Source organism: Oscillibacter sp. 1-3 (assembly GCF_000403435.2).
In the GTDB taxonomy this organism is placed as follows: domain Bacteria; phylum Bacillota; class Clostridia; order Oscillospirales; family Oscillospiraceae; genus Oscillibacter.
Map to the genome: position 1 here is coordinate 457,255 of NZ_KE159710.1, position 53,942 is coordinate 511,196.

Below are 53,942 nucleotides of genomic sequence, written 5' to 3' on the forward strand. Positions count from 1 at the left end.
TGCAAAGTATTTAATTCGGCCATCACGCATCATTTTATAAACCTTTGCTTTATCTTTCGTTTCTCCGTTATAAACGCCGATAGAGTGTCCCCCGTATGTATTTACAAGTTTCATACACGGAATATCTGTGTCGCTGTCTCCAATGTAGACCATGTTGCGGAATGGAACACGAACATCCTCTGGAGAAAACGATTCATTTACCGCTGAATCGTTGATGCCTAAAACGCCTTTTTCGATTCGGAATAGGAACTGTGTTTTATTGGTGAAGTTCACCACCTGTGCCGGCCATATTGCAACACCATTTTCGTCATAGTAAAATGAGCTGGCATAAATCTGCTCAAATGCGCCTGCCTGAGCAACAGCGGTTCCCTCAATCATCTCTTTCAGCCCGGAAGAAATGATATAGTGTTCCACAATAACGTCCCTCTTTTTGCCATACGCCCGAATCCGTTCAAACCACTCTTCCACACCAGGAAAGAGTTGAACCTTTGCACCGTATTCTGTAAGCTGCTGTTTTGTAAAAAGAACCTTGCCAGCCGATTTTTCCTTCATCATATACATATAAGCGAGATTTTGATCCATTGCGTTACTTGTTGCCAGTCCATTAGAGGCCGTCCAAAAATCTGCGACATCATACCCGACAGATTGAATGAAACCTTGGGCCTGCATATCATCAGGAGACAGGGTCTTATCAAAATCATAGCATATTGCAACTACAGGTTGACCTTCCTTGTACTTTTTCTGGAATTCTTCGTGTACCATACTCTCATCTCCTTTACTGAAAATGTTCTTTCATCGAAGGAATGAATTTTAATGGTTTTCAAATGCTCAAATTTTGCAGTCTACAAACGCACTAATTTTCTAAAAGGTAATCATCTATCTCCCAAAAGCTTGATTAAAGATGTTTAGCAGAACTGCAACATTTGCCGAACCAACAAGTTCCTCTGCTAACTTTTGTTGCTGATGTACAGGTAGCTTACGAACAGAAGTCATAGCCTGTATAACCTCTTGCTTCGCTTTATCATAGTCGTTTGTCGGTTCTACTCCAACTGTCACCCGATAACTATCCATATCTATAACACCTCCATCACAATCACCACTATATCCAATGTCTGTTTGCAACTTTTTTAGTTTTCCAGTTTATTATACTATAAGTATATCATAATAGCATGCTCAAATCAATGTAAAAAGGGCTTTTTCGTTACACCTACTCGATTTTTGAAATTGATTTTTCAGGCTATAAGGGGCCCAATCAATACTGATGCCATTTTTATGTATCTCTACTATCACTTGGACACGTCATACGGTTTCTCACTTCCTGTTCACTAGGTGTTGCTTCCGTACTGTATAAGGGTTTGGGCCTATACCAACAAGCAAAACGGAAGCAGCACTCACAGAGGCATAAAAGATGTAGCGATGTATTTTTATCAGGCTACCCGAAAAGTCTGCACCAAGACGCCGGAACAGCGGGACAGAAAATTTATGGGCCAGGTGTAGAAAAAGTAGCACCCAGAGGTATTGAAAACACAGGCCTTTTTCGTGGGTGTCGGAGAGCGGCAAGGTGTTTATATCTGTTTTCTCGAAAATGGGGGTAACTCTTTCTACATAGCACTCTTGTCGACACCTCGGTTAATAGTCCCAAATCAGCCCATCAGCCTATGATTTAGGGCCTATTCAGCGCCCTGTTTTCAAGGCTTCCATAGGGGCAATACAATTTTGCGCCTGTCAAAACGGGCCTCTAACGGCGTACAGATGGACGCAAAAAGCTAGGGCAGGAGGCCGACACTCCAGCACTCCTGCCCTGGCTTCTACTGAACTATAAGCTGTGCTGTCACACAAGAGGCCCTGCAGCCCTCTTGTGGCACCCGCAGAAACCGTACACCCGCTTCACGTCTGTACGGTTTCCGCGGGTCAGATAACGGCCCCGATAAGCCCTGCTACTATTTGACCTCTCTGCTTTCCGCTTCTGTTCCATTCCTTTCCGGCGGCTTTGCCGCCCATCCCCAAGGGAGGGGGTAGGGGAAAGTATAGGAAAGGAATGGGTAATTAATAAATCTTTAATTGATTTTTCTTTATTTACTTATATCTTTATTTTATTGCATCGGATTTACCTACATAGGATTTTCCGACAACGGTTTTCCCGACGTAGGTTAATTCAACGCCGGGAAAGCTGACGGCACTTGCGGCTGTTCGTAGATGGTGTACTCCGCTCCCCGCAGCCGTCCCCGGCTGTCCCGCTCTCTCGCCCGCACGATATATCCGGCCCGCTCCAGCTCGTGGACGGCCTGACGGATGGCGTTGACCTGCTCCCGGTTGATGTAGGTCAGCCCTTGCACGGTGTAGTCCCATTCTTCCAGGAGTAACAACATTTGCGACAGCAGACCCTTTTAGCTTTCAGGGACAGGGATTTGTCCCGCAGATGGTAGTTTACCATGATTGTATAATCTGTATTTTTCTCTGGATGAAACATTAAACGAATGGTCTTCCCTCTGTGGATAACTTTCAGGTCTTGGATTGGGGTGTAAATTTTTTTGAGGCCGCAATTTCTTCCTCGCTGGCCTTCTTGGGGCGTTTGCTCCGGGGCATTACTTTGCGCCATCCGAGTCGGTGCAGCACAAAATAAATCCGTCCTGTGCTGATTGGATGATCTACAGCACTTTGATATGCTTTTGCTATCTCGCTGCTCTCCACCAGCTCTCCGGCTTCAGCCCGGGCCCTGAAGGGGGCAAGAATGGTCGCTTCTTCTGCACTCATATTTCGGAGATTGCCTCAAGTCCATATTTTCGGTACTTTGTCACTAGCTGTGTCACATACGCTGCATGAAATCCTGTTGCTGCTGCTACCTCTTTCGCGTTTGCTCCTTTGGCACGCATCTCCAATGCTTTCAATTTGGCCTCGGTTCGTTTATTCTTATTTTCTTTGCGTCTTTGCTCGATTGCCTTAATTTCTTCCTCGCTATTTTATATCTGGAAGCCATTTTCATCACCCAGATTTATTTTAGCAGCTTATCTTGCCAAATTAAATGCTTTTATCAAGGAATAGTATGAGAAGTTGATCTCATCCTTTTACGTGTCGATATATGCCGCCGCTGCGTAGCCCACGTAATCCCCGTAGTGGACCACATACCAGCCCTGCCACTCGCCGTAGATGGTGACGCTGGCCCCGTTTGGCATATTTGCTACGATGTTGCCCTTGGGAGAGGGATAGCTCCGCAGATTCAGCGTGCCGTAGCTCACCCGCACAGTGCCCCCCACCGGGGTCATGGGATAGATGAAGGGCAGGCCGAAAAACCGGGTCAGGGCCCGGGCCAGCTGCTGGGCGATGTCGTCCCAGTGTCCCTCCAGCCATGTTGCGTCGGCGTAGTTGTCGTGGTAGCCGATCTCCACCAGTACCGCCGGGGCCTTTGACTGGCTCACCTCCCCCAGGGTGGTTGTCTCCCGCGTGGTGACCTTGTTGGGCAGCGGATAGATCTTCCGCAGTTCCTCGGCAATCAGCTCCGCCGCCCGCTGGCCTTTGGAGCTGCCAGGGTAATAAAAGGCGATGATGCCCCGCTCCTCGCCGTAGTGTCCCTCCGGCGCACCGTTGGAGTGCAGGGCCAGGTAGAAGTCGTAGGTCCCGGCGTTGGCCTCCCGGACGGAGGACCCGGCGGTCATATCCGGTCGGTTCCGCTTATATTGAATACCGTTGGAGAGCAGATAGGGCACAAGGGCATCCGCCAGCAGGTTCATGTTGTACTCCTCGGAGCCGCTGCCAGTGACGTATTGATTCCATTCTTGTGTACTTGGACTTAAATAAATGGTGGGCATGGTGGTCTCCTCCTTCTCACTTATTTATATGGCAATCAGCAGCGGAATGTGATATAGTGGATTGGGAACAACGCTCCCCATTTTTGACCTTAAATTCCTAATTCACAGAAGGGCTGATTGATATGAAGGCAGAGCGAACCTACCCCAGGTACACCGTTACCCCCAAAGCGGAAGCCGCCATTCTCCGGGGACACCCCTGGGTCTACGGCCAGGAGGTGCTGTCCGCGGAAGGCGAACCGGAGAACGGCGCCCTGGTGGACGTCCTCAGCAGAAAGGGGCGGTATCTGGGAACCGGCTTCCTGTCGGAGCGGTCCAAAATCCGGGTCCGCCTTCTCTCCCGCAACGCCAACGACCGCTTTGACGAGGCCTTTTGGCGGCGAAAGCTCCAATGGGCCTGGAAGTACCGCAAAACCGTGATGGAGCCCCAGGATCTGGACTGCTGCCGCATCATCTTCGGCGAGGCGGACGCCTTTCCGGGGCTGACGGTGGACAAGTTTCACGATCTCCTCTCTGTGCAGGTGCTGTCCATGGGAATGGAGCGGATCAAAGGAATGCTGCTGCCTATGCTGGCGGAAGTCCTCCGGCGGGACGGACAGACTATCCGGGGAATCTACGAGCGAAACGAAGTCTCCCTGCGGGACAAGGAGGGCCTGCCCCAGCACAAGGGCTGGTTCCCCCTCCCCGGCGAGACGCCTCCCGCCTCTCCCCTGACGGAGATTACGGAAAACGGCATCCGCTATCTGGTGGACGTGGAAAACGGGCAGAAGACCGGGTTTTTTCTGGACCAGAAGTACAATCGCCGGTGCGTGGGCCGGCTGGCGGCCGGAAAAACCGTGCTGGACTGCTTCACCCACACCGGCTCCTTTGCCCTGAACGCCGCCCTGGGCGGAGCGAAGCACGTCACTGCTGTGGACGTGTCGGAGGGAGCGGTGGAGATGGCCCGGGCCAACGCCGCCCGCAACGGCCTGGAGGGCCGGATGGATTTCCTGGCGGCGGATGTGTTCGACCTGCTGCCCCGGCTGGAGAAGGAGCCGCCCCGGTACGACTTCATCATCCTGGACCCGCCGGCCTTTACCAAGTCTCGGAAAACCGTGACCAATGCCATGGCCGGGTACAAGGAAATCAACTACCGGGCCATGCAGCTCCTGCCCCGGGGCGGCTATCTTGCAACCTGCTCCTGTTCCCACTTTGCGGAGGAGAGCCGATTTCTGGCCATGCTCCAGGACGCCGCCCATGACGCAGGTGTCCAGCTGCGGCAGATCGAGGCCCGCCAGCAAAGCTGCGACCACCCCATTCTCTGGGGGGTGAAGGAGACGAATTATTTGAAATTCTATCTGTTTCAGGTAATATAGTATGAAAGTTTAGGGCCGCCCTTTTCAAAGGGCGGTGGGGTCTGGGGCAAAGCCCCAGCGGCTTCGGCAGAGCCCACGATTTCCTTATAACGTATTAAAAACGCAAAAAAGAGCGTGTTTCCGCCGGAAACACGCTCTTTTTGTTGGTGGAAATATTATCTCCTGACCTCAATACACCGGACATAGCCGCCTTCAGTGTAGATGGTGCACTGCTCCGCATAGGCGTGAGCCTCCGCCAGGGTCACCCACATCTTCATGTCCCCGTTGTAGCAGTGGACATCGGAGGGAACCCTGTAGGTCATGCCGCCCACGGTGACCAGATTTTCGCTGGTCCAGGCGGAGTTGGGCACGTTCTTTGTCTCGTCCAGCTTCTTGAGACTGGAGAAACCGCTCGTTCCCCGCAGCGTCATGGCTACATAGTCGCCGCCGTTGATGTCATACGGTGAGGTAAAGGGGCCAACCCGCTGGCCGTTGCCGTACTCGACGCCCAGACGCTGAATCTCCTGCTCCCCAATCACTTTATTCGGATCATTCTTGTCATAGACCGGCTTTGTTGATACCTCCAGGAACACACGGCCATAGACCACCGTGCCGTTCACACCGGAATTCAGCACAATCAGATCCACCTTATTGGCGGAATTCACCCTGGCGTAGGCGATCCGGCCAGAGGGGATGATACCATCCGTGAGGTCGCTAAGGCTCACGGCCTCCACGCCGTCCACACCGTTCTGGAAGATCATCACATTATCCGCCAGCTTCCGTTGTCCCATGGTGCGCTCCGCCACGTCAAGATTGCCGCTGGCGTTGCCGCCGCTGAGACGGGAGAGGCTCAGATGTCCCCGATAGGTGGAGGAGACCCGGACCAGCTGGCCCTCCAGATCCTTTCCGTCCTCGCTTCCGCCGGTGAGGGTGATGCCGCAGAGCAGGTCCACCCGCCCGCCGGAGCGCACAATGCCGATGGCATTGCTGGTAACCACGGCGCCCTTGGCCTCCACGGCTCCGGCCACCTGATTGTCCTCCGTCAGCAGAAGTGTCAGCTGGTCGCCGGGCTTGAACTTGGAGATGCTCTCCCGAGCCGTTGTCAGCACCGGGAAGGCGTGGCCCAGCACAGTGATCTCCTCAGGGGCGTCGGGACTGGGGGAGCAGCTCTCATAGAAGCCGCTGATGCGGATGTCGCACACCCGGATGGAGTTGGTGGCGGGAGCGTAAGTGGCCACATCGTACTTCCGGATGTCCCTGGCCAGGACCTCCGCGCCGTTCTTGTACAGCTTGTAGTTGGTACTGCCGCCGGTAAGGTCGGCGAACCCGGCGGTAGAGCCGTCGTTATAGACGATGACGGCGGAGCTGGCCGCGGAGCCGCCGCCCACGAAGATGTAGTCCGCGCCGCCGGCGGAGTTGAGGTACAGCGTCACGGTGCTGCCGGCGCTGACCCAGGAGAACACCTCGCTCCAGGGCTTCTCCTCGCCGTTGTAGTAGGTCTGGGTCTTGCCAGTGACAGTATAAGCGGCGCCGCTGACATCCACAATCTGGCTGGCCTTGGCGCTGGCCACTGTAATGGTCATCTGCACGCCCATGGCGTCCGGCACAAAGGTGATGACCCTGCCGCTCCCGTTCAGCACCAGAGTGCCCCGCAGGCCGTTCAGCGCCCCGTTGGACGCCTTGCCGGAGGCCATCTGATACACCGTGTCGCCGGAAGCAAGCTTCATGGCTGTCTCCAGCCCGTCAGGGCCCGTGGCGGAGGAGGTCACCAGCACCTGGTTCTCCAAAACGGTACCCTTGAGGGAGGAGAGATAACTGCCCTTCTCCTTCATATCGGCCCGAAGCAGGTTCAAAAACAGCTGTGCCGCCTGGCCCCGGGTGAGGGTGGCGTTTCCGTTGGTACCTACGCCGTCGGTGAGGCCCACGGTGGCCCCCACTGCCATGTAGCTGGCGGGCCACACGCCGCCGATGTCCTTGTCCTCATAGCCCAGCATCCGCAGAAGGATGGTCACGGCCTGTCCCACGGTGACGGTCCGCTCCGGATGAAACCTGCCGTCGGGATAGCCCGCGATGATGCCCTTCCGGGAGGCCATGTTGATGTAGGCCGAGGCCCAGTGGGAGGGTTTGGCGTCCGGGAAGATGGTGACGGTGTTGTAGAGCCCCAGCTCCTCCTCACCGTTCATGGCGTACACCGCCATCTTGCAGAACTGGGCCCGGTTCAGCGCCGCGCCGGGGCGGAACGTGTTGTCACTGTAGCCGTCCAGCACTCCCATGAGCCGCAGGGACTCCACGGCCATGATGGTGTTCCGGTCCGTCACGTCGGAGAAGCGGACCACGTCCGCCGCCCCCGCCGGCAGAACCAGCAGGGATGACGCCATGACCGCCGCCAGCAGAAAACTCAAAAATCTCTTCATGTTCTTCCTCCTTATTCCGCCCTGAGGGCCTCCACAGGCTGGAGCTTGGCGGCCTTGGCCGCGGGATAGATGCCGAAGATCACGCCCAGGGCCACCGACAGCGAGAAGGCGCTGAGGGTGATCCAGGCCGCCGGATAAATGGTCATCTGGAACAGCAGCTTTCCCGCCAGCAGGCTGCCGCCTGTGCCCAGCAGGATGCCGATGACGCCGCCGATGCCGCAGAGCATGGCCGCCTCAATCAAAAACTGGGTGACAATGGAGCTGCGCTGGGCGCCGATGGCCCGGCGGATACCGATCTCCCTCGTCCGCTCGGTGACGGTGACCAGCATGATATTCATGATGCCGATGCCGCCCACCAGCAGACTGATGGCGGCGATGCCGCCCAGTACCAGGGAGATCATGGCCATCTGCTCATTCATGGATTGCTGCCACTGGTTGTCGGAGTCCACCCAGAATCCGCCGGTGGACTCGTCCACCAGGCCCTTCAAAAAGCCCTGGATGCGGCTGGTGGCCTCCTGCACGGACTCGCCGTCCTTGGCCTTGACGATAAAACTCTCCATGGTCTCGCCCCCCATGACCCGGCGGGCGGTGTAGGGCAGGATAATGATGTTGTCGATAAAGCTGCCCTGGGCGTCGGCCCCGGTGAGACGGGGGGCATAGACGCCCACCACGTCAAAGCTCTGGCCGTTGAGCTGGAGCTTCTTTCCCACCGGGTCGGCGGAGCCGAAGAAGGTCTCCGCCGCCTGAGAACCCATGACGCACACCTGGTTATAGCGGCTTACGTCCAGCTCGGAAATGTCCCGGCCCTTCATGACGGTCAGATTGTTGCAGATGCTGTACTGGTCGCTGCCGTAGTAGATGTCCGGCCTCCGCTGGCCGGTCTGGGTCTCCCAGTCCCACTGGAAGTTGTCAGAGTTCTTGGTGCCGTAGACCACAGTGGCGTTGCAGCCAGCCTGGGGCGTCACGCCCACTACGTACTTCGTAAGGCTCTTGCAGTAGTCGTACAGGTCCGGGAAGTAGTCCTTGCCCGCGCTAACCCAGTTGCCGTTGGCGTCCTCCACGTACATATAGCTGTAAATCTGCACATTGATCTTGTTGCTGCCCATGGCGGAGTACTGCTCCATGGTCTTGGCCGTGTAGCCGTTCATGGTGGCCACGATGGTCATGACGGCGGCGATGCCGATGATGACGCCCAGCATAGTGAGTATGGACCGGCCCTTTTTGCCCACGATGGACTTCCAGGCCATCTTGACCGCTTGGCGGATATTCACAGCCAGTCCACCTCCTGTTCCCTGTCCTCCACAATCTTGCCGTCCTGGAGCCGCACGCAGCGGCGGGCGGTGGCGGCGATGCCGTTGTCGTGGGTGATGAGGATGATGGTACTGCCCTCCTTGTTCAGCTGCTGGAGGAACTGCAGCACCTCCTGGCCCGTGCGGGAATCCAGGGCGCCGGTGGGCTCGTCGGCCATGATGATGGGGGGATGGGTGGCGATGGCCCGGGCGATGGCCACCCGCTGCTGCTGGCCGCCGGACATCTCCGTGGGCCTGTGTTTCACGCGGCCGGAGAGCCCCACCCGCTCCAGGGCCTCCATGGCCAGGTCATAGCGGTCGTCGGCGTTGATGCCCTGATAGATCAGGGGCAGCTCCACGTTCTCCAGCACCGTCAGGCTCTGGATCAGGTTGTACTGCTGGAAGATGAAGCCGATCTCCTTGTTGCGGATCAGGCTCAGCTCCTTGTCCGTCAGCTCGCGGACGTCGGTGCCCTCCAGGTAGTAGTCCCCACGGGTGGGGATGTCCAGACAGCCCAGCACGTTCATCATGGTGGATTTACCGGAGCCGGACTGGCCCACAATGGCCACGAACTCCCCCGGGTCCACCGTCAGGGACACCCCGTCCAGGGCGCGGACCTCGCTCTCCAGGCCCTCGCCGTAGATCTTGTAGACGTCCCGCAATTCTACCAAATGTGCCATGCGATCACCAGCCGTACATGGACTGCATCTGAGTAAAGACCTCAGTGCCCTCTTCCACGCCGGAGCGGATCTCCACGTTGTAGTTGTCGGAGATGCCGATCTCCACCGGCACAGCCCAGTAGCCCTCGGGAATCTGTTCGTCCACCATGACGTTCTCCACGGCATTGTCCGGCTTGCTGCCGGAGACGTAGACCACCTGCAGCGTCTCCCCCTCCTCTGTGGACACAGTGCGCACGCACTGGAGGGGCAGGATCAGGCAGTTGTCGTTCTCGCTGGCGGTGAGGCTGTAATCCAGGTAGCTGTTGACCTGGATGGTGCCCTCGCTGTTGTCGGCGGAGATGGTGACGGGGTACGTGGCCACGCCGTTGTTGACGGTGGAGGACATACTGACCGTCTCCACTATGCCCATGGCGGGGTTGCCCCACTGGTTCAGATCCACCATCATGCCGGGCTTGATGTAGCTGATGTTCCGCTCGTCCACGTTGGCGGAGACGGTGATGGTGGAGGTGTCGGAGATGGTGACGATGGTGGTGTTGGCGGCGATCTCTGCTCCGGGCTGGACGGTGAGGCCGATGACCATGCCGTCGATGGGGGCCACAGCCTTGCAGTTGGCCAGGTTCTTCTCGGCGGTCTCCAGCTCCTCCCGGGCGGTCTCCAGGTTCTGCTGAATGGTGAAGAGCTCACTCTCGCTCTCCTCGCCGTCGATGACCACCAGCACCTGTCCGGCGGAGACCTGGAGGTAGTCCACCAGACCGCTGGAGATCACAGTGCCGCTGACGGTGGAGTTGAGGTCGCCGGTGCGGTAGTACTCCAGCTTCCCCGGCTCATAGGGGTAGACGGTCTCGCCGTTCACATTGACAGTGGCGGAGGCCGCCATCTCGGCGGTGAGGGCCCCCTCGTTGTCCAGGATAATCTCCGCAGAGAAGAGCTTGGAGCCCTCCGCGGTAATGCGGCTGACCATATGTACCGCCTCGATCCGGCCGGAGATGGTGCTCATCAATGCGGGGACGGACACGTCCACTGTCTGGCCGGCGTACAGCTCCCCGGCGTAGGCGTAGCTGTAATACTGAGTCAGGCGCAGGCGGGTGTCGTCCGCCAGCACCGCCACCTTCTGTCCCTTGGTGATGGTGTCGCCGGGGTTTAACGTTACGGTCTCCAGCAGCTTTCCGGGGTAGAGCGCGGAGAGATTCAGACCCGCAATGTCCTTCTCCGCCTGATTCAGCTGCTTCTGGTAGCCCTCCAGATTGCTGCGGGCCTTCTGCACGGCGGTCTCCGCCGCCGGGCTGTCGATGGTGAAGAGGGGCGTTCCGGCAGTAACCATATCGCCCTCCGCCACCAGCACGTCCAGCACGGTGCCCGCGGTGGTGAGAGTGATGGTCTCGCTGCTCTTGGCCTTCGCCAGGCCGCTGCCGTCCACAATGGAGGTGATGGAGCCGTACTGCACCACGTCGGTGATAATCTCGCTCTCCCCCTCCTTTTTGCCGCCGAGGACCTTGTACAGGATTCCTCCGATGACGGCCAGCACCAGCAGAAGGATCACCAAACGGACAATCTTCCGCCGCTTCTTCCGGGGCATGGATTTCCACTTTTCTTTCAGCGGCACCTTGGCGGGCGCGTTCTCCGCCGCCGGAACAGCCGCCGTCTCCGTCCCCTGGGCCTGGGACAGCTCCTCGCGCTCTTTCACTTCTGCCATGTTTTTCTCCTTTTCCTTGGTCCTGTAAACTGTATTATCAATGATAGTACAGTCAGTCCCATAATGCAATAACAAAATGGTTACAAATTTATACATCTATTAAGACGCAGAATTGGCAAAAAAGTTTCCGAAAAAAGGAGAATAGGAAAAATTTTTTCAAATTTTCAAAAAAAGCGGCGCCTGCGCCTGATTCCGGTGAAAAAGCCCGGAGATCCGATGGATCTCCGGGCTCTCGCACTGCGCATATTCCCGGGCGCTCGTCACCTGCTGCGCTTCAAAAATTCGCACACCAGACGGTACACCCGCTCTGTGGAGGCCACGCCCAGCTTTTCCCGGGGGGAGTGGATCTCCCGCAGCTCCGGCCCCAGGGACACGGCGTCCAGGCCGGGGAGCTTCTCGATGAACAATCCGCACTCCAGGCCGCCATGGGTGGCCTCGATGACGGCGTCTTTGCCGGTGAGGTCCCGGTAGACCTCCATCAGCCGACGGCGCAGGGCGGAATCCCGCTGGTACTGCCAGCCGGGGTAGCTGGAGCGGACGGAGGATGTGCCTCCCCCTGCGGCTACGATGGCCCGGACCCGTTGGATCACCATCTCCTTCTGGGAGGCGATACAGGACCGGACGGAGACGGTGAAATGCAGGCCGTCCGTCTTCATCCCTATGATCCCCAGGTTCAAAGAGGTCTGCACCAGGCCGGGGAAATCCACATTCATGGCCTGAACTCCCTGTGGAAGCATCAGCAGTGTGGCGAGGATCCGCCGGGTGTCCTCCGGGGACAGCGCTCCATCCATCAGGCCGGGGATGCAGGTGAGTGTGATGCCGTCGTCCACTCCGGCGTACTCGTTTTTCAAAACGCCGTCAAACTCCCGGATGAAGGTCTCAAAGGTCTCCCTCTCCTCCGCGGGAACGGAGACGCCGGCCGTGGCATTGGGGCAGATCACGTTATCAAACTTGCCGCCCCGGATACCGGACAGCCGCAGGCCCGGCACACGCTCCATGGCGCTGTACAGCACCCGGCCCATGAGGTGGTTGGCAGAGGCCCGGCCCTTGTGAATCTCACCGCCGGAGTGTCCGCCCAACAGCCCCTCCAGAATGACGGTGTATCCGGCCTCGCCGCTCTCCCCCGCCTTCAGGGCGCCGGGAAGTACGCAGTCAATCCTTGCCCCACCGGCGCAGGAGACGGTGAAGACCCCCTCCTCCTCCGAGTCCAGGTTCAGCAGCTGGCGGCCTTTGAGGTCGGAGCAGTCCAGGGCAAACGCTCCGTCCATACCGGTCTCCTCGTCTACGGTGAACACCGCCTCCAGGGGCGGGTGGGGCATGGTCTTGTCCGCCAGAATCGCCAGGGCCATGGCCACGGCAATGCAGTTGTCCCCGCCCAGGGACGTCTCTTTCGCCCAGACATATTCCCCGTCAGTGGCAAGATCCAGGCCCTCCCGGGCCATGTCCTTGGGACAGTCCTCCGTCTTGGCGCAGACCATGTCCATATGGCCCTGGAGGATCACAGTATCCGCGTCCTCGTAGCCGGGGGTGCCGTCCTTCCATATCACCACGTTATTGAGCTCATCCTGCCGCCACTTGAGGCCCAGCTCCTTGGCAAAGCCCACGCACAGGTCGCTGATGATCTTCGTGTTGCCGCTGCCGTGGGGCACGGCGCACAGCTTTTCAAAGTACTCAAATACCGCCTTGGGTTCCAGATTGGATAAAACCGCCATAAAAATCCTCCTGAAAGACAGAGCCTGCCGAAACGGTCCGGCAGGCTCTGCAGATTTTGCCGTCTTCCAGTATCATACCACTTTTCAACGGACTTTTGCACGCTTTTCCCGGGAAATTCAGACGCCCAGGTCGCCTTCCAGGCCCATATCGTCCTCCAGGCCGAACTCGTCGCCCTCGCCGGGGAGATCCTCCTCGCCGGGCTCCTCCTCCACCATGGGAACAAACTCAGAGAACCACGCGTCCTCCGGCAGGTCCGCCAGATAGGCGGGCAGATTGATAATGATGCCGTCCACGCCGTAGGGCAGCTGGATGGAGACTTCCTTAATATAGGGCTCGTCGCCCTTGTTCTCCGTGATCTCCAAAGTCATTTTGAAGCTCTGGCCGATCCAGGTGGCCATGCCGCGCTCCCGCTTGCCCAGCTTTGCGATCTGCTCGCCCTTGACGGTGACCACCACGCGCTCAAAGGCCCTGTACTCCTGGCCCTGATAATCCTCAATGGTCTTGTTGTCAAAGTAAAGGGTATGGCCGCGGCCAATGACCATCATCGTTGCGGCCACAGCGACGCAGACAGCCAGAGCGGCAAGGCGGATCAAAAGCGTTTTTCCTCTCATGTCTGGACGCCTCCCTCCCGCTGGGCCCGCGCCAGCAGCTCGCCGCCCTGGCTCCTGGCCCTGCGCTTCTTGATCTCATACATGATGAGGGCCAGCGTGATGACGCCGTAGGAGACGAACACACGGAAATACTCTCCGATCATGGCGTCGCCGGTGATGGCGACACCTGCCCTAGGCGCCACAATGAACATGGTGTGGAACAGGATAACGCCCAAAAAGACATTTCCGATGGAGGCTTTCTCCACGCTGGCGCCGCCAACCAGCAGTGCGGCAATGCAGAACATACCGATCTGGGAGTGGGCGGTGTAGGTGGGGAAGTTGCCGATGTTCTGCAGGTAGATGATCTGGCCGAAGCCGGCAAAGACCGTGGAGATGATGATGGAGATAATCCGGGTGCGGTCCACATTGATGCCGGCGGCCTGGGCCACCTCCATGTCCTGGCCCACGGCCCGCATATCCTGGCCCAGTTTCGTCCGGCGGAACCAGATGATGAACAGGCACAGCACGGCGATGATGACAAAGTTCAAAACTGGGATCTTCACGCCCTTGTAGAGGATGGCGAACTCATTGTCCAGGCACTGGCGCATATTGGCCAGGTTCACAGTGGTGCGGATGCCATAGCCTCTGGGCAGGCGGATGGAGGCGTGCATGATGGGGATGATGGAGCCCATAAAGTAGAGCACCAGCAGCTGGTAGAGGCCCGTGACGAAGTAGTTCATCATATAGCCCAGGATCATCTCACGGCCCTTGGCCATATTCATGAGCTTGCCGCACATGAGGCCCAGAAGGGCGGACAGGGGCACAGAGAGGATCATGGCCAGCACTACGCCGGGAATGCCCCAGATCTGCCAGTCGGTGACGAAGATCAGGGCCACCTGTCCCGCCATGGCGCCCAGGGTCATGCCAAAGTTCAGGCCCATGCCCGCCATGATGGGAATCAGCAGGCTGAGGATCAGGAAGATGTTCCGGCCCATGCGGGTGACGACCTCGTTGAGCAGATAGCTGGTAGAGAAGCCGGAGAGGGGGATGCAGACAGCGCAGATGATGATGAACATCAGGGGCACCAGGTTATTCTGCAGGAAGTCGAAACCGTTAAAATTCTTTTTTATCTTCATTTCGCTCCCTCCGTCTTTCTCGTCAGGGCATAGATCACCATGCCGTTGGAGACGATGATGCGGATGACCTCGCTCACGTCCGTATGGATCAGGGCAGTGATTACAGTGGGCGTCATTGTCACAAGCCCCTGGAAGAGGAGCGTACCGATGATGACGTTGGAGATGGACGCCTTATTCACCGACGCGCCGCCGATGAGCACGGCCGCCACCGCCGGCATGGTCATATTCTGAGGGGCCGTATAGAGCTGCACAAAGCCAAAGCCCTGCTGATAGACCAGAACGCCCACAGCGCCCAGCCAGGTGGACAGGACCACCGACAGAATCCGAATCCGGTCCACATTGATGCCGGAGGCCCTGGCGAACGTGGGGTTGGAGCCCACGGCGGTCATGGCCGTGCCGGTCTTGGTGTGGAGGAAAGCCCACACGCCCAGGGCAAGCAGCGCGAAGAACAGGATGGACCCGGTGGGGATCACCAGATTGATCCCTATAGGGTTCAGGTCGATCTCCAGGAACTTGGAGAGAACGCCTGCGTAGAAGCTGTCCAGGGCGAACATATTCCTGAGGCCCACGCCGGTGTACGCCATGACGATGGAGGGGTTCTTGTAGGGGATCAGCAGCCACATGATGCACATGAAGGACACGGAGGAGAACCCCACGTAGGTGGCCACCATCATCTCGCCGCCCTTGATCCTGTTCAGCAGCGCGCCGTAGCCGCCGCCGAAGAGGATGGCGAAGGGGGTGGACACCACAATGGCCATCAGGAAGCTCATGGGCCCGGTGAAGCCCATCTCAATGGCCAGCGTACCGCCCAAAAGGCCCGCCAGGACGCCCAGGGGCACGCCGAAGTTCAGTCCGCAGCCGGAGTGGATCATGGGCACCATGGCCAGCACCAGCACGGCGTTCCAGCTGAAACGGTTGATGACGTTGGTGATCTGGGTGGACAGGTCGGACCCGGTGATGGGGGCCATGATGAACAAAAAGAGGAGGAAGCCGGCGATAATCAGCCGGGGATAGCCCATCTTTTTGAGCCAGTATTGCAATCCAATCGCAGATGCAGGTTGATGCATATCGTTCCCTCCTCCTTATATGACCTTGCTGACCATCAGCAAGCCGAATTCCTCCGAGGACGCCGCTGCGGGCAGGATGCCCGCCACCTGTCCGCCGGAGATAATGGCGATGCGGTCGCAGGTCTGCCGCAGCTCCTCCAGCTCTGAGGAGATCATGACCACGGTGACGCCGCTCTCCCGGTTGAACTGCTTCAAAGCGTCCAGCACCAGGGCCTTGGCGCCCACGTCGATGCCCCGGGTGGGCTCGGACACGAAGAGGAACTTGGGCTCCAGGGCAAAGGCCTTGGCCAGGCACACCTTCTGCTGATTGCCGCCGGAGAGCTCTCTGGCGTTCTGTTTGGAGCTGGTGCACTTGATCTGCAGCTGGTCAATGTATTTCTGCGTTACGGCGTGGATGGCCCTCTCGTCCCGCCACTTGATAGCGCCGCCAAGCAGCTTTTTCAAGAACTTGTCCTGGATCTGCATGGCGGAAAAAGCCACGTTCCACTCCAGCGTCTCGTCCAGCAGCAGTCCCACCTCCCGGCGGTCCTCCGACACGAAGGCCAGGGAGGCGTCCAAACATTTTCGGGGGCTGTTCAGGGGGATGGCCTGTCCGTCAAACTCCACGGTGCCGCCGGCCTCATAGAGGCCCATGACGCCGTTGGGAATGCCCAGCTTGCCCTGCCCGGCAAGACCCCCGATGCCCAAGATCTCGCCCTCACGCACATCCAGGGAGACATCGCGCACCGTTTCGCCGGGCATATCCACCCAGAGATGCTTGATGGACATGATAGTCCTGGCGCCTTCAGCCGCCTGATCCTTCACCTCCGCGGGGGCGGAGCCGCTCTGCACATCCCGGCCCACCATCCAGCGGGTGATGTCATCCACGCTGGTCTCACTGGTGGGCACGTCCCGGACCACATGACCGTCCCGCATGACCACCACTTTGTCGCACACCGCCAGGATCTCATGGAGGCGATGTGTGATGAAGATCACGGAGATCCCCTGGGCGGACATGCCGCGGATGGAGTCCAGCAGGGCCTCCGCCTCCTTCTCCGTCAGCACGGCGGTGGGCTCGTCCAGAATCAGCAGCTTGAGCTGGTCCTTGCTCAGCTCACGGGCGATCTCCGTGAACTGCTTGTGTCCCACCGGCATACTGCTGATGACCATCTTGGCGTCAATCTCCACGCCCATCTTCTGGATAGCCGCCGCGGACCGGCGGTCCATCTCCTTGTAGTCCAGCGTGTTGAGCCGCTCGCCGAACACCTGGGAAATCACGTTGCGCTTCTGGGGCTCCCGGTTGAGCAGGATATTCTCAGTAGCCGTGAAGCCGGGAATGAGGGAAAACTCCTGGTGGACCATGCCGATGCCCGCTTTCAGCGCGTCAAAGGGGGTGTTGAACACCACCTTTTCGCCGTTGATGAGGATGTCGCCCTCATAGCCGCCGGTCTCCCGGATCACATCCATGCCGAAGAGGATCTTCATCAGCGTGGACTTGCCCGCGCCGTTCTCGCCGCACAGGCCCAGGACCTCCCCCTCGCCCAGTGTGAAATTGATGTCGGTGAGGACCTGGTTGCCGAAGAAGTCCTTTTTGATGCTGCGCATCTCCAGCAGAGGAGCAGTTGAATTACCTATTGAAATCACACCCCTTATCTGATATAAACCCTGTATTCACAACCGCAAACGCCGTCCGGGTCTTTTTCATCGCGGTTGCAGAGAACTCTCGTCCCTTTGCCATTTCCAGTTGTAAATACAGGTTGTAAGAAACAGGGGGAGGATGAACCTCCCCCCTGTTTCCATTGTCGATTCTCTACAAAAATCCAGTGCGCAGATTACTTCACGGTGAAGTACTTCTCAGGCACCTCAACATCGGTGGCGCCCATGAACCTGCCGGGATTGCCCATGATATAGGTGTCCTGATAGATGAGGAACACGTTGTCCTCCTTAACGCCGGTGTCGGCGTTGGTGTAGCCGGAGCCGTTCCAGGCGGCCTTGGGAGAGTACTCCTGCAGGGCGGCAGCCACGTCGTCCATGTTGGTGATCTCGCTCCTGCCCTCAATGACGTTGATGGCGTGCTGGGCAAGGCCTGCGGACAGGCAGTAACCATAGGAGTAAGCCCAGGTGCCGAAGCGGCCGTCGCCGCCGGCGTCCACAACGGCCTGCTCCACCTTGGCCAGAATGGCGTCAAAGTCGCCGGCCTCGGCAGTCAGGTCCAGATCGCCCAGAGCGTTGGGATAGCCCATCAGAGGAGAGGGCAGGTCGGCCTCGATGAAGTAGCCGCCCAGCTCCAGCAGCCGCTGCAGAAGGGGAGCGGTGTGGGCGTCGTTGGTGCAGAAGTAGGCGGAATTCTGGCCGTACTTCTGAATCCACTCGGGGGCCTTCTCCAGCACATAGGCCTGGGCGCCGGTGACGCCCACGTCGGTGGTGGGATCGGGAGCGGTCTCCGGGACAAACTGCATGTCGAACTCGTTGCAGGCCTCCTGCATGACGGCCACACGGCGGCTCATGGTCTCATAGGACATGTGCCGGGGGAAGGAGATGTGGACGAAGGTGTCGCAGCCCAGCTCGTGGGCGGTGCGGATAATCAGATAGCCGCGGGAGACGAAGTCATTGTTGCACACCAGGTCGGCAGAGGCGCCCACCACGGGCAGGTCCTCATGGGCCTCGCCGGCGATGCACAGGATGTCGGGACGGCGCTCCTTGATCTGGGTGAATGCCTCGGCGGTGCCGGGGACGGACTGGTTGACGATGATGGCCTTCATCAGAGGATCGTCGGACATGTTGACGATGGTCTGGATGGTGGTCTCCAGCTCCTCGGTGAAGTTGTCGGGGTAGGTGGCGAGCTTCACCTTGTCCTCGCCGTACTTGGCCTGAATGGCCTCCGCGCCGCGCAGGTCGTCCTCGGACTGGGACACGGTGCCGGTGATGATGCCGATGTGCCAGTCCTCGGCGGGAGCGGCGTCGCCCTCATTGGGCTGGCCGGCGCTGTCCGCGTCCTGGGCAGGCGTGTTGGCGGGGGTGTCGCTGCCGCCGCATCCGGCGAGGGCAAGGACCATCACCAGCGCCAGCAGGATGCTGAGAAACTTCTTCATTACAAACCTCCAAATTTTTTTGTGATCCCGGCGTATAGACCCTGCCTCATGGTTTGTTTACAAACCATGAAAAAGGCGTACGCCTTTTGAACCTTATTTAGTTTAACAAAAATTTCATATTTGTCAACCTCATTTTCCATATTTTCCGCAAATAATCCAACAATCTCCCCTCCCGCCCCCTCAAACGGGGTGTGAGCTGGAAAATCGAAAGCCTTCTTCCTCCCCCTTTGCGTTGATGGGCTACTTTCAAGTTCAGACTTCGTCAAAATGACAAAATCCGGCGGTCACTCGACGCGGATCACTGCCAGACAAACCGGAGGCTGTCATCCTTCCAGTATCCTTCTTCCTGCAATAATTATAAGCGGTAAATACATAAAAATCAGATTGAGCTGCTGCCACAATCCCTTAATTTCAATATATTCCATCTGCTGTTTCTCCAATCTGTGATTTGCCGTTCTGGCTATATCGCCGGCGCTTAAGGACCGCTTGAAAAATGGCAAAACGCCGTCTTGCCAAGAGACGGTTATCCGCGTATAATAGAAAACGCATATCTTTTTAGGAAACGGCGGTGGTACAGAAATGTCATTGAAGGAAAAGATTACAAATATTTTGTTCGGCTCAAAACCGGAGGCGGAACCGATCGACGAGGCAGGCACGGAGCGGGAAGCCGCCGCGGCGGAAACTGCCGCGGAGCCTGCAATGGGCGGCATCATTGACCCGGCCCGTCTGGAGCTTCCCCCGGAGCATCCCCTCCTCCGCCTGTATGATCTGCGCCGAAGAAAATCCGGCTTTCTGCCGGCTCCCCGCCTCTCCCTGGACGAGGACGGCGTCCTCCCCCAGGAGATGGTCCAGCGGGAGCTGGGGCGTCTACGCTCGTCCATGACCAGCGTGTGCAGTGCGCGGCTAAAGCAGATCAAGGACAGCGAGAAGCAGAACCGGTCCGGCAAAAAGAAGCCGGAGCAGGAACAGGAGCCGGATGCTCCTCTGACCCTGGATGCGCTGCCCTATTTCTTCCTCTCTGCGGATAAGCTCTACGCCTGGGTCATCGTATTTCCCCCCGTTGGAACGGGCCAGGAACTGAACCGCGAGCTGCTTCTGCGGACCATGCTGAGCCAGGATATCTCCTACGGCGTAGACGAGCGGCTGGTAGACCGGCTTTCCCATGATGAGGAGCGGTATTTTCACCTGTTCCTCATCGCCAGGGGAAAACCCGCCTTTGACGGGGAGAACGGCAACATTGTGGACTACTTCCCCCGGGTTATTGACCGGGTGCTGGAGGTGGACGAATACGGCCAGGTAGACTATACCAATTTGAACCTGATCCGCAACGTAAAGCTGGGGCAGGAGATCTGCCGCCTGATCCAGCCCACGGAGGGCGACCCCGGGCGAACCGTGCTGGATCAGGAGATTCCCGCCAAAAGCGGCAAGTCCGTGCCGCTTCCCAAAGGACGGAACACCGAGATCAGCGAGGACGGACTCACCCTCGTCGCCTCCATGGCGGGGCACGTGGAATTCACCGGCCGCAGTTTTCAGGTCAAGCCGGTGCTGGACATTGCGGGCAATGTGGACTTCGCCACAGGCGACATCAACTTTTTAGGCGACATCAATATAGAGGGCGACGTGCTCAGCGGCTTTACCATCCGCGCCATGGGAAACATCCATGTGGGCGGCGTTGTCGAGGCTGGCAGCACAGTGGAGGCCGGCGGCGACCTCGTCGTGGTCCGCGGCATTCTGGGCGACGGAACCACGGTGGTCCGGTCGCACCGCAGCGTTTTCTCCAAGTACATCGAAAACGCCACCATCTACGCCCGTGAGAACCTGCAGACCGACTGCATCATCAACGGCAGCATCTACTGCGACGGAGAGGTCCTGGTGCGCTCCGGCCGGGGATGTATCATGGGCGGCCGGATCTGGGCGGCCAAAATGGTGAACGTCCAAACCGTGGGCTCCCAGTCAGAGGTCAGGACCTCCATCGCCCTGGGCGGACTGCCCTGCACAAACTTCGAGCGGGAGATCATCCTAAAGGAGTTGAAGGAGCTGGAGATGGAACTGGAAAAGCTGGAGTGCCAGCTGGACAGCCCCACCAAATCCAGCATCCTCGCCAAGACCCGGATGAAGCTCTCGGTGGCCGAGCTCAAGCTCAAGCAGCTGGAGGAGGATCTGGCCAATATTAAACTGACGATGAAAGAGACGGAGAGCGGACGGCTGGAATGCTCCATTGCCTACCCTGGGACGGAGATCAGCTTCGGAGACGAAGTTCTCCGCCTGCGCCAGGAGGCCCGGCAGTGTGTCGTCAAGATGGTTTGCGGCGAGATCGTGGTCATGTAGCCGAAACACCACACAGACCGGAAAAGTGGAGGCGCCATATGAACGCCTTAGTGCCGCAGAAAGACCTGACGGAGATCCTCGACCGGATCATCCGGGAGATTACTCTCCTGGCGGCGGGTGTTCGGCTTTTCCCGGACACCGCGGAGCCGGAGAGCGAGAGCTATACGGTCTATATGGTTTTAGAAAAAGGGTTTCATGCGCCCCTTTCCCTGCGTACGGAGAACCCCCTGCTTATCCGCATGGCGCAATACATGATTCAGGCGGAGGACATCACGGGACAGGACCTGGAGGAAGTGGCTAAGGAGTACATCAACGTACTGTGCGGGCATGTCGCCTCCCGGCTGTTTCAGCTGACCAAAATCCCGGCCCGGTTCAACGTTCCGGCCTTTCAATTGGAGCGCTATGCGCCGGAGGGACACCGGGACCATATTGTCCTCAATTACTCAAAAACGAGCACGCGCAGCTGATCCACCACGTTCCCCTGGAGAACACGCCGGACAGCCGCACCTAAATTGACAGAAAAAGGAAGTGCAGTTATGAAAAAGAAAGTCTTGGTAGTAGATGATTCCCGAATGATGGAGCTGCAGATCTGCAAGCTTTTGGAGGGATCTGCCTTTGAGATGGCGGCGTACTGCGAAAACGGCGAGGACGCTATCGCCCGCTATGAGGAGATTCAGCCTGACATCGTCACCATGGACATCATCATGCCCGGCATTGACGGTTTGGAGACCGCGAAGATCATCCTGGAAGAACACCCTGACGCGCGGATCGTCATAATCTCCTCCCTGGCGTATGACGACACCATCAATGAGGCCCACGACATCGGGGCCAAGACGTTTCTCTATAAACCCCTCACCAAAGAAAACCTGATCCAGGCCCTGACCGAGGCCATGGCGTAACGCGCCTTGAACGGATCTCCGCCTTCGCATCCCCGCAGCCTTCCAGCGCCTGAGGAGCGGCCGTCATGCTTTGCATGACGGCCGCTCCTCCTTTGCTGCTCAGAATCCCCTGACGGAGATCCTCTGTCAGCCCATCATCAACTCACAGGCGATCTTCAGCTCTTTGACCGTCTTCGCCGTGTAGCGCACCACATCATCACCGATCAGCTCCACGCCGGGCAGCTGCCGGGCGGAGCGCACCGCCTGATGGGTGGGCAGGCACAGATCCAGCGCCATCGTCTCCGGCACCTGGGGAACCGGCGGCGCACCGGCTGCCAGCTGTCTGGCCACCGCCTCCTCAATGGCCTTCTCCGCCGTCTTGGGGTGAATATTCCAGGTGGAATTTCCCTTACAGCGCTTCACCGCCACTGTGGTTAGGCCGGGGATCTCCTCCTCCGCCAGACGGCACATGGCCTCGTCGCCGCTGAGGAACAGGGACGGAACGCCCAGGGACGCCGCGTACAGGGAGTTCATGGTAAACTCGGAGGCCAGCTTTCCATTGATCTTCGCCCACCGGATTTGCTGATACTCGCTGGTGTGGGCCAGCGGACTGCCGTCGCTGCCTGCAGGGGCATGGTAGCCGATGTAGATCACGCCGCTGAACGTGCCGTCCAGCCCCGCCATCATGGAGCCGGGGTGGCAGGCCCAGCCCCGCATCAGCTCAGCGCCCTCGGGCAGGTCCATATGCCGGATATTGCAGGCGCCGCCGTGCCCGTCCCGGACCACCGGCAGCGCGCCCGCCGCCAGCACCGCCCGGCAGGCCGCTGCCGTCTCCCGGGTCATCTGTTCGCAGGCCGCGTCGTAGCCTGCCTGACCCGCCTCGGTCTCCGACCAGAAGGTGACGTCGGTGATCCCCTCAATGTCAACGCTGATAAAATACCGTTTTTCCATTTCAGCCTCCCGTCAGTCCTTTTCGTATTTTTCCAAAAATTCCAGCAGGCCCATATACTTGTTCCCGCGGACGCCTACAGTGGTTTTTGCATGGTAGAGGGAGCTGATAATGGCCTCCTCCACCGCCTCCACTGTGGACTCAAACACCCAGTCGATGTTCTCGTCGTAGAACATCTTCATGTCCCAGACGTTCGTGCCGCTGTAATGGGGCTGGTTGTTGGCGGTGGTGAAGGCGACGGCGATGTCGCCGCTGCCGTTGCCGCAGTAGGAGCCCACCCGCCCCAGGGCGATCGCGGCCCGCTTGGCAAGCCGCTTGAGCTGCCGCTCGTTCAGCGGCGCGTCAGTGCCGATGATGATGATGACGGAGCCGCTGTCGCGGAACTCCCGGCCGCACTCCTCGTTGCACTTCCGGGTGTCGATGTGGCGGCCGCCGATCACCAGATTCCCGGCCGCGCCGAAGTTTGTCATGACCAGGGCGCCGGTGGTATAGAGCTTTCCGTCTGCCTCCAGCTGTCTGGAGGAGGAGCCGATGCCGCCCTTCAGGCCCAGGCACACCATGCCGGTGCCGCCGCCCACGGCCCCCTCCTCGAAGTCCTCCGCCGCGCGCTCTACGGCCTGGAGCACATGCTCCTCCGTGACATGGAGGCCCCGGATGTCGTTGAGCCGCCCGTCGTTGCACTCGGTAACCAGGCAGTTTACCGTGCCGGTCTTCACGCCGATGTCCGGATTTTGGGCCAGCATATACTTCACCATGGCGGTGAGGGCAGTGCCGGTGCTGAGGGTGTTGGTCAGGATGATGGGCGATTCGATGGTGCCCAGCTCCTCGATCTGCACCAGGCCGGCGCTCTTGCCGAAGCCGTTGATGATGGCCGTACCGGCCATGACCTTCTCCTGAAAGAGGTTTCTCTCATGGGGGAGGACCGCCGTAACGCCGGTGTTGACTTCCCCGTGCTGGATGGTAACCTGTCCGACCTTCACGCCGGGCACGTCGGTAATCAGATTCCGGGGCCCGCGCTTCCACCTGGAGTGGAGCTCCAGGCTGCCCTCAGGAATTCCCATAGTCTGTCCTCCTTGTTTTTCAGCGAAATTCGTATTGGCTGGAAATACCCAGCGGCAGGATCACCGCCGGGCAGATCCGTCTGATGTGATTTAATGCCGTTCCAGATTACTGCTGCGCCTTCTCCTTTTTCATCTTCGCGTCAAAGATAAAGTAGACCACTGCGCCCAGGGCGGGAACCACCAGACCAATGATGGAGGTGACGGGGTCCTCGATGAAGGTGTTAATCATGAGGCCCGCGAACAGAACCACGCTGATGACAACCGTGACGGGATAGCCCCACGCCTTATAAGGCCGCTCCAGGTTGGGGAACTTCTTGCGGTAGATGATGACCGCAATCACAACCAGGGTGTTGAACACCATGCCGGAGAACACCACCAGGGAGGTAAGCTGGTCCAGATTCCGCAGGAGAACCAGCACGATGCAGATGACGGCCTGCCAGATCAGGGCATTGGTGGGAACCTGGTACTTTTTGGAAAGCTTCGCCTGGCTCTTGAAGAAATGCCCCTCCACGGCCATCGCGTAGTAGTAACGGGCAAAGGCGATAATCATGCCGTTGGCGGAGCCCAGCATGGCAATCAGCATGGCCGCCAGAACCAATCCGCCGCCCAGTCCGCCAAAGATGCGGTTGGCCACCTCGGTACCCAGGTACAGGTTGCCCTCGCCGATCATAGAAACAATCTCCGCATGGGGAATGACGCGGTAAATGGCGAAGTTGAACAGGACGTAGAGGAGGGTGCAGGAGCCGATGCCGATAATCAGCGCGCCAGGGAGGTTCTTGCCGGGATTCTTGATCTCCTCGGCGACCGCGTTGGCGTTGGTCCAACCCTCATAGGCCCACAGGGTGGCGACTGTCGCAAAGGCAATCATGCCGATGATGCCGCCGATGCCGCCGTCGTAGCCGGCCGGAATCAGGCTCAGATCAGGGGTCTGACGGCCCATAATCAGCGCGCCGATGACAATGATGGCAATGGGGACCAGCTTGGCCACCAGAGACACATTCTGCAAAAGCGCCCCCAGCTTGATGCCAAAGCAGTTATAGGCCGTCAAGGCGATAATCAGGACAATGGCAATAATTTTGATGGTCATCTCAGAGAACCCGAAATACCCCTGCAGCGCAGTGGGCAGGGCGATGGCCACTGCGGAGATGGAGCCCGCGCCGCTGAGCAGCCAGCTGGTAAAGCCGAACATATAGCCCACCACCGGATGATACGCCTTGTCAAGATACACCACCATGCCGCCCGCCGCCGGGTCGCAGGCCCCCAGCTCGGCAAAGCACAGACCGCCCAGGATGGACACCACGCCGCCAACGATCCAGCACAGCAGGGCCAGACCCATGCTCATGTGGGTGCGCTCCAGAACGTAGGAGCCCAGATAGAAAATACCCGAGCCCACGACGATTCCGGCAATGATGCCAATGCCGCCAAAGAGGCCCATTTCACGTTTCAGGCCAACCTGCTGTTCATTTTTCTTTTCCATAGTTTTCTCCTCTCTCAAATCTGTCTTCGGTTGGATTCCTCCTGCGGCTTTTTAATTGCAAAAAACATGCCAATTTTGCAAAGCCGTTGAAACCCTGTTTTTCTCCGTTGTTTCCCTCTAGTTGCCGTTTTATCTGGGGGTTATTCACCAAATAATCTTATTTAATCTTGTTTTTATCCTATTATTATGCTACACTGTTCAGGAACCAGCAACGCTTTTCCTATATGAGGTGAACAGACGTGAAAAATGCCATCATCCTTTATCAGAACGATGAAAACCGGGAGGTCATCGACTTTCTGAAAAAAAGTTTTGAGGAGGTCTTCGACCAGTACATCACCTTCACAAACGTCTTTCTCAACCGCCTGGAGCCCCGGGCTGTGCTGGCGGCGGATGCCTACCTGGTCTGGGAGAACGGCATCCTCCAGGAGGTCAAGGATCTTGTGGACGACTTCTCCAAGGTCATCATGGTCACCCGAAGCCCAGCCCGGGAATCCCTCAACTTGATCTCCTCCATCCCCGCGGGCACCAGCGTTCTGCTGGTGAACGACTCCTATGAGACGGCCCTGGACACCGTGTATGCCTTTTATGAAATCGGCGTCAGCCATATTAACCTGATCCCCTACGACAGCGCCCTGACCCGCACCGGCATCTACGACCAGATCACCGTGGCGGTCACCCCCTCGGAGCCCCATCTGGTGCCGCCCCACATCAAGCAGATAATCGACATCGGCTACCGCAAGGTGGGCTTTGACACCATGTTCAAGCTCATGCAGCTGCTGGACCTGGATGTGGGCATCATCAACCGGAACCTCCAGCGGCACATTTGCTCAGTGGTGGAGTCCAACGAGGGCTTTCACTCCAACTACATCTACGGCTACCTGAAATCGGAAATGCTGAGCCGGGTGGTGGACGCCAGTGAAAACGGGATGCTCCTTACAGACAGCGCCTATCAGCCTGTATACGCCAACCGGCTGGCCCTGAAGATCTTTCAGGCTGACAACAAAAACCAGATCCACATCGCCGACCACATCCCGGCGGAGACGCTGGACGCCCAGGACCACTCCGAGGAACCGGTGATGATCGGCGGCGAGACCTACGGCTACGAGAAAAATCCCATCCGCCTCATGGACGATGTGGCAGGTTACTACTTCATCCTCCAGGACTACGCCAAAGCCAGGGCCCAGAGCCGGGGCGCCCGGCAGGCGGGCTTTACGGCAAAGTACACCTTCAAGGACATCCTCTGTCAATCCCCGGAGATGTCCCAGCTCATTGACACCGCCCGGCAGATCGCCGCCGCGGACGACACCGTGATGATCTACGGCGAGAGCGGCACCGGCAAGGAGCTGCTGGCCCAGTCCATTCACAACGCCTCCCCCCGCCGCAAGGCGCCCTTCATCGCCATCAACTGCGCCGCCCTGCCAGACTCCCTGCTGGAGAGCGAGCTCTTCGGCTATGAGCCGGGCTCCTTCACCGGAGCCAGCAGCCGGGGGCGGAAGGGCCTTTTTGAGCTGTCCATGCACGGCACCGTCCTGCTGGACGAGATCGGAGAGATCTCCCCCAAATTCCAGGCCAGCTTCCTCCGGGCCCTGCAGGAGCGGCAGATCATCCGGGTAGGCGGCAAGGAGCTGATCGACATTGATGTGCGCTTTATCACCGCCACCAACCGGGACCTCCGGCAGCAGGTCCAAAACGGCGCCTTCCGCAGCGACCTGTTCTTTCGGCTCAACGTATTCCCCCTGTCCATCCCACCTCTGCGCCGCCGGAAAGCGGACATTGAGGCCCTGCTGAAAAACTTCCTCCAGGAGGACTACCGCTCCGTCACCCCGGGGGAGTTCGCCCTGCTGGACCGCTACGCCTGGCCGGGGAACGTCCGGGAGCTGGAAAACGCCTGCACCTTCTATCGCACTATGCACAAATTCCCGGACTATCTGTTCAACGACGCAAAAACCGCTCCTCCGCGAGCAGAGGACAGCCATATAGAGGTCCTGCGGCTCATTGGGGAGAACACCCGGCTCTCCCACGGCATCGGCCGGACAAACCTGATCTATCAGCTGCGAAACCGCAATCGCCACATCAGCGACCATCAGCTCCGCCTGATCCTGGAGGAGCTGCGCCAGCAGGGGCTGATTACCATACGTCCGGGCCGCTGCGGCGCCCAGATTACCGAGCGGGGCAGCACGCTTTTGCAGGGCTCATGACATGCCGCGAAATCAAGCAAAATAGGTTATTAAATAGGATAAAATAAGATTATCTGCCCGGTATCCGCCCGGAAATTCCCGGAGAATACAGGGCGGGCCGCCCTCCGCCTTTGGCACAATTCTTGCATTATTGTATTGGATAACGCAGATAACACCGCGATAACGAGACGGGAGGAAAACATATTATGTACGACCTGGTGATCCAAAATATCCGGGTGATCGACGGCTCCTCCGCCCCCTGGTTCCGGGGCTGGGTGGGCGTGAAGGACGGCGTCATCGCCGCCGTGGGGACCGGCAGGGCTCCCCGGGACGCCCGGGAGACGGTGGACGGAGAGGACCGGTATCTAACCCCCGGCTTCATCGACATCCACTCCCACAGCGACGTCAGCCTGCCGGCCTGCCCCACGGCGGAGAGCCGGATTCTCCAGGGCATCACCACGGAGATCGGCGGGGACTGCGGCATCTCTGCCGCCCCGGTGAGCCGGGACCCGGAGCGGAAAAAGCAGCTGCGGGACTATGTGGGAGACCTGGAGTACAGCTGGGAGAGCGTCGGGGATTATCTGGATCTGCTGGAAGCCAGCGGGACCAGTGCCAACTTCGGCACCGCCGTGGGCCACGGCACCATCCGCGTGGCGGCCATGGGCTTTGACGCCCGCAAAGCGGAGCCGGCGGAGATGGAGGCCATGAAGGCCATGCTCCGGCAGTCGCTAAAGGAGGGCGCCTTCTGCCTCTCCAGCGGACTGATCTACCCCCCGGGGTGCTACGCCGGCACAGACGAGCTGGTGGAACTGTGCCGGGAGCTGACGCCCTACGGCGCGTTTTACGAGACCCATATGCGGGACGAGGGCGAGAGCGTAGTGGAGGCCGTGAAGGAGGCCCTGGAAATCTGTGAGCGCTCCGGTGCGCCGCTGCAGATCGCGCACCACAAGGTCGTGCGCAAGAGCGTCTGGCAGGTCCATTGCAAAACCACCATCGCCCTGATCGACCAGGCCCGGCGCCGGGGACTGGACGTGAAGGTGGACCAGTATCCATACAGCGCCTCCGCCACCTCTCTGGACAGCAATGCCCCCCTCTGGGCCTTTGAGGGCGGCGTGGAGCGTCTGCTCTCCCGTCTCCAGGACCCGGAGACCCGGGCCCGTATCAACGCCGAGGCCAACGCCAGCCACGAAGGCCGCTGGGGGGACATCTTCATCCCCTATGTGGCCACAGAGAAAAACCGGTGGACCGTGGGCAAGTCCATCCAGGAGATCGCCGAAATCCGGGGCGTGGACCCCGCCGACGCCTGCTTTGACCTCATTGTAGAGGAGCGGTGCCGGGTGGGCGAGGTCAACTACGGGATGTGCGAGGAGGACATCGAGTACATCATGTCTCAGCCCTACACCATGATCGGCTCCGACGGCGAGGCCGCCTCCCTGGACCACAGCGGCCAGCCCCACCCCAGGTGGTACGGCACCTTCCCCCGTGTGATCGCAAAGTACTGCCGGGAGCGGAAGCTGTTCCCCCTGGAGACCGCCATTTTCAAGATGACGGGCCTGCCCGCCTGCCGCCTGGGCCTTCAAAACAGGGGCCTGATCCGGGAGGGGATGCAGGCGGATCTGGTGCTCTTCGACTTTGATGAGATCCAGGATACCCCTACCTATGAAAATCCCAAGCAGCCCTGCAGGGGCATCCGCCGCGTCTACGTCAACGGTGCGCTGACAGCCCTGGACGGTGTCCACACCGGAGCCAGAAACGGCCATATACTGAGGAAAGGAAGGAACGCATGATGAACGCCAAGGAACGCATTTTAGAGAAGATCAAAACCTTCCCCGGCCAGTCCGGCATCTACTACCAGAATCTGGAGACCGGCGAGACCTGGGGATATGGGGACAAGGACCCCTATCTTGCGGCCAGTATTGTGAAGCTGCCGCTGATGGCCGCCATCCTCCTGTGGAGATCCCGGGGAGAGACCAGCTTTGACGACAAGGTGACCATCCGGGAGGACCAGAAGATTCCCGGCTGCGGCGCGGTGCAGTTTCTCAACGGCGACGTGACGCTGACCGTAGGCGAGCTGTGCAGACTGATGATCGTCATCAGCGACAGCTGCGCCACCAACGCCCTTTTCCGCCACTATGGAGCCGCGGCCATCCGGAAGGCGTTTTTGGAGCTGGGACTTGCCGGCACCCAGTTCAACCGGGAGTACTGGGACGAGGAGCGGGAAAAGCAGGGGATCAACAACTACTTCGTGCCCGAGGAGATGGGCCGGCTGCTGCGAAGAATGTATGACCGCACCCTGGTGAACGCGGAGTCCTCGGAGTGGCTGGAGAACATTCTCCGCCAGCAGCAGATCAACCACAAGCTGGGCGGAAAGCTGCCCATGGACTTTCCCATGGCCCACAAGACCGGCGACGAGGAGGACAAGGCCCACGACGTGGGCATCGTCTTCACCAAGTCCCCCTTCATCGCCTGCTTTGCCTATGTGGGCCCCGATATGCAGGACTATGAGGATTTCATCCGCCGCGCCGCCCGGATGCTAGCGGACGAAAACGGCGGCGTGGAGATGTAGGAACCACTCCCGCGCCATCATCTTCATCCTCCGGGCGTTCCCATGAGGGGAACGCCCGGTTTTTTTGTCTTCATGCCGGCCGGCGGCATAATCCGGACGGGCCTCTCATAGGATACAGCATCACAACCGAGAGGTGGAAGACATGACAACTCAAATCCGGAACGAGGTGCTGCTGGAGGGCGTCGCCCTGGAGACGCCCTCCCTGTCCCACGAAAACCACAGCACCCGCTTTTACCGCTTTCCGCTCCAGGTGCCCCGGCTGTCCGGTCAGGTGGACGTCCTGCCCGTTCTGCTGCCGGAGCCGCAGCTGGCCCAGGTGAAAGAGGGCGCGGACATCCGCATCCAGGGACAGCTGCGCTCTTTCAACAACCGCAGCGGCGTAGGCAGCCGCCTGGTGCTGACGGTATACGCCCAGCGCCTCTCCCCCGGCCTGGATGAGCCCTGCAACCAGATCCTTCTCTCCGGAACACTGTGCAAACCGCCGGTGTTTCGCCGCACACCCTTGGGCCGCAGCATCTGCGACCTCATGCTGGCCGTCCCCCGGAAATACGGCCGGGCGGACTACCTGCCGGTAATCGCCTGGGGCCAACTGGCGGTGCGGGCCGGGCGGCTCCAGGTGGGCGACTTCCTGGCCCTGGAGGGCCGGGTTCAGAGCCGTACATACCACAAGGTCACGGACCTAGGCACCGAGGAACGGGTGGCCTACGAGGTGTCTATGATGCACCTGCTGGAGAATGCGCCGGCTGAGGAGCCGGAACTGTGAAAAAAATGGCGCCCGAGGATCTGTCTCCGGGCGCCGTCTCTCTATTTTGTGGGAAAGCCGAAGGTATTCCGCATGGCGAATAGGAACCGCAGGAAGCCCTCGGGATACGGGATGAAGCTGCCGTCCGCCGCCATAGCCTCGGCCTCCGCCTCCGTCACATAGCGGACCTCCGCCACCTCCTCCTTCTGCAATACCAGAGAGGAGAGGTTCAGGTCCTTTTGGATGATAAAAAAATCGTCAAATCCGCCGTCAAAGTTCACCGTCACCGACTGGCGCAGGTTCCCCAGGTCCAGCGGGTATCCCAGCTCCTCCAAAAACTCCCGCTCTGCCGCCTGACGGCTGGTCTCCCCGGCGTCCACGCCGCCGCCCACGGACACGTCCCACCGGCCCGGCCAAACTCTTTTCTCCTCCGTCCTGCGCTGGATCAGCAGCCGTCCCCGGCTGTCAAAGGCGCAGACATGGACCACCAGACGGTACTCCCCCGGCCCCTTGGGAGCGTGGCGTTCCGCCGTGCGGCCCAGGGGGATGCGGTTTTCATCATACAGATCTACCAGTTCCATAATACCTTCCTCTCACTGTCTGAAAGCGGTCTTGTAGTCGCCTCCGGGGCGGTAGAAGGGACAGGCGGTGCCGACCCCCTTCAAAAACCGCTCCATCTCATCCTCGTCCAGGTCCATGGTGCAGACGAAGGCCTCCAGCTCCTGGTCATAGTCATAACAGACACAGTCCTCACAGATGTTGGACATACGGCATCCCTCCTACATCAGATCATGATAGCATAAATGCCGTCCGCATCCAAGTGTTTTTTCATCACCAGCTCCTCCAGTGCCTCCCGGGCCTCCGGCGGGGCCGCCCAGCACATGCCGCACCCGGCGGTGACAGCCCGGGGCGCCGGGATCAGCCGCCCGGGAAGCCCCTCCTCCCTGCATGCCCCCTCCATGGCCATGGCCCCGGCAGTGGTGCGGAAAGTCACCACACACCGCTCCGCCCGCTCCCTCACAGCCGCGCCTCCGCCGCCAGAACGCGGACGGCCTCCGCCGCGGCATCCGTCTCCTCCGCCGTATTGGCCCAGCCCCAGGAGAAGCGGACGGCTCCCCGCTCCGCGGTCCCCAGCGCCCGGTGAAACCGGGGGGCACAGTGGGCCCCAGGACGGGTGGCAATGCCGAACCGCTCCGCCAGCTCGTCGGAGACCTCCGAGGAATCCAGGTCGCCGATATTCAGCGTGACGATGGGGGCCCGTTCTTCGGCAGAGAAATCTCCGTACACCGTCACGCCGGGGAGACCGCGGACGGTCTCGTAAAACCGCCGGGCCAGGCCGCACTCATGGAGTCGGACCGCATCCCGGCCCGCCTGTTCCAGATACTCCAGGGCGGCCCCCAGCCCGGCGATCCCGTGGCTGTTGAGGGTCCCCGCCTCCAAGCGGGTGGGCCACTCCTCCGGCTGGCTCTCCAGAAAGCTCTGGACGCCAGTGCCCCCCGTCAGGCAGGGACGGACATCCACTCCCTCCCTGACGCACAGTCCCCCGGTTCCCTGGGGGCCCAGCAGGCTCTTGTGGCCAGTGAAGCACACCACGTCGGCGCCCTGCGCCTCCATGTCAATGGGAAACGTCCCCGCCGTCTGGGAGGCGTCCAGGATGAACAGCAGCCCGTGCTCCCGAGCAAACGCCCCGATACGGTCCAGATCCGTCATGTCCCCCGTCAGGTTGGAGGCATGGGTGCAGACCACCGCCTTCGTGTTGGTTCGCAGAAGCCCCTCCAGCCTGTCGTATTCCAGGCGCCCCCGCAGATCCGCCGGCAGAAAATCCAGACCCATCCCCCGCTCCCGCAGGCGGTACAGGGGACGGAGGACGGAGTTGTGCTCCCAGTCCGTGGAGATCACGTGGTCCTCCGGCCTCAGCAGCCCGCCGATGGCGATATTCAGCGCGGCGGTGGAGTTGGGCGTAAAGGCCGTATGGTCCGCCCGGGAACAGCCGAACCACTCCGCCAGCTTCTGCCGCACGCCGAACACCATACGGGCGGCGGAGAGAGCGTCCTCATGGACGCCCCGGCCGCTGTTGCCGTAAGACTGCATAGCCGCCGTCACCGCCTCCGCCACGCCGGGGGGCTTGGGGCGGGTGGTGGCGGCGTTGTCTAAATAGATCACGGCTTAATCACCCTGGCCGCCCCCGCCAGTTTCTCTACAATGGCATACATATTGGTGGCGGAGCCCACCGCCAATCTTTCCGTCAGGCCGTAGAAGTTCAGGCAGGTGCCGCAGGTGAGGATCTCCACCCCCTGGGACTCCAAATTTTTCAGGTCCTCCAGAGACTCGGAGCCCTCCACCGTCAGCTTCGCGCCGCCGTTGTAGAAGAGCATGGTCTCCGGCAGACGGGGCAGCTGGGTGACGGCGAAGAGAAAGCCCTTCATCAGCGTCCTGCCCAAGTCCTCGCTGCCCCGGCCCATAACGTCGGTGTCCACCGCCACCAGCAGCCCCCCGCCTGCCGGGACGCAGACCAGCTCCGGCTCCTCCAGCGGGGCCTCGCCCACCGGGGCGGCCACCTCCATGGAGACCACGTATTCCCGCTCCCCCGTCTTCTCCCAGCAGGCCGTCAGGTTGTGACCCGCGGCCATCCGCGTCAGGTTCTGTACGGCAATCTCGTTGTCCACATGGACCTCCAGCGTTCCGGGCTGACGCATCTCCCTCAATGCCCTGGCGGCCTTCACCACCGGAATGGGGCACTGCTCTCCCACTGCGTTTACCACAACTGCGCGCATAACCGTCTCCTCCTCATGTTGTTTTTCGTCCATTGTACCGCGGGGAAATCAAAATTACAAGGGTTGTTTTCTCAAAAGCATCACGGGGAACAATGGGTGTCCCCTGTCGGTTAATCGATTTCCAAGGGGGATTTTGTTTTTTTACAAAAATTCTTGACAGCGATTCTTTCAGGCGGTATATTCGAATACAGAGGAATTGGGCGCTCCCGCTCTCCTGCTGCCACAGGAGCGATCCCACATCATTCAAGACCGCATTTCAAGGCTGCGGGGTTGTACCGAATATGCGACCAAATAACGGGAGGTTTATCTTATGGAGAAACATGTCAAACGAATCGGCGTTCTCACCAGCGGCGGCGACGCTCCCGGCATGAACGCGGCAGTGCGGGCCGTAGTGCGGGCCGCCACCAACCGCGGCATCGGCTGCGTGGGCATCCGCCGGGGCTGGAACGGCCTCATCAACAGCGATTTTGTGCAGATGAACGCCTCCAGCGTCAGCCACATCATTAATAAGGGCGGCACCATTCTGTACACCGCCCGGAGCCTGGAATTCATGGACGAGGCCGGCCGGGCCAAGGCCCTGGCCACCTGCCGCCTGCTGGGGCTGGACGGCATTGTGGCCATCGGCGGCGACGGCACCTTCCGGGGCGCCCTGGCCCTCTCCCGCCAGGCGGCGGATGCGGGCATGTCCCTGCGGGTGGTGGGCATTCCCGCCACCATTGACAACGACATCGGCTGCTCCCACTACACCATCGGCTTCGACACCGCCTGCAACACCGCCGTCGAGTGCGTCGACAAGCTGCGGGACACCATGCAGTCCCATGAGCGCTGCTCCGTGGTGGAGGTCATGGGCCGCCACGCCGGGTATCTGGCGCTGTATGTGGGCATCGCCGTAGGCGCCACCGCCGTGCTGATTCCCGAGCGGGAGGTGGACTTCGAGCGGGACATCGCGGAAAAGATCCGCCGGGCCCGCCTGGCGGGGACCACCCACTACATGGTGGTGGTGGCCGAGGGCGCCGGCAGCGCCATGGAGATCAGCGGCCGCATCCACCAGGAGCTGGGCATCGACCCCCGGGTGACGGTGCTGGGCCACATCCAGCGGGGCGGCTCCCCCAGCGCCCGGGACCGGGAGACCGCCAGCCGCATGGGCTATGAGGCGGTAAAGGTTCTGGCCGAGGGCGAGGGCAACCAGATCATCGGCATCCAGAACGGCTCTATCAAAGACATTGACATGGAGACAGCCCTGGCGATGACCAAAAATTTCCAGATGGATCGTTACCAGATCCTGGAGGCCCTGACCAACAGCCAGGGCGGGGATTTTTGATTTGCGCATATACAATATACTGAGCCGCCCCGGTGCGAAACGCACCGGGGCGGCCTTTATGCGTCTATGCGTTTGCGAAAACCAGCCTCTCAGTCCAGCCGGGAGGAGCGGCGGATGTTCATCCGCCGTTTCCAGTTGGAGGGCGCGAACAGCAGCAGCATGGGGAATATCTCCAGCCGCCCCACCAGCATGTCAAAGGACAGCAGCAGCTTGGACGCCGGCGAAAAGGCGGAGAAATTGCCCAGGGGGCCCACCATCTCCAGCCCCGGGCCAATGTTGTTGATGCAGGCCGTCAGAGCCGTGAAGGTGGTCACCAATCCCTTCTGCTCCAGGGACAGCAGCAAAAAAGAGGCCACGAACACCGCCATATACACCGTAAAATAGATATGCGCCCCCCGCAGCGTCCTCTCCGACACGGGCTTGCCCTCCAGCCGGGTGGTGGCCACGGCGTTGGGGTGCAGCATCCGCTTCATCTCACTGACGGACGCTTTCAGGAGAATCAGGATGCGGGAGATCTTGATGCCGCCTCCGGTGGACCCGGCGCAGGCCCCCACAAACATCAGCGTCACCAGGATGGACTTGGAGAAGGTAGGCCAGAGGTCAAAGTCCACCGTACCGTAGCCCGTGGTGGTAATGATGGAGGAGACCTGGAAAAAAGCGTGGCGCAGACTGATCCACACACTGCCGTACATATGACAGATGTCCGCCGTGATCGCCGCTACAGCGGCGGCCACCACCAGCAGATAGGTCCGCAGCTCCTCGGAGCGGAATACCTCCCGGAAACGCCGGATCAGCAGGAAGTAATAGAGATTGAAGTTCACACCGAAGAGCAGCATGAATACGCCGATCACCACGTCAAAATAGGGGCTCTGGTAGGCACCCACGCTGAGATCCCGGCAGCTGAATCCGCCGGTGCCGGCAGTGCCGAAGGCGTGGACGCAGGCGTCAAACAGCGGCATTCCCCCCGCCAGCAGGAGGAGCGTCTCCAGCGCGGTCATAGCCAGATAGATGCCGTAGAGGATCTTGGCGGTATCCCCCAGGCGGCTCACCAGCTTGCCCACCGTGGGCCCCGGCACCTCCGCCCGCATCAGGTGCATCCCGTGGCCGTCGGTCATAGGCAGCACGGCCATGACAAACACCAGCACGCCCATGCCCCCCACCCAGTGGGTAAAGCTGCGCCAGAACAGACAGCTCCGCCGCAGGGGCTCCACCGCCGTCAGGATGGTGGAGCCGGTGGTGGTAAAGCCGGATACGGTCTCAAAAAAGGCGTCGATCAAATTGGGGATGTCCCCGGAGAGTACAAAGGGCAGCGCGCCGAAGAGGGACATGAAGATCCACGCCAGGGCCACCACCGCCAGACCGTCCCGGGCGTACAGGGACATCTGCCGGGGCTTTTTGCCGCCCAGCAGGAGCCCGACCGCCGCCAGCAGCAGCATGGGGATCAAAAAAGGCAGCGGCGATTCCCGATAGATCCCCGCCGTCAGCAGAGGCAAAACCATCAGCACCGCCTCCACCAGCAGAATCCTGCCAATGACATACCCGATCATACGATAGTTCATACAGCCGCCCTCACTGGAAGATGTCCCCGATTTTTTGCAGGGAGGTCCGGGTGGTCACGACGATCACATCGTCAAAGGGGTGCAACACGTCGCCGCCGGAGGGGATGACAATCTTTCCGCTCTGCCGGACGATGCCCGCCAGCAGAATGCCGCTCTTGAGCTGCAGGTCCTTCAGCGGAATTCCCGCGAAGGGGGGATTGGGGCCCACGCCGAACTCCAGGGCCTCCACCGCCCCGTCCACCAGGCGGTGGAGGGTCTTGATGTGGTCGCCGGCGGCGCTCTGCATGGCCCGGACATACTGGACGATCAGCTCCGTGGTGACGGAGGCGGCGGAGACCACGCTGTCGATCATGTGTTCGCCGGACACCAGGTCCACCAGGGACTTGCGATTGATCTTGGCCACCACCTTGCAATTCTCCGCCTGCTTGGAGGCGCTCATGGCCATGAGGATATTGGCCTCGTCGATGCCCGTGATGGCCACAAAGGCGTCGGTCTGGTCGATGCCCTCCTCCCGCAAAAGCTCCGTGTCCGTGCCGTCGCCCACGATGACCAGGGCCTTGGGCAGCCGCTCGCCCATGCTGACGCAGCGGCTCTCACTCTGGTCGATGATCTTCACGTCCATGCCCATATCCAGCAGGTCCGAAGCCAGGTAGTAGCAGATCTTGCTGGCCCCCACGATCATCACCGTGGACGCCCGGTTCCGAAACACCCCCAGGTGCCGGAAGAACTGAGCCAGCTGGTCCGAGGAGGAGGTGAGGTAGATCTTGTCCCCGCTCTGGAGGACGAAATCGCCGGAGGGGATGATGGTCTCCCCTTTCCGGCTGACAGCACAGATCAGCACCCGGACCCGCAGGCTCTTATAGAGGTTCAGCAGCTGGACGCCGCTCAGGGCGGAGTTCTCCGGCACCCGGTACTCCACCAGCTCCAGCCGGCCCTTGGAGAAGGTCTCCACCTTCATGGCCGCCGGGAAGCGAAGCACGCGGGCGATCTCCCGGGCGGCGGCCCGCTCCGGATTGATGGACATGGAGAGCCCCAGCTCCTCCCGCATGAAGCGCAGCTGCTTCTCATACTCCGGGTTGCGGATGCGGGCGATGGTGTGGGGAACCCCCATCTTCTTGGCCACAAGGCAGGCCAGGATATTGATCTCATCGCTGGAGGTGGTGGCGATCAGCAGATCCGCCCTGTCGCCTCCCGCCTCCAGCTGCACCTCGTAGCTGGCTCCGTTGCCACAGACGCCCATGACGTCGTAAATGTTGATGACGTTCTCGATCAGCTGGGCGGCCTCGTCGATGATGGTGACCTGGTTCTCCCCGGAGAGCTGTCTTGTCAGCTCCAAACCCACCTTGCCGGCGCCCACAACAATAATCCTCATGCCGTCCTCCAAAGGCGCCGCGCCTGTCCGGCGCGGCCTGTAAAATAATCCATATCCTCAGCGGCAGATCCAAACGCCTCCGCCGCTGGAAGCTATTATAGAGCATTCCAGCGAAAAAGGGAATACTTCTGGAAAATCTTTTCTCCCGGCCCAATCCCTGTTTGAATAATGCCTAAAACAGCCCCGCAGGAATACGGATGTCCTCCCGGGGTACCTTCTCCCAGGAAAAATCCGCCAGCAGCGCCTCCGCCGTCCGGGGCTCCGCCGAGGGGTTGAACCCCGCCAGATACGCCAGCTTTCCCAGCACCTCCGCCGCCGCACGGCCCCGGAGACTGTCCAGCCCCGCGTCCGCGTCCCGCTTGCTCAGCCGCCGGCCGTCCGGGGACAGCAGCAGCGGAAAGTGGACAAAGGCCGGCGCCGGCAGGCCCAGCAGCCGGTACAGCAGCAGCTGACGTGGTGTGGAGGACAGCAGGTCCGCCCCCCGCACCACCTCCGTGACGCCCATGGCGGCGTCGTCCACCACCACCGCCAGTTGATAGGCGAACATCCCGTCGGACCGGCGCAGGAGAAAGTCCCCGCAGTCCCGGGCCAGATTCTCCCGGTACAGGCCCATATGTCCGTCGGCAAAGGCGATCTCCTCCTCCGGCGCCCGCAGCCGCAGGGCCGGGGAGCGTGATTTGGCCCGCTCCGCTGCCTCCGCCGCCGACAAACGGCGGCAGGTCCCGGCGTAGACCACCTGTCCGTCCTCCCGGTGCGGGGCACTGGCGGCGTGGAGCTCCGCCCGGGTGCAAAAACATGGGTACACCAGTCCCAAATCCGTCAGCCGCTCCAGGGCGGCCTGATACAGCGCCGTCCGCTCGCTCTGGTAATAGGGACCGTCCGATCCGCCGGCGCCGGGCCCCTCGTCCCAGTCAAGGCCCAGCCAGCGAAGGTCCTCCTCCATTCGGGCGGCATACCGCCGGGGACAGCGGGCGGTATCCAGATCCTCCACACGCAGAATCACCTTTCCGCCCCGCTGCCGGACGCTGAGCCAGGCCAGCAGGCAGCAGAGGATGTTACCCAGATGAATCCGCCCGCTGGGCGAGGGGGCGAACCGTCCCCTGGGAATGTCTCTACGCTCCATGGGCATCCGCCCTCCCTTCATTGGGGGTATTATAGCACACGCCGGCGGAATTGCAAAGACCCGCCGCCGGAATCAACCGGCGGCGGGTCTCTTCGGTTTTCACTGCATCAGCCGGTCCACGCAGGAGCGCATCTCCGCCTTGGAGGTCGCGGCGCGGGCGGCGTCAATCACGGCCTGACGCTCCGCCTCCGGCAGGGCGGCAAAGCGCTCCATGGCCTCGGGGCGCTGGGAAAAGGCCATGCTGAGGCCCTGGGGGAGTTCCTGTTGATCCATCACATTCACCTCTCCCCCAGTATGCGCCGGGACGGCGGCGGTTATTCGCTGCAGAAGTAAAGGTCCAGCAGCAGGCTCAGGTCGCTGGCAGCCAGATACGTGACGCCCTCCTCCGTGACGCAGGGGGCAAGCAGCTCCCACTCCCCGTCCTCAGCATTGGGACGCTTGGCGGCCCCGGCGCCGGGCAGAACGGAGAAAATCACCTTGTCCCCCTCCTTCACTGTGGCGCCCTGGCCGCTGACCCAGGAGACCTCATAGTTCACGGCCTCCGCCACCGCCCGAAGAGGCAGCAGGCCCGGGCCGGACAGCTTGGCGTTCACGGACAGCTTCTCACCGTTCACCGTCACCTCGCCCTTGCCGTTCAGGGTATACCAGCCCCGGTAAGCATAGGGAAACAAAAGCACTTTCTCCGCATTCCCGTCCTTGTCCTTCCAGACCAGGATCTGGGAGCCGGGAACCAGGCTGTCCACATTCACCATCTGCCTGGTCAGCCAGGGAGTGACCTGAGCGGAGACCGGAATTGTCAGAGTCTCTCCGCCGGCCACCGGCAAATTCACCTCGGTGCGTTCCGGAGCAGGGTAAATGGCAATGGTAACAGTCTGATCTGTGCCGACAATTTCATAATACTCCGGCACCTTGTAATCCGCCGGGACATTGCCCACCACGATCAAAGCGGAGGTCTGGGGCGGCAGGCTCATGGTCATGGCGTTCCCCACCCAGGCGTAGAGTGTGTCGCCGTCTTTAACCTTGGTCATATCCATGGGCAGTCCGGTGACGGCGTCCACGCAGGGCACGCCCTCCGGCAGATGGACAACGACCTCTCTGTGGAGGGCGGTTTCGTCGTCAGTCTGCAGCAGCAGGGAACCGCTCTCCAGCCGGGTGACCTTGCCCCAGACCCGGACGGGAGCGAGGCTGGCGGCCTCCGGCGCGGGGGAGATCAGCAGATCGTCCTCCGCCGCCAGGGCGGGTAGGGACAGCACCAGGGCAGCGCACAGCGCCAGGGAGAAAATTTTTACAAAACGCTTCATATGGCTCTTCCTTTCCTGTTCAGTTGTATGGTCAGACGGAGGGCAGCGCAAAAAAGTTCCCGCGAATCAAAATATTATGCGAAAATTTTTTGAGTTCACAGAGAATCCTCCATCACATCCAGCCCGCCCAGGTCCATACCCATCCGCAGGCCCAGGAGGAAGCGGCAGTCCCCGTCCACCTCCTCCTGGACAATCTGAGCTTCCAGGAGGTCCACAGTACTGAGCAACTCGGGGGTTAAGCCGGCGGGCATAGCGGAAGGCGGCATAATGTTTCTCGAACTCCCGGCACAGCGTCACCTCCGGGCGGTGGTGGATATAGTCCCGTCGCAGACAGGGTTTTGCTCGCCCTGACGGGCGGGGTGGAGTTCAGCCATGATGACAGCTGGTTCATTGCACGGCCCAGAAGAGAAAAAACGCTGAGGTGGAATTTGGCTGCAGGGGCCAAATTCGCTCAAGATACGGGGGTAGTCTGAACGGTACTTCCGTAAATTTCCAGTCTTCTGCCGAGGGCGCTTGACAGTGTACCTGGCGGGGGCGCTGTGCCGCATTTGCCATTGCTTCAAAAAATTAATCAAGCCAAAATTATACACAGATAGATTTAGATGGTCACATCAATAAATGAGGAACCAAATGGCAATACAACGAATTTGGACAGCCGCAACAAAAGAAGCAAGATTTTTTGCATAACGTGTAGCAGTACCGCACCATCTCTTGAGAAGCAGAAAAGCATTCTCAACGAGATGACAGAGTTTGTAGAGATATTCATCGTATTCTCACTGGTGTTTCCGGTTTTTTCTCGGCGGAATGACCGGAATCATTCCCACCTCGGTGGCTTTGAGGAAGGATCACGTCTATGTCATAGCCCCAGTCTGCCAAAAGATATTTCGCCCGGAAACCCTCTATCAGTTGCGCTGCAAAAGAATCGCACTGGCATACCATGCGCATCCACGGCCAAATGTATCTTGGTGTTAAGCCCCCTTTTGTGCGGTCCATCGCCTGATTGCCGTCCCGTGCGCCAGCAGCGTCCGGATGCGCTTTGACATGGCTGGCATCTACCATCAACCACTCAAAGTCTGTGTTATCCACCAGCACTTCCAGAATCCTTTCCCAAATTCCCTTATCCCGCCATCGACAAAACCGTCGGTGTACATTCTTCCAGTTTCCATAAGTTTCTGGCAAGTCCCGCTAAGGCGCTCCGGTGCGCAGAATCCAAAATACTCCGTCGATAAACTGCCGGGTGTCTCGAGCCTTCCCGCCCCGTTTCCCTTTTCGTCTATCGTGTATGGCTTGATTTTCTCCCAAGCTCTATCGCTTATACCGTGTCGCCGCTATTCCTTTCCCATTTTTCAGCCCTCCTATTTCTTTGAGGACTATTTTATCATATTTTTATTGACGACACCATCTAGCTTGAAGACACCCGCTAGTCAATTGAAATTTTTTCGGATTGGGTGAAATGTTTTGATAGTTTAGAACAATGTATATATAAAAGACAATAATAAAACGAGTAAAGAGGCGAGTCCAATGTGGTAATCAGATGCTGTACCAATAGGGAAAAAAGTAGTATAATGAGCATATGATACAGAAAAATGAAAGACCGGTATGCGAGTGATTTAAGCGACCGCCAATGGGCACTCATGGAGCCACTGTTCCCGCGAGCTGGAAACAGTAGCAAATGGGAAAAGCTTGAATTGGTGGATGCAGTGTTGTACTTTGTAGATAACGGCTGCAAGTGGCGAAATCTGTCCCACGACTGTGGCCAATTTTTATTATGCCGCAATCCGAAGCGGATTTTGGGTGAAAATCCGCTTCGGATTGCGGCACTGGTGGAACGGGTACGGACAGTCGCAGGGCGAAACGCAAGCCCCAACTACGCAATCATCGACTCGCAAAGCGTAAAAACCGCCTCACCCGCGGAAGAACGCAAAATTGATAGAGGGAAAAAACAAAAGAGCGCAAACGGCACATCGTAGTGGACACCATGGGAAATCTGCTGGCGGTGGTGGTTCATGCTGCCAATATACATGATACAAAGTCAGGGATTCTGGCAGCAAGAGATGCCTTTGAGAAATATCCATCCATTCAACGCTACTGTGCCGATGCAGGATACCGCAAAACCTTTGAGTAGGATGTTTCCCGTGAACTGGGCCTTGGTGTTGATATTTCAGTACGGATTAAGCCTGAATGAGAAATCCTGCCCAAGCGATGGATTGTTGAGCCTTCCTTGGCTTGGTTCAACAATTCCCGCCGTCTTGCCATAGGCTACGAGTTATCTGTCCGTTCTGCTCAAGCCGTTTGCCTTATTGCTGCTTTCCGCACTTTGCTTAAAAGGCTTTACCCTATTGATACAACCTCTTAATTTTCGTTTGGGCACTTTCTTCGCTCAAAAATGTCCTTCAGCGCACCCTCCCACAGGGCTTGTCCAAAGAATGGTCAGGCACCGGCTCTCAATTTTTTCTCTCAAAAACCCTCCGAATTACCCCGGCCCGCCGCCAAAAGGACAACAAAAAAGAGCCCAGAGCAATTCGCAATGAACTACTCTGGACTCTTCTTTTTTACTCAGGGCTTGCTCTCAACGCTGCTCTGAAAGGGACAAAATTGGGAGCAGAATTGGGATGGTTTTGGGTGGGGCAAGCTCAAAATTGTTCTTCTCCCTTTTATTTCGCTCTCTTTCTCCCTCTTATCTTGGCCCAGCACGCGGCTTTCAGCCGCGAGGGGCCTTCGGCGCACGACTTTCAGCCGTATAGATAAGAGAAAAATCAGAAATCACGGTTTTCAGCCATGTAAACCGGAGTGTTTTCTCCCGGCAAGTACAGCAAACAGGCCTTTGGGCGTGGCTAAAAGTCATGCGGTGAAAAAGAAGAAAAAAGACGGAAATCAGGCCGTTTCAGCGGTTACTGCGGCTTTCCCGGCCAAAAACATAAAAAGAAAAGGCCCGAAGCAACAAGTCGTTGCCTCGGACCTTTGTGGCTGGAAGCCATATGTGGCTGCACACAGCTTTCAGCTGCAAGCCATGTACGGCTGAAAGCCGTATGATGAAAGCCGCATCTGGTCATTTTATTTGGAATACATTGTCCGTTTTGCGAGGGAGGGGGACAAAGTATCACAAGGCAACATCTCATTGAGGCCTGATTTTACCATGTGAACATCTGCATTGCAAGCGATTTCCAGAGGATTTACGCTTTGTTCATAAATACAATCAAACTTGAAACGCCAGAAGCGACCATACATTGGCCGTCTCTGGCGTTTTTCATAAAGTAATATTCACTCCTATTTGTCTGCCCAAAAGGTGTCCGACTTTGCCCGGCAATCAATTACAGCATCCAGGTACACAACATTGTCAGAGACCGAAAACACTGCCTTATACCAATTCGCAAAAAACGCGCCTCTGTAAACGTCTTTAGGAAGGTTCGGGTCTTCGTATGGAGGAAATTGAAACGGATTCTCTGACAGTCGTTTTAGGACATCGGCAAATTCATCTCGGAACCGCTTTACCGCAGGAGTGCTGACCCCTGCAATAAAAGCGGTATGCTGCAATAGCATGGCATGGACGCAGTGTGCCGTAACTACCTTGTATTTAGACACCGCTCTCCGCCTCCCCAATTATCCGGTCCATGTCTTCTAAGAGCTGGCTGGCAGAAATCCCCTCGATACCCTGTTCGCGTTCCGCTTTGGCCCGCAGCAAATCCGCATAAAGAGACTGCTCAGAACTCAAAGAAAGAGAAAGGGGAACGGCCCGGTCCCGAACAATTTGCCGCAAAAACATATTGATAGCGCCGGTCATATTCATACCAAGCTGGGACAAAACCTGCTCTGCCTGCGCTTTCAGTTCAGAATCTGTGCGGATGCTCATATTGATACTGCTCATGATTATCACGCTCCTCCGAATGTATCTTATCACGAGATATGTGCAATGTCAATGCAAATACACCTCTGTCTCTTTTGGGAACGGAAGGTTCAAAAGGAGACTTCCGTCTAACTGCCGGGATATAATTTGCATATTAAAGCCTTATTAGAAGGATATTTTCTTGATATTACCCTCAAGAGCATATTGTTTTCATATTATCGGGATATTACTTGAATATTAGGCCATTCAGGATATGATTTACATATTAGCTGCATATTAAATTGATATTACGCCTATAAATTGCTTATTATTGTGATATTAACTGCATATTGGGAACCGTTCCTGTCTTTCATCAGGATAAAACAGACCTCTCTGCTGTGCCTGCAAGGGGATTGGAAAGTGCAAGGAAAAATCCACGCCCCCTGGCTCCCCCTTATAAACATCTTCCCTGCGGAACCCATAATAGAGAGGGCAGATTCAAGCTGCATATTCCGCAAGAAAAAGGTACGATTCAGCCTAAGCCAGCTATTCTTCGTACTCTGTATTCAATGTCCTCAGCATTTCCTCACTCATGGCAGTGATGACCCGGAGTTGTTTGGGAGTGGCCTTTTTCACAACGGCTTCCAGAGAATCCAGGTAATGGCTCCGCTCCTGAGACAGGGAATCGTATACCAGGGAATCAACCGTAACACTCAGCACCTCGGCAATATCAACTACCGCTTTTAAGCTGGGTTTGGTGATTCCACGTTCCACATTGCTGATGTGGGAGGGTTCGACTCCTATTTTTTCGGCTACCTGCTGTTGGGTAAGCCGTTTTTTCTTTCTGGCATCACGGATTCGCTTGCCAAGAGCATCATAGCGCAGTTCCAAATTCATCACATCCTATAACTCATAGTCTAACGGGCACATACCCTGCAAGTACACGTTGTATATGCTATTTTGTGAGTTATGGGATTAGTTTTTGAAAATTTGTTGTAAAAGTGTAGTTTATTGTTTTACATCTGCCTGAGTGTTTGATGAAGTTTGGCTTCAGCCGTTTCTGAACTGAAAAATTTGTCGAGAAAAACGGAACATTACTTGCAAATTATGTTGTAAAGGAATATAATATATCTATACATTAAATTTAGACGATAAAGGAGTTCATTGTGATATGAAAAGATATATTTCTTCCCTTATGGCGTTTTGCCTGATGTTTGCCCTTGTACTGCCTGTAGAAGCCAAGGAAGCTGAAAGCTTCCGCGATGTTCCGGCTGATTTCTGGGCCTACGAGCAAATCAACCGCTGCGTGCAGGACGGCATTGTGGGCGGCTACTCTGACGGCACCTTTAAGCCCGGCAACCCGGTTTCCTACGGCGCCTTTTCCATCATGCTGGCTCGGGCCTTCTACTCCGATGAATTGGCCGGTTACTCTGACCAGAGCACGGCTACCGGCGAGGCCATCATGAACAAGCACGGCATCCTGAGTGGTACCAGCCGTTCCTCTGCTTCCATCGGCGCCTCCCTCCCCCGCGAGGATATGGCACAGTGCATGTATAATGTGCTGGTGGATAAGGGAGCGAAGATTCCCTCTGTGCAGGAGCAGAGCGCTCACATCAGCTCTATCCCCGACTATACCAACGTTAGCTACAGTTGCCGTACTGGCGTCCTGGTGTGCTACTCCTTGGGCCTTCTGGGTGGGCAAAGCGATGGCAACTTCGGCCCCAAGAACTCCATGAACCGCGCCCAGGGCTGCGTTGTCATTAACCGCCTGCGGGATTACTTCCAGAACAATGGCGGTACCACTACCCCTGTTACTCCCCCGGAGCAGCCTGAGACCCCTGTTGACCCACCCGAGCAGCCTGAGACTCCTGTTCCTCCTACTGTGACGGAGCTGCCGGAGTTCAAGATGCTGGCAGGAGAAACTGCTTCTGATATGATGTCCAGAATTTGTGTTACGGGTTATACCAAGGGCTATTTATCAAACGGCTCTGAGATTTCTGACGAAAATATCACGGCCCTTCTCGAAAAGGTTAAATCAACCATGCCTAACCATACTGTTTGGGATTCAAGTCAACAGTATAACTATCGCTCTCCGAGTTTCGGGAAATACTGGGGGAATGCTGGCAAATGCGCTGGATTCGCAGCATGCCTTTCTGATTACCTTTTCTCAAGCGATGCCCCACTGAGGAGACATCAGGATTACGAACAACTCAAAGTCGGGGATGTCATTGATATCAGAAATAGTGCGAATGGTTACAAGCACGCCGTTGTTGTTATTTCTATTGATAGAAGCTCAGGTAACGTGTACACATGTTCAGGAAATAGCGGCGGGGAGATTCGGTGGGATGGCTATACTACTTTCGAAATCCTCAATCGAGACACCGTAGCCCCCAATACCTACGTTTATTCCAGATACTGAGCCTGATGAATTTCCCAGCCCCGGCCATCTGGCCGGGGCTGGGGGTTTCTTTATTATACCACAAATAGAAATCTCAACAAACGCATATAATAAAATATGCTGTTCAATGATTAGCTGTCAATTGATGCAAGCACCAAGAGGCAAGAAAGCCACCTACTAGCGATAGGTGGCTTTCGTCTTACACAGAAGACATAGAACTCACCTCTTCCAGGGTGGGTTTTTCTTTTTGCCCATAATGCCTAGATTATCTATGTATTTATATAAGCACGGTACCACCCCCTCTCTTTTCTCCGAGTCCTAAAGTCCATATCGAGCTGAAAGCCCCCATCATGCATCGCTTCCACTATTTCTTTTTGTCCCAATATCCTCCTAAGCCGTTATCGTTTTTTGCCGGTTTGCATATCATATATTATCCATCGCGCAGGAAGAACTATGGAACCTCGCTGTGAAAATAGTTTTTCCACGCTCTGCATATAATATTGCACTGCAAATTCCTCGCAGGGCTGTTAGCCCAACCTGACAGGGAGGCATGCGCACCACGATACAGCAAGGAGGGATGATTTATGAACTGAGTCTTCATCGCAACCTGAAACCAATGCAAGCCTCAAAACACTTAACGACCTAAAAGGAGGTATTTTCACCCACATGAGTAACAACAAACATTTTCACCTGACCAATTTTAAGCGGGCGCTTTCCTTGATGCTCGTGCTGGTCACACTCCTGGGCATTTTGCCCATTCCGGCGGCAGCTGCCGACACGCGAACGGACATCGCAGAAAAAGTCAGCATCGACTCCGGCAGCTACCACAAAATCGGCAGTACCGACTACCACTCCCCTATGCTCGGCTCCGATTCCACTATCCACTATATCCGTGCCAAGGTTGACGGCGCTTACCAAACGGTGTTTTGCGGTGAGCATGGCATGGCTCTGAAGCATGGCGTGTGGAATGTTGCTACTTTCAGCGATGGCAGCAACTATGTCAAAGCAGATAGCGGCAATGTTGCCCCATACATGATTTTCACCGACTACTACTACAACATGAAGTCTGAAAACGAGGTATCAAACGCCTGGGTTCAGGCCTGTGTATGGTTGATGCGCGATAATTACAGCACATATAAATTTTTGCTGACTGTTACCGCTGACGATATCATGAGCACCAAGTATGATGACCTCATTGGTAAAATCGCTGACGAGGCAATTGCGGCGTATGAGCATGCATCTGGAAGTAAACATCCGCAGGGGCGCGCTTGGATGATTAACATCCTCAAGACAGAGGTTTTTGTGCCCTGGATTAAAAAAGAAATTCCTCACCTTGACTATGTTGTCTATACGCGTTCGGGGACAGACCCGAAGTCCGGGAGACCCTGGCAGCCCTTGATTCTGGGCATTCCTAGCGAGGACCCTCCTGACGCTGACCCGCATGTCTACATCAAGGTCAAAAAAGTCGACTCCAAGGGCAATCCCCTCGCCAATGCTGTCTTTGAGGTCCTTGATAAATCTGGTGCAAGTCTCGGTATTACGTTGACAACCGGAGCCGACGGTACTGCCTGTGCAGAGGTTCCTCTTGCTCAAGGCGAAACTTCTATTGATGTCAAGGTCCAGGAGACCCAGGCCCCGCCCGATTGTGAGCTGGACGACACTATCTACCCTGTTCACCTGGATGCAAACCAGCATGGCACTGCTGGCAAAGCCGCTCTTGTCAGCGGAAAGGCCATTGTGAACGACAAGCCCACAGAGCCCGGCGATGGTTCCTTCCGTAAGGTGGACCAGTACGGCAAGGGCATTGAGGGTGCCAAGTTCCTCATTGAGGGCCAGGCCGACAGCGAGGATGGTTCCACTGGCCAGCGGGTTCATGTGGAGCGGTTCAGCCTGAAAAGCGGCGAGATTCCTGTTCAGTGGGTCAACCCCGATATGCCCAACTACATTCCGCCCGGGCATTACACCATTCGTGAGGTAACTCCTCCTCCGGGCTATCGCCCCACTGATGAAGTCAGGCACATCGACCTTTATCAAAACGGTCAGTGTTCCGGTGATGTCATCTTCACCAACGAGAAGTTCCGGACCATCAAGCTGATTAAGCAGGACGACTCTGGCAAGGGTCTCCCTGGCGCTGTGTTCAAGGTTGAGCGCAATGGCCAGGACCTGGGCTCTGTGACCACCGGCCCTGACGGCACCTTTGTGCTGGAAGGCGAGAATGATACCGGTCTTTTGCCCGGCCTGTATACCTTTACCGAAACGACCGCCCCCGAGGGCTACCTGCTCCCCTCTGAGAGAGTGCATCAGGTCTGGCTGTTTGAGGAAGGCGACACGGTTGAGCAGTACGTGCTGGCCGTGACCAACTACCAATACCCCGATATCGAGATTGAGAAAATCTCCCGGGAGACCGGCAAGGGTCTGGCCGGCGCTACGTTCGAGGTTCGGATTAACGCGCAGACCATTGACACCTTCAAGACCGATGAAGAAGGTAAGATTCACCTCACCTATGAGCAGTACGGCAGATTCCTGAAACCAGAAGGTGCAGAGTCCTGGACAGTTTCCGTCCGTGAAATCACGGCTCCCAACGGCTACCTCATCGATGATGAGAACTGGCAGGAGGCTGAGATGCACCAGGGCGAGGAGCTCAAGACTTTCACCTTTACCGATACCCGATACCCCTACATTCGCATCATCAAGCGTGACCGTGAAACGGGCGAGACCCTTCCCAATACCACGTTCCATGTCTGGATTGACGGCAAGGACATCGGGACCAAGGTGACCAACGAGTTGGGCATCATCACCATCGACTATGATGAGTATGGCCGCTTCCTTGACGAGCATAATCATGACAACTGGACCATTACGGTTCAGGAAGAGGAGATGCCCGACAAGTACAATAAAGATAAGCAGGACGCGTCCGGCGACTACACGCTGACGCAGACCCTGAAATGGGGCCAGGAGTACGCTGAGTTCACCTTCAAGGACACCCATTTCCGCGACCTGCGCATCACCAAGCGCGACAAGTCCAACACCTGGACCCTGGCGGACGCCACCTTCACCCTGGATTCCCTGAACCTGGAGAACGAAAAGGGCGGCCCCATCCACCGGGAAGGCAAGACGGATGCCAACGGCCAGCTGACGTTCAAGGACCTGCCCAACGGCACCTACCGCGTCACAGAAACCGTTCCCCCGACCGGATACAGCCTCGCAGACCCCAACTGGCAGGATGTGACCATCACATCCTACAGCGACCGGGTTATCGACATTGAGTTCCTGAACGCTCCCGAGCAGGGCCTCCTGATTCGGAAGCTGGACGCCACGACCAAGCAGAATCTGGCCGGCGTCAAGTTCGAAATCCGCTACCTGGGCACCGCCGACTCCTCCAGTGGTACCACAAATGACCCGATGGAGAAAATCACTGATTCCAACGGCCTCATTTACATGCCTGACTGCAGGAGGCTTTCAGCCTCCACCTAAATAGTTTGTTTAGCCTCCTCCTGAACAGCTTGCTTTCCGGGTAAGTGCCCGGCTTTTTTTATGCAGATTTATACCTTCTAAAGAGAAAATCCGCTGGCCCAATTTGAACCAGCGGAAAATTGTTGAACAGCTTTGAGGAACCTGTCATTCAGGGAGTCACAAGGCAGTGACTTTTTTGAGCTTTGAGGGGTTTACAATAATTTCAGCTTCCCCGCCCGCAAAATACGCAAAGACATCTTTTTTATTGATATTTGCCCGATAGATGATACGGTCATCCGTTTGAAATCGATTCGCAAATCTTTCTGCCACTTCTGGGCTCAGCGTCCAGGAAAACGCACGTACATTTTTTTGGCTAAGTTGATTTACACCACGATAGACAGTCAGCTCATCAGGAAAATTACGGAAAGCTTCAAGTTCTTCCTCTGACATAAGATACTCAGGGACACATTTGGAAAACAAGTCTGTGAGTTCCTTCTTTGTGAATACGGACGTTTTATTTGTGATATTACAGCTTGTCCATGTGATACGAAAGACCTCCGCAAAATCCTTTTCCGATAACAGGCGAAGAATAGTCTTCAAAAATTCAAAACGATACCCTATTGAAATCATCCAAATTACTTCTGCAGGTTCTTTGCATTCATGCAGATGTTTTTTCTTAATTTCTTTACCCAGCTTCAATGCCGCCGGGCTTTCCAGTATATCAAAAATCCACGAGTCGTTGATACTGTCTGCAAGGTGAACGTTATCAATATTCAATGATGGAAGGTCAAAAGATTTAGGAACCATCATGTATTGTGAATCAAAGAGCGGATGAGACACAATGACAGACTTTGAAAGAGAGAATGATATTTTCACATCAATGTCCAAGAACACTTCGGCAACCTTAATAATACGCTCCATATCTGACTGAGTTTGCATAACAGGTATATCCGCCCTTTCTGTGTATTTTATCGGAACCTCTTTCTGGATACCTTGATTATACCTCTATTGCAATGGAAATGAAAGAGGGTATTTTCTTTTTTGACACGTCCTTTATGGCGTTCATTTAGAGGAGGCTTTCAGCCTCCTTCTGAATAAGCTGTCATCCGGAGCACGTTCCCAATTTTTTTGTATAGCTTTACATATTTACTTGAGGAAATCGATGAATTTTACGATTTAATTTTACAGAAGCAACAAAAATATGGCTGTTTTCACCCCTTTGAACGGGGCTTTTTTTCACGTTCACTACAGATTTTGAAACAAAATTTGCAATCTCCTTTTTGGTCTGCTACAATGCTCCCAGCGCAGAAAGAAAGGAGCGATTTTCATGAACAGACAACAGCTCAGCGCGGTACGGCGCGTTTTGAAACGGGAAAAGAAAAACTGCAAGAATGACGACCTCTTCCAGCGGCCTGGCCTGCACCCCAGCATGGGCCGCCACCTTGCCACCGACGGACATATCGCCATCTTGCTGGACTCCCCCCTGAAGAATGTTCCTGTGGGCAGCTGCATGGACTCCCTGGGCGGGACAATTTACAAGGAGTGTAACCGGGGTGAGCACTTTCCCCTGGATGATACAGAGATAATGCCGGAGCTTTGGACCAAGCTCCGGGCCGATGATTATGATTTGGGACCCGTGGAGATGACAGCCTATACCGAGGATGGCTATGTTATCCGTGGAAATTTCAGCCCCACGTGCCTGCTGGACGCCTGGGAGGCTGTGGGTGAGGACGCCTGCTTCTATCTGGGCTTCGGTGGGATGGGGCGGCAGCGGCTTACCCTTCTGGTCGCGCCGCCGGAAGGCAGCCAGTCAAAAGGGGTAGGGGTGCTGATTGCGAGGGTGTTGGAGGAGCGAAGCTGATTTTGTACTGCCCGTCCAAAGGTTTTTAATCAAAAGAGAAAATCTGAGGCATGGGGGCAGTGATTCCCAATTGCCCGATACAGTAAAAGGGGAGGGGTGGCGTTTCGCCACCCCTCCTGGTGTTTCGCCATACCCTCCTTTGGATTAGCCATGCACACAATATGCTTTCACATTGCACGTTGGAAATGCCTCCGCAATCTCCCGCAGGAAAGGCTTGCGGAATGAGTAGTAGAGGAGAATTTCCTGAATCTCCGCACCATAGCACTCCATGGCCTCCCGTACCGCGCCGGCCTCATGAGCCAGCAGGAAACAGCAGTTATCCTCCGGCTTTGTGGCAAGGTAGTCCGCCATCAGGGGCAGGCTCTCACAGACCACAAGCCGTTGTACCACCGCTCCAATCTCAAAGTGGAAGGAACCATCTCCGGTCTGACCGCAGGGATAGCCATAGAGGTCCGTTCGGACAAACCCCAGCATCTCCCCTGTCTCAAAATCACTGCAGGCCCAGTCAAAATACTGGTTATCAGAGGAGCGTGTCACCAGCATCCGCCACAGAAGAAAGGCGGAAATCCGTTCCGGCATCACGCCGTTATCTGCAAGAATCTTGGAAGAAATAGCATAATCGTTCATTTTATATCAATCCTTTCTCTATTTTGAAGGGCCGAAAGTGCAGATAAGAAACCTGGAATGTCCATGACGGTGTACTTTCTGGCCGCTGGGGATGCTTTGTGCGTGGGTATCAGGATGCCGTTTTGGGCTAAGTAGTCAGAGTCCAGAACCGCGTTTCCCGCATGGCCGGCGGCGTAAGCCGCCATAGCCTTGCCGGGCATGTAATAAATCTGATTGTTGGGGCTGCTCCGGAACTGGATGATAAAGCCGGCATGGATGACTCCCGGAGCAGACCGGTCATACAAATTCATCTTCTCCAGCTGATGCGGTCGGATGTCAATTAACGGCAGCTCTGGGCACGCTGTGGACTTTAACTCAAAAAAACAGGTCATGCCGGGCAGTACGGAGAAATAGTCGCAGGGCTGGCGGTTCTTGTTGACGTCCAGAAGCCGGACCAGCTCGTAGCCATTGCTCCTGTACTGCTGGGAAAAGTCTTTTTCAAATCGCTTACCGGCTTTGATATTTTCAGCGGATATATTGCTCATTGCTCTCACCCCCTCAGCTGGCTAAGGCGTACAAACTCATCTGAGAAGGCTGTTCAGGCTGCATAGCCTGTTCAGCTTTCTCGGCCTGGTCTGGCTGCACAGCCTGTTCGGGCTGTATAGCCTGTTCGGGCTGTATAGCCCGCTCGGTTTGATTTGACAGACGGAACATCTCCGCCACGTCAACCGGAAGGGCTTTCAAGCGGAACATACTCCGGCGTTCTGTTTTGCCGCCAGGTACATGGAACGCCTTGCTCTCAACAGGCATAATCTCAGGATGGTGCTTCAGCTGCTTTTTCAAGGCATCCTTTGGAACCGCATCTTTTTCAGTACGGCGGCAATATTCGCAATACAGAGGGTACACATTGTTGAGATTCAGCCATATGGCATCCTCTTCCGCGTCATAGCGATAATAGCGGCCATGCGCGAGATAAAAACTGGCTTCAGAATCCGCTTCGGCCATATCGCCCAAGGTACAAAGGAACTGAATGGCCTCGGTTTTCGGGACAGCGCTGGAATCCATTACATGCTCATAGATGCTGTCCGCCAGTGCGGAGGCCGCAGCGGGAATGTCAGCTTCCGTGTAAAACTTCTCCGCAAAGAGCATATATCCCGCCAGAATAACGGCAAAACTCTTTCGGATGCGCTCCTGCCGGAATGTACCAGGAACATATATCATGGCCCTGTCAATGGCTTCCTGTACGTCCTCGGTGGTCAGGGAAAGGGAATAGCGCAGCATCTTCCAGCTGATGGCCCGCAGGGCATCTGTGTGAGAGGCAAGCCAATCAAACGAATCCCGCCGCTCCGGTGTGATGTCGCCTCCATAGAAACCGCAGGTCAC

At 57.6% G+C, this 53,942-nt stretch carries 53 protein-coding genes and 2 pseudogenes (1 of these 55 running past the window's edge); 16 read left to right on the forward strand and 39 right to left on the reverse strand.

Annotated elements, in window-relative coordinates; genetic code table 11:
* From C816_RS18090 to C816_RS18110, 6 genes and pseudogenes are all read right to left on the reverse strand, one after another.
* Positions 1-762, reverse strand: the 5' portion of a protein-coding gene (locus tag C816_RS18090; protein WP_016323857.1) for an HAD family hydrolase. Its footprint begins 414 nt before the window's first position; only the first 762 of its 1,176 coding nucleotides appear in the window; the start codon lies at positions 760-762; its stop codon lies beyond the left edge, outside the window.
* Positions 763-876: 114 nt separating this feature from the next.
* The gene (locus C816_RS18095) at positions 877-1,071 is read right to left on the reverse strand and encodes a hypothetical protein (protein WP_040656027.1); all 195 of its coding nucleotides are present in this window, start codon (positions 1,069-1,071) and stop codon (positions 877-879) included.
* 881 nt (positions 1,072-1,952) lie between these two features.
* Positions 1,953-2,470: pseudogene (locus C816_RS25140) on the reverse strand (helix-turn-helix domain-containing protein); the annotation flags it as partial.
* A gap of 32 nt (positions 2,471-2,502) precedes the next feature.
* Positions 2,503-2,754: a winged helix-turn-helix domain-containing protein gene (locus tag C816_RS23065; RefSeq protein ID WP_081646410.1), complete on the reverse strand. Its 252-nt coding sequence runs from the start codon at positions 2,752-2,754 to the stop codon at positions 2,503-2,505.
* On the reverse strand, positions 2,751-2,945 hold the full coding sequence (locus C816_RS25740) for a helix-turn-helix domain-containing protein (RefSeq protein ID WP_371254411.1): 195 nt from the start codon (positions 2,943-2,945) through the stop codon (positions 2,751-2,753). Before C816_RS25740 ends, C816_RS23065 begins: the two co-directional genes overlap by 4 nt.
* A 120-nt stretch (positions 2,946-3,065) precedes the next feature.
* Positions 3,066-3,806: an N-acetylmuramoyl-L-alanine amidase gene (locus C816_RS18110; protein WP_016323859.1), complete on the reverse strand. Its 741-nt coding sequence runs from the start codon at positions 3,804-3,806 to the stop codon at positions 3,066-3,068.
* 122 nt (positions 3,807-3,928) lie between these two features.
* On the opposite strand from C816_RS18110, the gene C816_RS18115 reads away from it, so the two are divergent.
* The gene (locus C816_RS18115; RefSeq protein ID WP_016323860.1) at positions 3,929-5,158 is read left to right on the forward strand and encodes a class I SAM-dependent rRNA methyltransferase; all 1,230 of its coding nucleotides are present in this window, start codon (positions 3,929-3,931) and stop codon (positions 5,156-5,158) included.
* Positions 5,159-5,313: 155 nt separating this feature from the next.
* On the opposite strand, the gene C816_RS18120 is transcribed toward C816_RS18115, so the two are convergent.
* The 11 genes from C816_RS18120 to C816_RS23960 form a co-directional block, all read right to left on the reverse strand.
* Positions 5,314-7,551: an S-layer homology domain-containing protein gene (locus C816_RS18120; RefSeq protein WP_016323861.1), complete on the reverse strand. Its 2,238-nt coding sequence runs from the start codon at positions 7,549-7,551 to the stop codon at positions 5,314-5,316.
* An 11-nt stretch (positions 7,552-7,562) separates the two neighbouring features.
* Complete coding sequence (locus C816_RS18125; protein WP_016323862.1) at positions 7,563-8,822, reverse strand: ABC transporter permease; 1,260 nt, start codon at positions 8,820-8,822, stop codon at positions 7,563-7,565.
* A complete protein-coding gene (locus C816_RS18130) occupies positions 8,819-9,520 on the reverse strand; it encodes an ABC transporter ATP-binding protein (protein ID WP_016323863.1) in 702 nt (233 codons plus the stop codon). The genes C816_RS18125 and C816_RS18130 overlap by 4 nt, the downstream gene beginning before the upstream one ends.
* Positions 9,521-9,524: 4 nt before the next feature.
* A complete protein-coding gene (locus tag C816_RS18135; protein WP_016323864.1) occupies positions 9,525-11,213 on the reverse strand; it encodes an HlyD family efflux transporter periplasmic adaptor subunit in 1,689 nt (562 codons plus the stop codon).
* 260 nt (positions 11,214-11,473) lie between these two features.
* Positions 11,474-12,925, reverse strand: coding sequence for an aminoacyl-histidine dipeptidase (locus C816_RS18140; protein WP_016323865.1), 1,452 nt, complete (start codon positions 12,923-12,925; stop codon positions 11,474-11,476).
* Between the two features lie 117 nt (positions 12,926-13,042).
* Positions 13,043-13,537: a DUF6672 family protein gene (locus tag C816_RS18145; RefSeq protein ID WP_016323866.1), complete on the reverse strand. Its 495-nt coding sequence runs from the start codon at positions 13,535-13,537 to the stop codon at positions 13,043-13,045.
* Positions 13,534-14,652: an ABC transporter permease gene (locus C816_RS18150; RefSeq protein WP_016323867.1), complete on the reverse strand. Its 1,119-nt coding sequence runs from the start codon at positions 14,650-14,652 to the stop codon at positions 13,534-13,536. Before C816_RS18150 ends, C816_RS18145 begins: the two co-directional genes overlap by 4 nt.
* Positions 14,649-15,719 carry an ABC transporter permease subunit gene (locus tag C816_RS18155; protein WP_016323868.1) on the reverse strand — a complete coding sequence of 357 codons (1,071 nt, stop codon included), beginning with the start codon at positions 15,717-15,719 and terminating at the stop codon, positions 14,649-14,651. The genes C816_RS18150 and C816_RS18155 overlap by 4 nt, the downstream gene beginning before the upstream one ends.
* A 15-nt stretch (positions 15,720-15,734) precedes the next feature.
* Complete coding sequence (locus C816_RS18160; protein WP_371254406.1) at positions 15,735-17,342, reverse strand: sugar ABC transporter ATP-binding protein; 1,608 nt, start codon at positions 17,340-17,342, stop codon at positions 15,735-15,737.
* Positions 17,343-17,530: 188 nt separating this feature from the next.
* Positions 17,531-18,790, reverse strand: a complete 1,260-nt coding sequence (locus C816_RS18165) for a DUF3798 domain-containing protein (RefSeq protein WP_016323870.1) — start codon at positions 18,788-18,790, stop codon at positions 17,531-17,533.
* Entirely contained in the window at positions 18,790-19,056 is a 267-nt protein-coding gene (locus C816_RS23960; RefSeq protein WP_155979090.1) for a hypothetical protein, read from the reverse strand. The genes C816_RS18165 and C816_RS23960 overlap by 1 nt, the downstream gene beginning before the upstream one ends.
* A gap of 313 nt (positions 19,057-19,369) precedes the next feature.
* Here C816_RS23960 and C816_RS18170 point away from each other — a divergent pair, with 313 nt between their 5' ends.
* From C816_RS18170 to C816_RS18180, 3 genes are all read left to right on the forward strand, one after another.
* Positions 19,370-21,118, forward strand: coding sequence for a DUF342 domain-containing protein (locus tag C816_RS18170; protein ID WP_016323871.1), 1,749 nt, complete (start codon positions 19,370-19,372; stop codon positions 21,116-21,118).
* 38 nt (positions 21,119-21,156) lie between these two features.
* On the forward strand, positions 21,157-21,585 hold the full coding sequence (locus tag C816_RS18175; protein ID WP_016323872.1) for a hypothetical protein: 429 nt from the start codon (positions 21,157-21,159) through the stop codon (positions 21,583-21,585).
* Between the two features lie 69 nt (positions 21,586-21,654).
* A complete protein-coding gene (locus C816_RS18180) occupies positions 21,655-22,017 on the forward strand; it encodes a response regulator (protein WP_016323873.1) in 363 nt (120 codons plus the stop codon).
* A gap of 126 nt (positions 22,018-22,143) precedes the next feature.
* Here the strand turns inward: C816_RS18180 and C816_RS18185 are convergent, their stop codons facing one another.
* From C816_RS18185 to C816_RS18195, 3 genes are all read right to left on the reverse strand, one after another.
* Positions 22,144-22,947: a M55 family metallopeptidase gene (locus C816_RS18185; RefSeq protein ID WP_016323874.1), complete on the reverse strand. Its 804-nt coding sequence runs from the start codon at positions 22,945-22,947 to the stop codon at positions 22,144-22,146.
* Positions 22,948-22,959: 12 nt separating this feature from the next.
* A complete protein-coding gene (locus C816_RS18190; protein WP_016323875.1) occupies positions 22,960-24,006 on the reverse strand; it encodes a DmpA family aminopeptidase in 1,047 nt (348 codons plus the stop codon).
* Positions 24,007-24,112: 106 nt separating this feature from the next.
* A complete protein-coding gene (locus C816_RS18195) occupies positions 24,113-25,483 on the reverse strand; it encodes an APC family permease (protein ID WP_016323876.1) in 1,371 nt (456 codons plus the stop codon).
* 239 nt (positions 25,484-25,722) lie between these two features.
* Between C816_RS18195 and C816_RS18200 the strand changes: the two genes are divergently transcribed.
* The 4 genes from C816_RS18200 (at position 25,723) to C816_RS18215 (ending at position 30,989) form a co-directional block, all read left to right on the forward strand.
* On the forward strand, positions 25,723-27,681 hold the full coding sequence (locus tag C816_RS18200) for a sigma-54 interaction domain-containing protein (RefSeq protein WP_016323877.1): 1,959 nt from the start codon (positions 25,723-25,725) through the stop codon (positions 27,679-27,681).
* A 185-nt stretch (positions 27,682-27,866) separates the two neighbouring features.
* Entirely contained in the window at positions 27,867-29,447 is a 1,581-nt protein-coding gene (locus tag C816_RS18205; protein WP_016323878.1) for an N-acyl-D-amino-acid deacylase family protein, read from the forward strand.
* On the forward strand, positions 29,444-30,226 hold the full coding sequence (locus C816_RS22070) for a serine hydrolase (protein ID WP_051147117.1): 783 nt from the start codon (positions 29,444-29,446) through the stop codon (positions 30,224-30,226). The genes C816_RS18205 and C816_RS22070 overlap by 4 nt, the downstream gene beginning before the upstream one ends.
* A gap of 142 nt (positions 30,227-30,368) precedes the next feature.
* The gene (locus tag C816_RS18215) at positions 30,369-30,989 is read left to right on the forward strand and encodes a single-stranded DNA-binding protein (protein WP_016323880.1); all 621 of its coding nucleotides are present in this window, start codon (positions 30,369-30,371) and stop codon (positions 30,987-30,989) included.
* Positions 30,990-31,030: 41 nt separating this feature from the next.
* Here the strand turns inward: C816_RS18215 and C816_RS18220 are convergent, their stop codons facing one another.
* The 5 genes from C816_RS18220 to yedF are packed head-to-tail and all read right to left on the reverse strand — an operon-like array spanning position 31,031 to position 33,742.
* Positions 31,031-31,549 (reverse strand): NUDIX hydrolase, encoded by a 519-nt coding sequence (locus tag C816_RS18220; protein WP_016323881.1) that lies wholly within the window; start codon positions 31,547-31,549, stop codon positions 31,031-31,033.
* Between the two features lie 12 nt (positions 31,550-31,561).
* Entirely contained in the window at positions 31,562-31,735 is a 174-nt protein-coding gene (locus C816_RS24355) for a DUF6472 family protein (protein ID WP_016323882.1), read from the reverse strand.
* 17 nt (positions 31,736-31,752) lie between these two features.
* Positions 31,753-31,989, reverse strand: a complete 237-nt coding sequence (locus tag C816_RS18225) for a putative Se/S carrier protein (protein ID WP_016323883.1) — start codon at positions 31,987-31,989, stop codon at positions 31,753-31,755.
* Entirely contained in the window at positions 31,986-33,131 is a 1,146-nt protein-coding gene (locus C816_RS18230) for an aminotransferase class V-fold PLP-dependent enzyme (protein ID WP_016323884.1), read from the reverse strand. The genes C816_RS18225 and C816_RS18230 overlap by 4 nt, the downstream gene beginning before the upstream one ends.
* Positions 33,128-33,742, reverse strand: a complete 615-nt coding sequence (gene yedF / locus C816_RS18235) for a sulfurtransferase-like selenium metabolism protein YedF (RefSeq protein ID WP_016323885.1) — start codon at positions 33,740-33,742, stop codon at positions 33,128-33,130. The genes C816_RS18230 and yedF overlap by 4 nt, the downstream gene beginning before the upstream one ends.
* 310 nt (positions 33,743-34,052) lie before the next feature.
* Between yedF and C816_RS18240 the strand changes: the two genes are divergently transcribed.
* Positions 34,053-35,063 (forward strand): ATP-dependent 6-phosphofructokinase, encoded by a 1,011-nt coding sequence (locus C816_RS18240; RefSeq protein ID WP_016323886.1) that lies wholly within the window; start codon positions 34,053-34,055, stop codon positions 35,061-35,063.
* 89 nt (positions 35,064-35,152) lie between these two features.
* Here the strand turns inward: C816_RS18240 and C816_RS18245 are convergent, their stop codons facing one another.
* The 7 genes and pseudogenes from C816_RS18245 to C816_RS23070 form a co-directional block, all read right to left on the reverse strand.
* Positions 35,153-36,622 carry a TrkH family potassium uptake protein gene (locus C816_RS18245; RefSeq protein WP_016323887.1) on the reverse strand — a complete coding sequence of 490 codons (1,470 nt, stop codon included), beginning with the start codon at positions 36,620-36,622 and terminating at the stop codon, positions 35,153-35,155.
* A 10-nt stretch (positions 36,623-36,632) separates the two neighbouring features.
* Positions 36,633-37,994 carry a Trk system potassium transporter TrkA gene (trkA, locus tag C816_RS18250; RefSeq protein WP_016323888.1) on the reverse strand — a complete coding sequence of 454 codons (1,362 nt, stop codon included), beginning with the start codon at positions 37,992-37,994 and terminating at the stop codon, positions 36,633-36,635.
* Between the two features lie 172 nt (positions 37,995-38,166).
* A complete protein-coding gene (gene gluQRS / locus C816_RS18255; RefSeq protein ID WP_016323889.1) occupies positions 38,167-39,117 on the reverse strand; it encodes a tRNA glutamyl-Q(34) synthetase GluQRS in 951 nt (316 codons plus the stop codon).
* Between the two features lie 99 nt (positions 39,118-39,216).
* The gene (locus tag C816_RS23965; RefSeq protein WP_155979091.1) at positions 39,217-39,393 is read right to left on the reverse strand and encodes a hypothetical protein; all 177 of its coding nucleotides are present in this window, start codon (positions 39,391-39,393) and stop codon (positions 39,217-39,219) included.
* A 38-nt stretch (positions 39,394-39,431) separates the two neighbouring features.
* A complete protein-coding gene (locus tag C816_RS22075) occupies positions 39,432-40,418 on the reverse strand; it encodes a hypothetical protein (RefSeq protein WP_016323891.1) in 987 nt (328 codons plus the stop codon).
* Positions 40,419-40,513: 95 nt separating this feature from the next.
* Positions 40,514-40,669 (reverse strand): 3-hydroxyacyl-CoA dehydrogenase family protein, encoded by a 156-nt coding sequence (locus C816_RS25145; protein ID WP_242832258.1) that lies wholly within the window; start codon positions 40,667-40,669, stop codon positions 40,514-40,516.
* 360 nt (positions 40,670-41,029) lie between these two features.
* Positions 41,030-41,734, reverse strand: a pseudogene (locus tag C816_RS23070) (IS5 family transposase).
* Between the two features lie 270 nt (positions 41,735-42,004).
* On the opposite strand from C816_RS23070, the gene C816_RS23075 reads away from it, so the two are divergent.
* From C816_RS23075 to C816_RS23970, 3 genes are all read left to right on the forward strand, one after another.
* Complete coding sequence (locus C816_RS23075) at positions 42,005-42,388, forward strand: transposase (protein WP_081646411.1); 384 nt, start codon at positions 42,005-42,007, stop codon at positions 42,386-42,388.
* Positions 42,389-42,396: 8 nt separating this feature from the next.
* Positions 42,397-42,543 carry a hypothetical protein gene (locus tag C816_RS23080; RefSeq protein WP_081646415.1) on the forward strand — a complete coding sequence of 49 codons (147 nt, stop codon included), beginning with the start codon at positions 42,397-42,399 and terminating at the stop codon, positions 42,541-42,543.
* Positions 42,544-43,248: 705 nt separating this feature from the next.
* Complete coding sequence (locus tag C816_RS23970) at positions 43,249-43,440, forward strand: hypothetical protein (RefSeq protein ID WP_242832216.1); 192 nt, start codon at positions 43,249-43,251, stop codon at positions 43,438-43,440.
* Positions 43,441-43,685: 245 nt separating this feature from the next.
* On the opposite strand, the gene C816_RS18265 is transcribed toward C816_RS23970, so the two are convergent.
* The 3 genes from C816_RS18265 to C816_RS22080 all read right to left on the reverse strand — a co-directional run bounded on the left by C816_RS18265 (position 43,686) and on the right by C816_RS22080 (position 45,132).
* Positions 43,686-44,000 carry a hypothetical protein gene (locus tag C816_RS18265; RefSeq protein WP_040656034.1) on the reverse strand — a complete coding sequence of 105 codons (315 nt, stop codon included), beginning with the start codon at positions 43,998-44,000 and terminating at the stop codon, positions 43,686-43,688.
* Entirely contained in the window at positions 43,993-44,283 is a 291-nt protein-coding gene (locus C816_RS18270) for a type II toxin-antitoxin system RelB/DinJ family antitoxin (protein WP_016323893.1), read from the reverse strand. The genes C816_RS18265 and C816_RS18270 overlap by 8 nt, the downstream gene beginning before the upstream one ends.
* A 504-nt stretch (positions 44,284-44,787) precedes the next feature.
* Positions 44,788-45,132 (reverse strand): helix-turn-helix domain-containing protein, encoded by a 345-nt coding sequence (locus C816_RS22080; protein WP_016323894.1) that lies wholly within the window; start codon positions 45,130-45,132, stop codon positions 44,788-44,790.
* Positions 45,133-45,412: 280 nt separating this feature from the next.
* Between C816_RS22080 and C816_RS18280 the strand changes: the two genes are divergently transcribed.
* Together C816_RS18280 and C816_RS18285 are read left to right on the forward strand one after the other, a co-directional pair.
* Positions 45,413-46,660: an S-layer homology domain-containing protein gene (locus tag C816_RS18280; protein WP_016323895.1), complete on the forward strand. Its 1,248-nt coding sequence runs from the start codon at positions 45,413-45,415 to the stop codon at positions 46,658-46,660.
* A gap of 705 nt (positions 46,661-47,365) precedes the next feature.
* Positions 47,366-50,113, forward strand: coding sequence for a SpaA isopeptide-forming pilin-related protein (locus C816_RS18285; RefSeq protein ID WP_155979092.1), 2,748 nt, complete (start codon positions 47,366-47,368; stop codon positions 50,111-50,113).
* Positions 50,114-50,269: 156 nt separating this feature from the next.
* Here C816_RS18285 and C816_RS18290 read toward each other — a convergent pair whose 3' ends face one another.
* Complete coding sequence (locus C816_RS18290) at positions 50,270-51,013, reverse strand: hypothetical protein (RefSeq protein WP_207636957.1); 744 nt, start codon at positions 51,011-51,013, stop codon at positions 50,270-50,272.
* Positions 51,014-51,220: 207 nt separating this feature from the next.
* Between C816_RS18290 and C816_RS24625 the strand changes: the two genes are divergently transcribed.
* Together C816_RS24625 and C816_RS18295 are read left to right on the forward strand one after the other, a co-directional pair.
* On the forward strand, positions 51,221-51,487 hold the full coding sequence (locus tag C816_RS24625) for a hypothetical protein (protein WP_207636958.1): 267 nt from the start codon (positions 51,221-51,223) through the stop codon (positions 51,485-51,487).
* Positions 51,420-51,953 (forward strand): hypothetical protein, encoded by a 534-nt coding sequence (locus C816_RS18295; RefSeq protein WP_016323898.1) that lies wholly within the window; start codon positions 51,420-51,422, stop codon positions 51,951-51,953. The genes C816_RS24625 and C816_RS18295 overlap by 68 nt, the downstream gene beginning before the upstream one ends.
* Positions 51,954-52,097: 144 nt before the next feature.
* On the opposite strand, the gene C816_RS18300 is transcribed toward C816_RS18295, so the two are convergent.
* The 3 genes from C816_RS18300 to C816_RS24360 form a co-directional block, all read right to left on the reverse strand.
* On the reverse strand, positions 52,098-52,580 hold the full coding sequence (locus C816_RS18300; protein WP_016323899.1) for a hypothetical protein: 483 nt from the start codon (positions 52,578-52,580) through the stop codon (positions 52,098-52,100).
* Entirely contained in the window at positions 52,577-53,104 is a 528-nt protein-coding gene (locus C816_RS18305) for a Holliday junction resolvase RecU (protein ID WP_016323900.1), read from the reverse strand. Before C816_RS18305 ends, C816_RS18300 begins: the two co-directional genes overlap by 4 nt.
* Positions 53,105-53,117: 13 nt before the next feature.
* The coding region (locus tag C816_RS24360) for a hypothetical protein (protein ID WP_196803659.1) at positions 53,118-53,942 on the reverse strand (825 nt) is incomplete at its 5' end.

Coding starts and splice junctions, on each gene's coding strand:
- C816_RS22075 (WP_016323891.1), bottom strand. CDS start 40,418: ATGAAGCGTTTTGTAAAAATTTTCTCCCTGGCGCTGTGCGCTGCCCTG.
- C816_RS18180 (WP_016323873.1), top strand. CDS start 21,655: ATGAAAAAGAAAGTCTTGGTAGTAGATGATTCCCGAATGATGGAGCTG.
- C816_RS18220 (WP_016323881.1), bottom strand. CDS start 31,549: ATGGAACTGGTAGATCTGTATGATGAAAACCGCATCCCCCTGGGCCGC.
- C816_RS18190 (WP_016323875.1), bottom strand. CDS start 24,006: ATGGGAATTCCTGAGGGCAGCCTGGAGCTCCACTCCAGGTGGAAGCGC.
- C816_RS18295 (WP_016323898.1), top strand. CDS start 51,420: ATGAACAGACAACAGCTCAGCGCGGTACGGCGCGTTTTGAAACGGGAA.
- trkA (WP_016323888.1), bottom strand. CDS start 37,994: ATGAGGATTATTGTTGTGGGCGCCGGCAAGGTGGGTTTGGAGCTGACA.
- C816_RS18165 (WP_016323870.1), bottom strand. CDS start 18,790: ATGAAGAAGTTTCTCAGCATCCTGCTGGCGCTGGTGATGGTCCTTGCC.
- C816_RS18215 (WP_016323880.1), top strand. CDS start 30,369: ATGACAACTCAAATCCGGAACGAGGTGCTGCTGGAGGGCGTCGCCCTG.
- C816_RS23080 (WP_081646415.1), top strand. CDS start 42,397: ATGGGAAATCTGCTGGCGGTGGTGGTTCATGCTGCCAATATACATGAT.
- C816_RS18095 (WP_040656027.1), bottom strand. CDS start 1,071: ATGGATAGTTATCGGGTGACAGTTGGAGTAGAACCGACAAACGACTAT.
- C816_RS18185 (WP_016323874.1), bottom strand. CDS start 22,947: ATGGAAAAACGGTATTTTATCAGCGTTGACATTGAGGGGATCACCGAC.
- gluQRS (WP_016323889.1), bottom strand. CDS start 39,117: ATGGAGCGTAGAGACATTCCCAGGGGACGGTTCGCCCCCTCGCCCAGC.
- C816_RS18120 (WP_016323861.1), bottom strand. CDS start 7,551: ATGAAGAGATTTTTGAGTTTTCTGCTGGCGGCGGTCATGGCGTCATCC.
- C816_RS18155 (WP_016323868.1), bottom strand. CDS start 15,719: ATGCATCAACCTGCATCTGCGATTGGATTGCAATACTGGCTCAAAAAG.
- C816_RS18175 (WP_016323872.1), top strand. CDS start 21,157: ATGAACGCCTTAGTGCCGCAGAAAGACCTGACGGAGATCCTCGACCGG.
- C816_RS18270 (WP_016323893.1), bottom strand. CDS start 44,283: ATGAGCAGTATCAATATGAGCATCCGCACAGATTCTGAACTGAAAGCG.
- C816_RS18280 (WP_016323895.1), top strand. CDS start 45,413: ATGAAAAGATATATTTCTTCCCTTATGGCGTTTTGCCTGATGTTTGCC.
- C816_RS18300 (WP_016323899.1), bottom strand. CDS start 52,580: ATGAACGATTATGCTATTTCTTCCAAGATTCTTGCAGATAACGGCGTG.
- C816_RS18145 (WP_016323866.1), bottom strand. CDS start 13,537: ATGAGAGGAAAAACGCTTTTGATCCGCCTTGCCGCTCTGGCTGTCTGC.
- C816_RS24355 (WP_016323882.1), bottom strand. CDS start 31,735: ATGTCCAACATCTGTGAGGACTGTGTCTGTTATGACTATGACCAGGAG.
- C816_RS22070 (WP_051147117.1), top strand. CDS start 29,444: ATGATGAACGCCAAGGAACGCATTTTAGAGAAGATCAAAACCTTCCCC.
- C816_RS18305 (WP_016323900.1), bottom strand. CDS start 53,104: ATGAGCAATATATCCGCTGAAAATATCAAAGCCGGTAAGCGATTTGAA.
- C816_RS18135 (WP_016323864.1), bottom strand. CDS start 11,213: ATGGCAGAAGTGAAAGAGCGCGAGGAGCTGTCCCAGGCCCAGGGGACG.
- C816_RS18140 (WP_016323865.1), bottom strand. CDS start 12,925: ATGGCGGTTTTATCCAATCTGGAACCCAAGGCGGTATTTGAGTACTTT.
- C816_RS18240 (WP_016323886.1), top strand. CDS start 34,053: ATGGAGAAACATGTCAAACGAATCGGCGTTCTCACCAGCGGCGGCGAC.
- C816_RS18110 (WP_016323859.1), bottom strand. CDS start 3,806: ATGCCCACCATTTATTTAAGTCCAAGTACACAAGAATGGAATCAATAC.
- C816_RS18115 (WP_016323860.1), top strand. CDS start 3,929: ATGAAGGCAGAGCGAACCTACCCCAGGTACACCGTTACCCCCAAAGCG.
- C816_RS18290 (WP_207636957.1), bottom strand. CDS start 51,013: ATGGAGCGTATTATTAAGGTTGCCGAAGTGTTCTTGGACATTGATGTG.
- C816_RS18170 (WP_016323871.1), top strand. CDS start 19,370: ATGTCATTGAAGGAAAAGATTACAAATATTTTGTTCGGCTCAAAACCG.
- C816_RS18130 (WP_016323863.1), bottom strand. CDS start 9,520: ATGGCACATTTGGTAGAATTGCGGGACGTCTACAAGATCTACGGCGAG.
- C816_RS23065 (WP_081646410.1), bottom strand. CDS start 2,754: ATGAGTGCAGAAGAAGCGACCATTCTTGCCCCCTTCAGGGCCCGGGCT.
- C816_RS18245 (WP_016323887.1), bottom strand. CDS start 36,622: ATGAACTATCGTATGATCGGGTATGTCATTGGCAGGATTCTGCTGGTG.
- C816_RS18150 (WP_016323867.1), bottom strand. CDS start 14,652: ATGAAGATAAAAAAGAATTTTAACGGTTTCGACTTCCTGCAGAATAAC.
- C816_RS18205 (WP_016323878.1), top strand. CDS start 27,867: ATGTACGACCTGGTGATCCAAAATATCCGGGTGATCGACGGCTCCTCC.
- yedF (WP_016323885.1), bottom strand. CDS start 33,742: ATGCGCGCAGTTGTGGTAAACGCAGTGGGAGAGCAGTGCCCCATTCCG.
- C816_RS18195 (WP_016323876.1), bottom strand. CDS start 25,483: ATGGAAAAGAAAAATGAACAGCAGGTTGGCCTGAAACGTGAAATGGGC.
- C816_RS23075 (WP_081646411.1), top strand. CDS start 42,005: ATGAAAGACCGGTATGCGAGTGATTTAAGCGACCGCCAATGGGCACTC.
- C816_RS25145 (WP_242832258.1), bottom strand. CDS start 40,669: ATGCCCGCCGGCTTAACCCCCGAGTTGCTCAGTACTGTGGACCTCCTG.